The sequence below is a fragment of the Paenibacillus sp. NPDC056722 genome, assembly GCF_042790635.1.
Taxonomy (GTDB): domain Bacteria; phylum Bacillota; class Bacilli; order Paenibacillales; family Paenibacillaceae; genus Paenibacillus_AQ; species Paenibacillus_AQ agri.
On record NZ_JBHTYV010000015.1, the window covers coordinates 57,672 to 115,342 of the forward strand.

The window sequence follows — 57,671 nt, forward strand, 5'->3', positions numbered from 1 at the left end:
GCTGGAGGAATTAGAAATCCGCAGCACTCTGATTCTCCACAAAGATTCCCCTGTACTGGAGCATTACCGGGAACCAGAGGTTGCTGCACAACTTAATAGAATAAATTCCTGCACCAAAAGCATTCTCTCTGCTTTGGTCAGCATTGCCATAGACCGGGGAATTCTGCCACACCAGGATACCCCTATTACAAGGTTCTATCCTTCTCTACTGCTGGACCCCGATCCCCGCAAGCACGAGATCACCTTGGCCCATCTGCTAACGATGACAGCAGGTTTTGGCTGGACAGAATTTGGCGGACGGAATTCCTTTCCGACCATGACGAAGACGGACGACTGGGTCCAGTATGTGTTGTCCTTGCCACTGGAGGATGAGCCTGGGACACGCATGGAGTATAACTCCGGCGGATCCCAGCTCCTGTCGGCCATCCTGCGGCAGGCCGCAGGACAGACGGTGGCGGAGTTCGCCGAGCAGCACCTGTTCGGTCCGCTCGGCATCGAGGAGTACCGCTGGGATACCGACCCGCAGGGTAATCATACCGGCGGTTTCGGGTTGTATATGCAGCCGAAGGACATGGCTAAATTCGGCCAATTGTTTTTGCAAGAGGGACGGTGGGAAGGACAGCAACTCATTTCCCCATCCACCGTACATTTATCCACGCAGCCACTGTATGAGGCAACACTGCCCCGCAAGGGATTTTACGGCTGGCATTGGTGGGTCTCAAGCTTCCCTAACGCTGAGGAAGACCTCGGCGAGACAAGCTACTACTATGCACTTGGCTACGGCGGCCAATATATCGTGGTTGTCCCCAGCTTCGAGTTAGTCGTAGTTGTTACTAACGATAAATACGGCAGAAAACGGAAGCCTGTAGATGTCTTCCGGCAGTTGGTGGTACCACTTCTGAATGGTGAACAGCTCTAAAATACTGGGATAGAACGGACCCTCAAAGAAAGATCATCTCATCTACAGAGAATCGATCTTTGTTTCTCAGACATAGAGCGAAAGAAGTTGAGAAATCAGGTAACTTGATTGAGCAATAAAACAGGTTTAAACAGTCTGTGGGCACTACGATGGAATGTTTGGACTTCCGCTCGCTGTGCCGCTGTTAGAGGCCTTCTATTAAAAGCACGACAGAAAAATCCCCAAAATGCAAATAAGGGCATTTTTGTACCCTAAATATCCTGCAGCTAAAGGGTAGTGGAAATTAAGGACAATATTGTACCTTAATTTTTCCACAATAGCCCTTTCAGCGCACTTTTTCAGGAATTAAGGTACAATAATGCTCTTATTTTACTTATTATCCTTAAAAAAGGTGAAATAGAGTACAAAAATGCTCTTAATTAGAGATCGCCTACCATTTGTCATCCTTGGCCTATATCCTCACTATCCTCTAGATCCCCTAATTCCGCCACTTCATGAACTTGTAGTCCAGAAGGTCAACCAGCAGGAACAGTACAAAGCCCACAAGGCTGAACAGCATGATGCCTGCGTACATTTCCGGATAATCAAGCCTTAGCCAAGCGTCCATGATGAAAAAGCCCATGCCATGGTCTGTGCCATAAATTTCAGTGAAGAACAATACCGAGATGGCTGTTCCAAGAGAAATTCGAATCGTGCTGAGGATGACAGATAGTGCACCAGGCAGCGTAACATTCCAGAATTTCTGCGCAGAGCCTGCACCGAGACTCGTCAGCACATCATACGTATTATCCGGGATAGATTTCACGCCGTCCCGCACGGAGATAATAATCTGGAAGAGCAGGATCAGCATGATCATCAGAATCTTGGAGGTCTCGCCAAGCCCGAAGAACAGCATCACCACCGGCAGCAAGGCAATTTTCGGCACCGGATAGGTCAGGTACACCACCGGATCAAGTAACTTATTCCATGTGGCCGAGCGCCCCATTAACAAGCCAATCATCAGGCCGATAAGCAACGCCAGCAGTACCCCCGCAAGAATCCGCATCAGACTGTAGCCAACATTCAGTGCAAGATCCCGTCCTCCGAGTTCGCCCATAGCCTGATAGACTACCAGCGGACTCGGCAGAATCGGGTGATTCATCAGCAAATAAGCGATATACCAGACTACATTCATACAGAAGAAGACCAATAACAACCTGAATACTTGATGGAGCTTCCTTTTTTTCACCATTTCTCCTGCATTACCTTTCTGATTCTCTTCATTTGCTCAAAAAATTCATCACTGTCCCGTTTCTTCCCATGCTGCATGCCAAACACTGTCTCATTGTCCACAAAGACCGGAGAATCCTGCTTGCTGGACGGCATAATAATAATCTTCTGACCCAGCAGAATCGCCTCCTCCACGTCATGCGTAACGAATAATGCTGTGGCCGGGTTCGCGAGCCAACTGTCCAGGAATAGCTGCTGCAGCGCTTCTCGCGTAATGGCATCCAAGGCTGAGAATGGCTCGTCCAGCAAAAGAATAGTGGGTAAAATAGCGAACGCCCGCGCAATCGCTACCCGCTGCTGCTGCCCTCCGCTAAGAGACAGCGGGTAACGTTCCGCCAGCTCCGGGATCCCCATGGCGGTCAGCCAGCGGGTGATCCCCTCTTCCTGCTCCGCTTTACTCTCCGTGGACCGATGGGCAATCTTCATCGCCATTCTAATGTTGGCCTGCACCGTCTTCCAGGGCAGCAGGCCGTAATTCTGTGGCACAAGGCCAACTAGTGTTTCTTTATCGCGCAGCGATTTTCCATTGAACAGCAGTTCGCCCTGGTAGGAAGGCAACAGGCCGGCAATGGCACGCAGCAGCGTGGATTTCCCACTGCCGGAAGGCCCTATGACCGTATAGATGCCGTGCTCCGGCAAGGTGAAATTCATCCGTCCCAGCGTCAGCTGCCCGCTTTTATATTCAACTTCCAGGTCCTTTACACACAAGCCGCTATTTCTTAAACTGGACATCAGAGATCACTTCTTCAGGCTTAATATCCTTAGTCAGCAGACCTTTTTCATGTGCCCAGGCAAACGCAGCTTCAACCTCTTTCACATCCACCTGATTGGCTGGGACGTAAGCCGGAACCTTAATTTCGTTCTTTAATGTGTCCGGGTAGCCTACTTCTTTGATCACAAGATCGATATAATCACTTTGGTCATGCGTTTTCATATACTCTACTGCATCGTCATAAGCGGCATACATAGCCCGGATCGCGTCTGGCTTGGCATCAATTGCGGTTTGCGGGAAAGCCAGCACGAATGGATTCACATTGGCCTGAATAGTGGAGCTTAACACGCGCAGACCAGCAGCTTTCCCCATCGTTACGAAAGGCTCCGGCAAAATAGCTGCGTCAGCCTTGTTATTCTTGAGCAGCTCCAGACGAGTTGGAATTTGTGGCACTTCAGTTACCTTGATATCCTCTTCTGTCAGACCAGCCTGCTTCAGGATCGTAGCCACTGTGTATTGTGTGGAAGTATTTTTGGACAAAATCACGGTTTTGCCTTTCAGGTCCTTCACATCCTTGATCTCATCGTTTCCGGTCAGCAAGTCAAATTCGCCGAAGGTAGTACTGGTAATCTTCACATCCAGCCCGGCTTGATTGTAGATGGAGATTGCCACCAGATCGGCACTAAGCCCGTCCACTTTCCCCGCTTGAAAAGCTACATCGCGGTCCTTGGCACTCTTGAACGTCTGAATGTTCAGGTTCACCCCGCGCTTCTGGTCAAAGCCCTGCTCGTGGGCAATGATGAACGGAATCGCATCGATCGAAGGCAGAAGTCCCAGCGATAACTCAGGAGTCTCTGCCGGAGTGTCCTTAGCTGTATCAGCAGTTGCAGTATTTCCCGCAGCATTATTTGTAGTGGCATTGTTAGCCTTATTACCGCACGCCACGCCTACTATACTGACTGTTAGCACCAGTGCTAGCAGCATCGTCATTTTTTTCACAGTCGCTCTATTCTTCATCGTTAGTTCCATCTCCCATGTGTTTTCTATGTAACTCCGTTACAGCCGTATCCGGCCTTTCAGTTCCGCCAGCACTTGCCAAATGCCCGGTACGCCCTGCATAAAGGAACAAGGCTTCCTCCTTTCCATCAGAAATCCTATTGTCAGCAGCCTGCACAGCCGCAGTCAAATCTTTGCTCTTTTTTTCACAAACAACTCTGTGAAGATCCCTTTATGTCATTCCGGCAGTTTCAAACAATGCCATTTTACACCTATTGTTGTATTTTGTATATTTATAAATTTAAATAGTTCTAGAATGCACGCCATAACTGACCATACGAAAATAGCCTCCCCCGCCGTCTGGCAAAGGAAGGCTTGCATGATTCATTGCATTAGTATGTGTTATTGAAGAGCTGTGTTTGTTTTTTTCCAAATTATGATAGATATGATCCAGGCGCTGATAAATAATGCAACCATCGCATATCCCAAATCACCAAACTCCAAGCGGCTGATCCACATCAGGAAGGGTGAACTCCAATGAAGTCCTTCAGTCAGCACCTGGGTGATTTCCACAAACCCGATGGTAAGTGCAGCTGCGACGGATACTGTGGTGATGAGAATGTTATAATACATTTTCCTTGCTGGAGTGATAAATGCCCACTGGTACGCTTTGGACATCACCATGCCGTCCACCGTATCCATGAGACTCATGCCCGCTGCAAATAAGACAGGAAGGGCGAGAATACCCGGAATAGAGTATACGGATTGTACAGCTGAAGCGGAGAGAGCCAGCAGGCCAATCTCAGTGGCCGTGTCAAAACCAAGACCAAACAGAAAACCAAGCGGATAAACATGCCAGCTCCGGTTTACAAACCGAAACAATGGACGAAACAGCCGTGCAAGCAGACCGCGGGATTCTAACAGGTGGTTGATTGCCTCAGGCTCCATTCGGCCGGAGCGCATTTTTCGGAAAGCTTGCAGGAGTTGAAGCAAAATATAGAGGTTCATAATTCCGATGAGGAGGAGAAAAAATCCCGAGACGCTCATCCCGATAATTCCGCCTATTTCCTGCATAGCGGGCATGCTTGTCTGAATCCATTTGACGGAGAAGACCACCAGAAGAACGAGAATAAATACAACGGATGAATGACCAAGCGAGAAGAAAAAACCTACCCCGCCCGGATTTTGCTTCTGCTCGCTGAGCTTGCGAACCGTATTGTCTATAGCAGCAATATGATCCGCATCGAAAGCATGGCGAAGGCCGTATGTGTAGGCGAGAATACCGAGCCCCCAATATGCTGAGCTGGCAGTGGTTGCGGCATAGATCAGTCCGCCAATCCCAATAATATGCAACAATACGATGATCGCAATGTATCTAAACCAGGATGAAGTGGTAAATCCAGTCTTCATATTCATAAGCTGTGCCCCCGTTTAATTGATCATACCCTTTCCGAACACCGTTTTGCGGACGAATTGAAATGCACATTCCAGGGTTTCCTGCAAAGGCCAGGCCGCCTGTGCCGACGCTGTAACCACCAATCCATGACGGTAAGTAAGCGTAACCCCAAACAGAACTTCACTTTTAGGCGTTTGCGGCAAGCTTTGAAGTTTCTCACGGATCGCTTCTACATGAGAGGAATTAATGCGGTCAGAGAACACATAAAAAGTTCCCCAATGCGTTTGTTCCTCCCATGCCCCTTTTTCCTGAAGATTTTGAGAGGAAGGTACTATTCTCTGCCGCTGATTAAAAATCATTTCGTCTTGATAATAGACAGACATTGCATTTTGGTATTGCCGGTATTTAAATCGCTCTCCGAGATGCGTCCGGCCTGGACACAATACCTCAGTCTGCATCCACACGGCTCCGGGAGCGAGCCTCACAACCGTAGTATTCATATACTCCGCATCCTGATAAAGCATGCTTGGCTGGGGCATATATTGAACAAACGCGCTCTGCTCCAATTGAAACAGCTGGCGCATCTCAGCTCTTCCACCATTGGGACAGGGATGAACTTTCGTGAAGGACTGGTTTGTCACATAAAGACTTGTATTTTGTCCGGCAAACCACTCCATGGAATAGCTGTCGCCTTCAAGCATACCAGGCGAAACATCCATGACGATGACACCAAGCTCCTGATCTAGCTGAAAGGATTTTGCAATTTTAATCGGGGCCGTATGATACTTCCCCTTCAAGAAAGTCCGATCATCGCTTTGATGAAAGTACGCCCTCAGCTCAGCAGTAGCAGGGTTCCCTTTCATTCAGAATCATGGCTATGCATTACCCCTTTTGCGTGGGCAATCTCATGTTTCAGCCAAGAGACGATGTCCGCAACTCCTTCACCACCGAATAAATTGGAGAAAATGAAAGGGCGTTCACCTCTCATCCGGGTCGAGTCCTCCCTCATTACGTCAAGCGAAGCTCCCACATACGGAGCTAAGTCAATTTTGTTAATGACCAGAAGATCAGAGCGCATAATGCCGGGTCCGCCCTTCCGGGGGATTTTTTCTCCTTGCGCTACATCAATGATATAAATGAACCGGTCCACCAGTTCAGGACTGAAGGCCGCTGCCAGGTTATCGCCGCCGCTTTCGATGAAAATAAGGTCAAGCTCTTTAAAACGTCCCTCTAGCTCTTCTACAGCTTCAAAATTCATGGAGGCATCTTCACGGATAGCGGTATGCGGGCACCCTCCCGTTTCTACTCCAAGAATCCGTTCTTCCGGAAGAACGCCGGTACTCACCAGAATGCGTGCATCTTCCTTGGTATAAATATCATTTGTGATGACGGCAATACTGAATTCCTCGCTGATTTCACGGCTTAAACGCTCAACTAACGCTGTTTTACCAGAACCGACGGGGCCACCAATCCCAATTCGAATTGGACGGTTGGTTGGGAGACCTGGTTTCTCCCATTCCCGGTGATCATGACCTTGTCCTTGACACATAATAATGCCTCCTTATCGTTATCGTAATATTTCGCACTAAGACATAAACAGTCGTGAATATAACGTCTCATGACGAACCATTGCCAGTTCGGCCATAGGCATGCTGTTCCATGCTTCTTCAGGCTCTGTTTGCTCCACGATCCATACTGCTTTTTCAGTTATAGGCATGATCGCCGCTATAAGCTTCTGAGCCTCAGTCTGTCCCATGGACATCAGACGCAGCGCACTATTCATGCTGTTCACGATACAAGTATATAAATAACCTTCTACTGCTTTTCTCAATGGAATTCCCAATTGATAACTGGCAAATCCGTGAACAAGTGCATGTGTACCCAAGGCATCCCCCTGTTTGCAAGCGCCTGAAAGAGGCTGCCACTCTATTGAAGGGAAGATTTCTATTGCTAGCGCCATCAGACGACGCCCCATTTTTTCGGCTGCCTTTCGGCTCTCCATAGCCAGGCGCTGCATATGAATTTGACGCTCCACTGCCCATAACCGCTCCCAGCCTTGAACAGGAACGTCACGGTATACCGCTTTGATCACAAGAGCATCTCCACATGCCCAATTGTGGATGACCATGTTCTCCACATAAGAACGAAGCTGTATCGTATTGTTAATTCGCATCTCCTGAACCATCGTTTCCAGACCAAAAGAATGGGAAAATCCGCCGATCGGCAGAGCCGAGTCAAGAAGCTGTTGGTAAGCCAACCAAGAGGCTGGTGAATCTACGCCCGTTGTGTAAATGCTCTTATCGTTCTCCATGTTCAAAACAAAAAGTATCGCTGAGCCATCGGAACCACTTCAGAAGGCTCGCAAGTAATGTGTATACCATCGACCGTCACTTTGTACGTTTCCGGATCAACTTCAATTTTTGGCGTAAAACCGTTATGAATCATATCCTTCTTGGATACATTGCGGCAGTTACTAATCGGCTCCACCCGCTTCATAAGTCCCAGCCGTTCCTTTATTCCACTGTCATAAGCGGCCTGCGATACGAACGTAATTGAGCTTTCAGTCAACGATTTGCCGTATGCGGCGAACATCGGGCGTCCGAATACAGGCTGCGGTGTCGGAATCGAGGCGTTCGGATCACCCATTTGTGCATAAGCAATACTGCCGCCTTTGAGCACCAGATCCGGCCTGACTCCAAAGAACATGGGGCTCCACAGCACCAGATCCGCGAACTTTCCGATTTCAACTGAACCGACAAGATGGGAGACGCCGTGTGTGATCGCCGGATTAATCGTATACTTGGCGATATAACGCTTGATGCGCACGTTGTCCCGTTCTTCTGTATCCGACTCAAGCGGTCCGCGCTGGCGTTTCATTTTATCCGCTGTTTGCCATGTACGGATGATCACCTCACCGACACGCCCCATCGCTTGGGAATCCGAACTGATCATGCTGAAGACACCCATATCGTGTAAAATATCCTCTGCGGCTATAGTTTCAGGACGAATGCGTGAATCAGCGAACGCTACATCTTCTGGAATACGGCTGTCCAGGTGGTGACATACCATCAGCATATCCAGATGCTCCTCGATGGTATTAACGGTGAAGGGCCGGGTGGGATTGGTCGATGAAGGCAGAACATTCTGCTCAGCCGCAGCCCGGATGATATCGGGAGCATGACCGCCACCGGCTCCTTCCGTATGATAGGTATGGATCGTTCTGCCGCCTATAGCCTCCAGTGTATCCTCCAGGAAACCGGATTCATTGAGTGTATCCGTATGGATGGCAACCTGAACATCGTATTGATCTGCGGCTTTCAGACATGCATCAATGGCTGCCGGAGTACTGCCCCAATCCTCATGCAGCTTGAGACCAATTGCACCCGCCTCAATCTGCTCAATGAGAGGTTCTACGAATGAGGAATTTCCTTTTCCGGTAAGCCCGATGTTCATTGGAAATGCCTCTACCGCCTCCAGCATGCGCATCATATGCCAGGCACCCGGCGTACAGGTTGTTGCCTTTGTCCCTGTTGCAGGCCCTGTCCCTCCCCCAATCATAGTTGTAACTCCAGAGGATAATGCAACTTCAATCTGCTGGGGACAAATAAAATGCACATGTGCATCAATGCCCCCGGCTGTAACAATCTTACCTTCTCCTGCAATAATTTCCGTGCTTGCACCAACAACCATACCTGGCGTCACGCCATCCATGATGTCAGGGTTGCCTGCTTTTCCAATAGCTGTGATTACCCCATCCCGGATTCCGATATCTCCCTTCACAATCCCCCAATGGTCGATGATCACCGCATTTGTTATAAGCGTATCGAGCACACCCTCACTGCGTATGGCGCTGCTGGACTGGCCCATCCCGTCACGAATGACTTTACCACCGCCAAATTTGCACTCATCACCGTATACCGTATAATCATGTTCAATCTCCGCCCAAAGCTCTGTATCTGCAAGGCGTATGGCGTCCCCGGTTGTCGGACCAAACATACCTGCATAACTTTTACGGTCTATCTTGTGCATGACAGTCTCCTTTCCATGCCTGAAGACGGGCTTTAACTTCAATACCTAAGTCTCCTTTTTCAGCAGGACCATTAGTGATGGCACTCAGACCGTAAGAGCACTTATTCCCCCCCAGAGTCACAAGCTCTACCGGCTTCTCCTCTCCGGGTTCAAAGCGCACAGCCGTTCCGGCAGGGATATTCAGTCTCATTCCAAATGCAAGTTCCCTATCAAATAATAAAGCCCGGTTGACTTCGAAAAAATGAAAATGTGATCCAATCTGAATTGGACGATCACCTAAATTTACGACAATCAGCTTCTCAGTGGCTCTGCCTGCATTAAGTTCAATCCATCCTGCTTGTGTCCGATATTCACCCGGAATCATCTTGTTCCTCCTTCTATTCGTACTTGATAAAAGGACGTGATTATACTGATCAACGTTAGGTTCCGTTAATAGGCTCGTGTACGGTTACAAGTTTTGTGCCATCAGGGAACGTCGCTTCGACCTGTACCTCTTGAATCATCTCAGGTACACCCTCCATAACCTGTTCTCGCTTCAAAATTTGTGTTCCGAGCTCCATGAGCTGGGATACCGTTTTCCCATCACGAGCTCCCTCCATAATCTCCGATGTGAGGAGCGCAATGCTTTCTGGATAATTTAATTTCAACCCGCGCGCAAGCCTTCTCCGTGCCAAATCGGCGGCTACAGTAATCAACAGCTTGTCTCTCTCATGAGGGCTAAGTTGCAAATATTCTCCCTACTTTCCGTAAACTTCTTTTTTACATGCTTTTGATCATACCGCCATCCACCAGCACCGTGCTGCCAGTCATATAGGATGAGGCTTCCGAAGCCAGAAAAGCGACCACTTTGCCGAACTCTTCCGGTTTGCCATAACGTCCAAGCGGAATAGTCTTGCGGGAGTCGGCCTCCACTTGTTCAATCGGAACCCCCGTCTGATTAGCCTTGATTTCATCCAGCGTTCTTACACGATCCGTAGCAATTCGTCCTGGTGCTACTGTGTGGACCAGAATATTATAGGGTGCGAGTTCTATGGATAGCGTCTTCGCCATTCCCATAACGCCTAACCGAAATGTATTGGAGATTAAGAGACCTGGGATTGGCTGTTTCACCGAAGAGGACGTCAGGTTGATAATCCGGCCTGCACGACTATTTTTCATATAAGGTAGTACCTCGCGAATAAGACGGACATAGCTCAGCAGCGTTAATTCGAACGCTTGGGTCCAGTCTTCATCCGTGAACTTTTCGAACGTCCCCGCCGGCGGACCACCGGCATTATTAATCAAAATGTCTATCGTCCCGAACAGATCAACCGTTCTAAGAACCGCTGCCTTCAACTGCTCCGGTTTAGTAATATCACATAATACATATTCGACCTGACCCGCTGCCACCTGCTGCAGTTCTTCCTTGGCAAGCTTCAGTTCTTCCTCGTTCCGTCCGGAAAGCATCACGTTGGCGCCTTCCTTTGCTAACTCCAGCGCACTGGCTTTGCCGAGTCCTCTGCTTGAGGCCGCTATAAATACCGTTTTGCTTGTTAAATTCAAGTCCATGCTCATCCCCCTGCCGAAAATCGTATCTTACAGCATCACCATCAGTTGGTGCTTCTACTCTAGTTCCAATCCAAGAAAAGCGATTATCTCCTGAAGCTCCTGCATGGTTTGTGGATCAATGGAAGCTCCCGGGAAACGCACATGTGAGCTTGCAATCGCCTGACGCAGCTTGAAGGTCTCTTTACGGATAGTTACGCCGCCGATTCCAAGCTGTGCTTCGAAGCGAATTAACGGCAAATAACGGTAGAAGTACGCTCTCGCCTCCTGCTTCTTACCCGCTTTGAACAGATTATAGGTCTCCACAAGGATTTCCGGGTAAGCGAAGCCCGTCATGATACCCACCGCACCTCGTTCAAGTTCTTCGTAGAAATACATTCCCCCGAGACCACCGAAAATACGAAGATTGGCCTGTTTTAGAATGCTAGTGATCTTGATTGTGGTCGGCGCTTCTTCCAGCTTGACGTACTTGATCTGAGGCACGCACTCCGCCAGCTTCGCGATAAATGGCGCGCTCAGACGAACGCCTGTCGTTACCGGTTCGTCCTGCAGTACGATCGGAATCGAGATTTTCTCAGCCACATTTGCAAAATAACGAAGCAGCATATCTTCATTGTTCAAATTGGCAGGAGGTGCAACCATGACGGCCGCTGCTCCGGCTTCCTCCGCTCTCTTGGCCAACTCACCGGCCAACTCACTGCCTGGCGCCGAGCAGCCGACGATCACTGGCACACGCCCGTTCGTCTGGTGCAAGACGATATCCATAACCCGGTAACGCTCGGACTCGGACAGCTTGTGAGCCTCTCCCATAATGCCTAGTATTGTCATTCCGTGAACACCGGAATGAATATAGAACTCTGTCAGTTTTCGCAGACTCTCTTCATCCAGACTGCCATCGTCGTGGAAAGGAGTCAGCGTAATGACACAAAGACCTTGCAAATCGCTCATTTGGAACCCCCCACTTTATTAGCTACGAATTTCCCGAAGCCTGGCTTTTGAACCACTTCATCTCCGTCATAAACGGTACACCCTCGGACTATCGTATGAATGATCTTCCCCTGTACCTTTTGACCGTGAAAAGGTGTGATTTTGGCATTTGTCCGAAACTTCTGCTCGTCAATCACCCAATGTGCGTGGGGATCAATGACTGTAAAGTCGGCATCATAACCCGGAGCGATCCGACCTTTGCCTTCGATCTGGAAGACTTCGGCGGGATGCTGCGACAACAGCTGTGCATATTGCACCGGCGTCATCTGCCCTTTAGCTACACCACGATCAAAGATCAGCGAAGCCATTATTTCCAGACCGGGAAGTCCCGGCGCCGCTTTGAAAATGTTCTCCTTACCCGCATCCTTCTTACTCTTATCCCATGGGACGTGATCCGACGTAATCATGTTAAACGCGCCTGCCTTGACATACTCCCACATCTTCATTGCATCTTCCGGTTGGCGCAGCGGAGGGTTCATCTTCGCCTTCGTGCCAAGACGTTCAAGATCACCAACGTCCTTCAAAAAATACGGGTAGCACGTTTCAGCTGTCACCCGCACGCCCTGCCGCTGGAACGCTTGGATAAGCTCTATGGTACGAGGATGGCTAACATGGACGATGTGAAGTTTCGCCTGTGTCCAATAGGCCATTTCCAGCAACTTGAGCACCTCAACCGATTCACTGACTGGAGGCCGGGTCTCCATATGCGCCCGGGGTGCCACGTTGCCTTTTTCCGAGTATTCCTCGATCAAATGCCCGATGATCTCACCGTTCTCCGCATGGAATGCCACCGGAAGTCCTATCTTCCCCGCAAGCTGCAGCGACTGAAGCACTTCATGATCCGGAATGCGCGGAAAGCGGTAAGGGTCCGCTTCAAAAGTGGACAGCTTGAACGCGATAGCACCGGCTTCAGCCAACGGGCCAATCTGCCAGGTGCCTCCTTTCGCTACGGTAGCCCACAATCCTACATCCACAATAGCTTCTTGCTCCAGCAGTGCCACTTTGTCCTTGAAGCGTTCTACGCTAGTGATGGGATCAGGCGAATCATAAGGCATGTCAAGAATAGTAGTGAATCCGCCTACGGCTGCCGAGGCTGTATTGTTAATGAAGCCTTCTTCAGGATTCGTATAACAATGTACATGAGCATCAATTAATCCCGGGAAGATATAGCAATCTTCAAAGTCGAGTGTCCGTTCTCCGTTCAGAGCTGCCTGTTCTGGCGAGAACGTCTCAATGACGCCGTTATTAATGCCGAGCTCGCCCGCTACCACGCCGTCTTCAAGCACCAGGCATCCTCTTACGACAAGTTGGTAAGTGCTCATTTTCATTTCTCCTTCGGGATAAATTCAATATAGTAGACAAGCTACACTCCGGCCTGGAGACACTTCTTTCCACTCCGGCGTCACCGATTTACATTCCGGTCTGGCCGATGGACAGCGTGTATGGAAAGCACAGCCAGCAGGGGGATGCTGTGGATTGGGTACATCCCCGCTCAGAATAATCCGCTCTCTTTTGACTTCTGTATCCGGAAGCGGAAGGGCTGAGATCAACGCCTTCGTATACGGATGAAGCGGATTTTTAAATAAGTCGTCCGTAGGCGCCATCTCAACCAGCCGGCCCAAATACATCACGCCGACGCGGTCACTGATGAATTTCACGACAGATAGATCATGCGAGATAAACATATAAGTAAGCGAATATTGCTCCTGTAAATCCTCCATCAGGTTCAAAACCTGGGCACGTATGGACACATCCAGCGCAGATACCGGTTCGTCGCATACGACGAATTGAGGCTTGAGCGCCAGCGCCCGGGCAATGCCGACCCGCTGCCGTTGTCCACCAGAGAATTCATGGGGGAAACGGTCCGCCTGATAGGGAGAGAGGCCGACCACCTGCATGAGCTCTGACACCCGGTCCTTTAGCTCAGAAGCCGAAAGCTTCTCATACAGGCGAAAAGGTTCGGACAATATTTCCCTTATCGTCCACCGCGGATTAAGGGATGCATATGGATCTTGAAATACAATCTGCATTTTCGTCCGGAACCGGCGCATTTGATCCGGATTCAGTTTTCGGATATCGTCCTGCTCGAACAGGATCTCGCCATCGGTCGGTTCAATTAACCGCAGAATCGAGCGGCCCATCGTTGACTTGCCGCAGCCGGATTCACCTACAATGGCTAGCGTCTCTCCTCGCTTAATACTCAGTGAAACGCCATCAACCGCTTTGACAACCGCACCCGTCTTGCCGAAGAATCCTTTGCGAACGGGATAATGCTTTTTTAAATTGTTTACTTCAAGCAAGACGCTCATTGCTCTCCCTCCCCGTATAGGATACAGCGGCATTTATGTCCTTGTTCGACCTCAAGAAGAGGGGGTTGATATTCAAGGCATGCATCTGTACGAAAATTGCATCGCGGGGCAAAGCGGCAGCCAGATGGCATATTCAATGGACTCGGCACACTGCCGACGATAGGCTCAAGCCGCTTTTTCTGCCCCGCCAATTGCGGGAGAGAACCAAGGAGTCCTTGGGTATACGGATGGAGAGGCTGCTTAAACAGCATCCCCACCTCCGCTTCCTCCACTACTTGTCCGGCATACATAACCACAACCCGTTGACAGGTTTCCGCCACAACACCTAGATCGTGGGTAATAAGCATAATCGCCGTTCCTTGCTCATGCTGCAGCCCCCGCATTAACTCCAGAATTTGCGCTTGAATCGTCACATCGAGTGCTGTCGTTGGTTCATCGGCAATTAGCACTTCGGGATTACAGGCCATTGCAATGGAGATCATCACCCGCTGGCGCATCCCACCTGACAACTGGTGGGGATACTCCCGGGCAATTTGTTCTGGACGGGGGATGCCGACTTTCTTCAGCATCCCGACCGCTTCGCTCCACGCTTCTTTTTTGCTGAGATTTTTATGAAAGCGAAGGGCTTCGCTGATTTGGTTGCCTATTTTAAATACTGGATTCAATGAGGTCATCGGTTCCTGGAATATCATTGCGATTCGGTTGCCTCTGACTTGCCGCATCTCCTTCACGGACAGCGAGAGCAGGCTTTGGTCGTGAAAGCGAATATCTCCGCCTGCAATACGACTTTGTCCTTTGGGAAGCAGTCCCATAATTGACATGGAGGTCACGCTCTTTCCGCACCCGGATTCACCGACCACCCCCAATGTTTCTCCCTTATTCAACACCAGATCAACTCCATCAACGACACGTACAGGTCCTTTACCGGTAAGAAATTCTGTCTTTAAATCCTTTACTTCAAGTAAGGGCCTCATCGGCTAACCTCCCTGTGGAATTCTCGAAGATTTAAGAGTTGGTGTTACTTCATGCTCAGGTCGGCAAAACGGATAAATTCGTCCGGATAGAATTTGTATCCTTCCACCTTGTTACTGACGCCAACAATGCGGTTGTATTGATACAGATACAGCCAAGGGGTATCGGCCGTAATAATCTTCTGAGCCTGGTGATACAGTTCCATGCGTTTATCATTGTCTCGTTCATCGCTTGCTTGCTTCAACAGCCCGTCAACAGTAGGGTTGCTGTAGTTATTGAAGTTGCCTGTTCCCTTGCTGTCCAGCAGCAATCCTAAATGCCAGCTCGGGTCGTATACCATCGAAGTCCATTTGGTAATGTAAGCATCCATAGACTTTTGTTTTTGCATTTCCAGAAATTGCGGACGGGCTACATTTTTAATATTCACAGTAACGCCTATTTTTGCTAGAGAAGCTTGCAGCAGAACAGCATCGTCGTCCCAGTCCGGATATCCTGAACCAATTGTCAGATCGAAGCTGAATCCGTTCGGATACCCCGCTTCGGTCAAGAGTTGCTTCGCCTTGTCCAGATCGTAAGTATACGCATACCCGTCGTCTGTGTAGCCGGGGGTGTTGCTTGGAACGGAGCTTCTCATCGAACGCGCTTCATTAAACATGACGTCCTTAATTAACTGATCATAGGGTGTGGCATAAGCGAGCGCTTGACGTACCTTCGGATTGTTGAAAGGCTCTTTGTTCATGTTCATTGCCAAGAACAAGATCCGATTGCTGCTGTTGGAATGAACCGTCAGGTTCGTAGCAGACTTAAGGTCTGCCAAGTCCTTTGGAGGCAGTTCAACCGAGACGTCGATGTCACCGTTCTTCAGCAGCATGAGACGATTGGAGGCTTCTTTGATGTACTTCATCGTAACTTGTTCAATCTTAGGAGCTCCTGCCCAATAGTTCTTGTTAGCTTTGAAAATGACTTCGCTCGACGGATCCCATTTCTCAATGCTATAGGCACCGGAACCGACCGCATGATCATTGACATAGGCGTCGCCTTTTTCTTTAACAAGCTTATCGTCAAGGATGGAGAACCAGTACATCGCAAGCATTTTCAGCAGATTCGGGTTCGCCTTGGTCAGCTTGAGGACAACCGTTTTCTCATCTTGGGCTGTAATACTAGCAATTTGTGTCAAGCTGTAAGTGAAACTCCCCGTTGCAGAATCTCTCATTCGTTCCAGTGAAAATTTAACAGAATTAGCCGTAACGGGATTTCCACTTTGGAAGTTGGCATTATCCTGCAATTTAAAAGTATAGGTTAAGCCGTCTTCGGAGATCGTCCATTCCTTCGCTAGCATCGGCTTCAGTTTGAATGCCTTGGCGGAATCGCCATCGCCAGGATTAACTTCATAGCCTACCAGCCGATCGTAAGCGTTGACGGCCAGAACGTCCGACGTAGCGTTAACAGGGTCAAGTGTACTCGCCACTGCCTGCCACGCAACAGTAAGCGCTGTGGGTGCTGCGCCGCTATTGCCTCCGCTGGCTGGCTCTGATGAAGCGGCGGCATCACCGCTTGGACTTGAGGCACAACCAGCTAGCGCCAAAACCAATATAAGAACCATAAATCCTACCCAACACTTCTTCATGGTCTTCTCTCCTTATCCATTGTCAGATTTCTAATCGTTCTTCTTGTTGCCGCTACTGGATCTAAGCCGGGGATCAAGCACATCCCGCAAGCCGTCTCCAATTAAATTGAATCCCAAAATGGAGGTTGCAATGGCCAGTCCCGGGAATGAAACAATCCACCATTCCCCTGAGACAATGTACTGACGGCCTTCAGCTATCATGGCCCCCCACTCCGCAATAGGCGGTTTCACGCCTAGTCCGAGGAAGTTCAAGCTGGAAGAGATAAGAATAGCAAAACCAATGCCCAGCGTGGCTCTTACGATAAGCGGAGCGAGCGCATTGGGAAGAATATGGCGAAACAAAATAACCGAATTTTTCAAACCGATGGCCCGCCCCGCTTCAACGAACTCCTTCTCCCGCAGAAGCATGGTTTGCCCGTACATCAGACGGACATATTCAGGAATACCAACGACGCTTACCGCGATCATTGCGCTGGTTAAGCCCGGACCAATCGAGGCGGCAATCGCCATAGCAAGCACCAATGCGGGGAAAGCCAGGAACATATCCATCACGCGCATGATGATGCTGCCGAGAACACCGCCGTAGTAGCCTGCAATAGCACCGAGAATGGTGCCCACGCAGAAGGATATCGCTACAGCTGCCACCCCGGACCAGATGGTATACTTGGCCCCGTATGCAATACGAGTAAATATATCCCGTCCGAAATTGTCCGTCCCGAACCAGTGCGATACACTCGGAGGCGTAAGTTTATTGGCCACATCCGGTTCGATAGGAGAATAGGGGGATAGTAGCGGCGCCAGCAGAGCCAGGGCAATCCAAACGATAATGAGCAACAGTCCGATCATCGACAGGCGATTGCTTGTAAGCAACCGGATGATGCCCACTGACTTGCGTTCCTGTTCACTGGATGACTGGGAAACCAGGGCAGTTGCTGCTATCTTCTCCATAAGTTCATCTCCTTGTCCCGAAGATCGTCAATCATAGCGGACACGCGGATCAATCAATCCGTAAATCACGTCTACCGCCAAATTGGTAAAGCTGATTATCAAGGCACTCATTAAGGTGAATGCCTGTATTGGTGCATAGTCCGTCGCAAGTATGGAATCGGTAATATAACTGCCCACGCCCGGCCAGGAGAAAATCGTCTCTGTCACCACAGCACCGCCAAGTAATAGACCAAACTGCACTCCGATAACGGTAAGCGTTGGAAGCAACGCATTAACAAGCGCATGCTTCATCACAACACTGCGTTCGTAAATCCCTTTAGCTCTGGCTGTGCGGATGAAATCTTGGCTGATCACCTCCAGCATGCTCGACCGGACCATACGTGAGATAATGGCCATCATTCCGGTACTTAGCACAATTGCAGGCAGCAGCAGATGAGCCAATGCTTGCTCCAATACCGGTATGTTCCATGTCAACAGGCTGTCGATAACATACAAACCGGTCAAATGAGTCGGTGGACTGACACTGTCTCCTAATCTCCCCAGGGGTGCAGGAGACCAGTTTAACTTGGAATAAAATACATAAATCAGAATCAGAGCCAGCCAAAAGGACGGAACACAAGAACCGATAAGAGAGAACACCCGGGAGATATGATCGACGATTGATTCTTTCTTAGTTGCGGCAATAATTCCGACCGGGAGTGCAACAGCCAGCGCAATGATGAAGCTGGCCAGCGTCAGTTCAATGGTAGCCGGCAGGCGCGTATAAAAGTCGGAAAAGACGCTGTGGCCCGTATGCCAGGCAAAACCGAAGTCCCCGTGAAACAGTCGAATAACATAATGAAAAAATTGTTGATACAAGGGCTCATTCAAACCCATATCGCCGCGGAGCTTCTTCAAAACCTCTTCGGGAGCTTCTGTACCCGCAATCATCAAAGCAGGGTCCCCCGGCAGTATTCTGGTGAGAAAAAACGTGATGAAAACTATCCCGATAAGAACAGGAATCATATAAAACAATCTGCGCAGGATATAGAGAGCCATCTACGCACCCTCCTTTTGCATATTCAGACATTTTATTTCTAACGATATTTTGTTTATCTGTCGTAACGTTCAATCAGTGCATTCAGATGAGGCAACCATGGACGAGCCTCTTCAAATGCGCTGGAAGCGCGGAGGACGATATCATCTGCCAGATGCCCGCCGATCAATTGCAAGCCGACCGGAAGTCCGGTATCCGTCCAGCCGGCAGGAAGTGAAGCCGCCGGGAAGCCGGTGATATTAGCCAGACAATTAAAGGAAGACCAGTGATTGTCCGGCACACTTTTACCGTCGATTTCTGTCGGGCCGTAAGTGCCAACCTTGAATGCAGGGGCAAACAGCGCGGGAACAATAAACAAATCATAATTTTCCATAAATCTTCTCATTGTAATGTTAATGGCTTGTCTATCCATCGCCGCTGAGGTCAACTGCTCATCAGTCCACACCCGGTTGATGGTGTTCACGAAGTTAGGGTCCATGTACTCCCCATACTCTTTCGCCATTTTTCGCAACCCGGCGAAGTCGGTATCCCTGGCGATCAATCCGGCGAAGATTTGAGATGGATTAGAAATGCCGGGATGTACCTCTTCAACATGACAGCCCAGTTCTTCAAATACTTTCACCGCCTCTAAGGTAATGCGGCGCACCTCCGGATCAACGGTCGCATAACCGGCATCCACACTCCAGGCGATTCGAAGGTTCTTGATGTCTTTATTCTGTATGATCTTCAGAAAGTCGAGCTTACCCGGAAGACTGTGTCTGTCCATGTGACTCGGTCCACTCATGATGCTAAGCATCAGTGCGCTATCTTCAACCGTACGCGTTAAGGGTCCGATAACTTCGAGCGTTTCCCAACTGCTTCCTCCCGGGAATTTCGGATCACGGCAGCCTGGATATAAGGGTACTCGGCCAAAGGACGGCTTGAATCCATAAACACCAGTCAAACTTGCAGGATTACGGATAGAACCGCCGCCGTCACTGCCGACCGTGAGTGAACCCATGCCCGTTACGACTGCAACAGCAGAACCACCGCTGGAACCACCCGGGGTTAATTCCGTATTCCAAGGATTGCGGATATTTCCAAAAACCTTATTAATGCCCCGATAACCAAACTCTGGTACATTCGTCTTCCCAATGATAATGCCCCCGGCCTTATTCAGACGCTCTATGCTAATGTCATCTTCATCCGGAACATAATTCTCAAAAGCTTTCGAACCAAAAGCAGTGCGAATCCCTTTCGTCAGCACCAAGTCTTTGGCATGGAAGGGAACGCCATGAAGCGGTCCAACCTCTTCTCCGTTCATAATTTGTTCTTCTGCTTGTTTCGCAGCCGCCATGGCATGATCTTCCTCCAACTGGCAAAAGGCGTTCAGTACCGGATTTAATCTATGAATTCTGTCAAATACCTGCTCTACAATTTCAACCGGCGATACTTCGCGTTCACGTATCAATTTCGCTTGCTCAACCCCGGTGAGTGCATATAATCTCTTCATTTCTATAAATCTCCTCCCTACAACCTCATGTCAGCTTTGAAGTTTAATGTCGTTAACAATGTTAAACTTCCTGACAAAACATTAGCATATCCATCAAGCGCTGAATAATAAAAAAAATAAATAACACCCTAAACACTTAAATTTCGCAAATTATTAGCATATCAAAATTAAAAGTGATATTATTTTTATATAAAATGTTAGAATATATAACATAAATAATAGCATCTCATCAAACTTTCTATATTGAATTTTAATGGAAACCGCGTCAACATTAATGACAAGGACTTATGGGGAGGGTGAACCTATGGACTTAACAGATCTGCATTCTTTGCTTACAATCGCCCGAGAAAAGAGTATATCGAAAGCCTCTAAGGTAATTCATATCTCTCAACCCGCGTTAACGATCAGAATAAAAAAACTGGAGCAGGAATTAGGGTTTGTCTTACTGGAGCGTACTCGGAGCGGGGTAAAATTGACCAAGCAAGGGGCATCAATTATTCATAACGCCACCAAAGCCATTCAGCAAATTAAGGCCATGTCCAAACTTCAAGATCATTCCAATTTAATCGATTTGATTAAATTGCTTCATCCGGAGCAAGATGACTTCAGCGATTCATTCAACGATAATAGCAGCAACATTAAGATTGGTGTTGCTACCCCGCTGGGATGGACCATGTTCAAGCCTATCATGAACCACTTGCGCAGCTTTGATCCGGACCTGAAGTATCATATGTTATCGGACTCCAACGAAGTCATTATCGAATTAATTCTTCTTGGAGATATTGATTTTGGGTTCGTCCCTTATTTCGAGGAGCTACCTGGAATCGAATCTATCTCCATTATGCAAGATGAGATGCTGCTCCTTGGCCCCAAAAACGAAAAACCACTCTGTCTTCACAATCCCGAGAGCATGAATACCCTGCTGGAAAAGACGTTTTACCTCTTCTTCTCCAATCAACAGCTGCGGTCCTTAATTAATGAAACCATGCTTAAGCTGATGGGAAATATCCCTAAGGATATTTGCAATATTAACGAGACAGGCATCATTCTGAAAATGATTTCCGACGGACAGGGGTACACCATCTGTCCCAGTTCGTTCTTGTACGATACAATGGAATTTTTCCATAGTCTCTATGGAACCGGAGAGCTGCCCACTCTACTGCAGCATGAAACGGTACCCTTCTCCGTCTACCGCCTAGGCGAGAATTATCCGTCCCGGACGATCCGGATGATCTTTCCATCAGATTCCCCCTATTCTCAATTCATTCATCAACTATCCAACATCATCTAAATATGCGTTATTAAAAAACGGGTCCGAGAGGGGCGCACCCATTCTGGGGCGCCCTTCACGGACCCGAAATTTGTTATTCCTGTGTTACTCTAAAATTCGTCCCCATCCCGAAATGCCTGCATTGTTGGCCCCTATTAATCGGAGAGTCTTCCATAAAGTTACCGCCGCGGTATCCAACACAGGAACCCCATATTCTTCTTCCAGCGGGGTTGCCAGGTGGGCAGCACGCATATTTGTCCCTGACAGGATAATCGCATCTGTTCCAGGAATGAACGACTCTTTTACCGCCTCTATAATTTGTTTATCCGTAATCGCGCTGCTCATTTTGTTTAGCTTAATGTTAAAATTGCGGTAACCTGTACACTCAAATCCCTGATTTTTATACTGTTCGATCACTTGCTTCGTCACCTCGTCAACCAAGGGTGTAACTAAACAGTAGGTTTTGATTTTATAAAGACGCATAGCTTCAAGTAGGGCTAGTATTGAAGTTGTGGCAGGTTTGGCGGTCCGTCTGGTAATCGCGTCACATAATGCCTGATCCGATTCTTCGCCCAGCCATCCCCCGGAAGTAGCATTGTAAGCAATAACATCTACGTCAGCATCCATCAGCAAAGACGCGGCCTCCAACAATGTATCTGTATCGGATTCCCCACGCTTGTTGTCACCAATTATGATCTTAGTGAGCTTAAAACGGGTAAAATGGACAGAAACCTCGCTTAAGGAAGCCGCCATAGCTGCGGTTACAGGCTCAACAGCCGTGTTCGATGACGGCGTCAGCATTCCAATCTTTTTCATGATAGACCTCCTTTTGTTAATATACTTAAATAGTAGCATGATCCCAGAACAACCCGTCATTGTAATTATAAATATAACTCGAGCGCCTGAAACGGTCAGCAGGACAGCCGGAAGCTTATGCCCTCTATTTGGGATTTACCGTAAAATACAGGGGCTCAATAGACAATGTTATATTATCCGATTATCCATTCTGACTTACACAAAAAGTGTCTCCTTGTAGGAGACACTTTTCTTCTCATCGAACACAAACCCATATTAATTATAATTTCTCCATTTAATATTGTGTCTATCCAGTGGACATCGCACTTTATTGCATCATTCTATGTTATAATGAAAGCGTAAACATAATATACAAAGTACCGTTGAGCTCATCGCCTAAGGAGGATGATGGATATGCTGACAGGTCTGAAGGAACTTAAAAAATGGGTGTTTGAATTTTGGCAACCGGGGATGCCTTCGGGGGGAGAAGACTACCAGAGCATCGAGTTTACAACGAGTCGCCAAATGCACAATCCACAATCGCCAAGTCCGCTCACTTACGAAGAAGAAGCGCGGATCAAGACTATAAAGTTTCATTAAATCCTTATCTTCAGAGCCGTTCGAACCGGAAGTCATTTCCGATTTGGCGGCTCTTTATTTCGTCGGTTGTTTTTGTATGCGTGCATGTCTTGGTACCAAATGGTTTGCTGTATCCGCTACCGCCTATTTTAGAGCGGGTACGTCACCATTAACATCTCCCATACATAGTATGGTTTTGACTGTATCCCTTTACCTTGTTATACCAAACAAACCCGAGCAAGGAGGGGTGACACCATTGAAAGGGAACGAACATCATAGCAAATTTCTTTTAACGCATCGCGAGCGCGAAGTTTTTGAACTTCTTGTTCAGGATAAAACTACGCGCGACATCGCTGGCCTGTTGTTTATCAGCGAAAAAACCGTCAGAAATCACATCTCAAACGTCATGCAAAAATTAAACGTAAAAGGCCGTTCGCAAGCGGTTGTCGAGCTGATTAAGCTTGGGGAGCTGAAAATATAGCTACCGTGCTGTCGAAAGTGACGCGTTTAAGCCTTCTTTCACCCAACCGGGTGAGAGGAGGTTTTTTGTTGTGCTTTCTGCTAAACAAAAAAACAGCAACATTAACCTTACCGGTTCGTCACGCCCTTGCGGTCACGCCGATTTAGTCCGGTAATGCTGTTGCATCCTCAGTGTAAAATATGAAATGGATACCAGAGCAAGCCTTTTATTTTCGGGGAGTAAAAATCATGTGGTAGAATAAGATCATCACTACAATATCCACTTCAGGAGGCTTTCTTGCGGATGGCCAATATTAAAGAAATCGCCCGAATTTCCGGAGTGTCCGTAACCACCGTCTCGCGTGTGCTTAACAATCATCCTTATGTCAGCGAGGACAAACGGAATGCGGTCCTGAATACCATAGAACAGTTAAATTATCGCCGGAATATGAACGCTGTGCATCTGATCACCGGACGTACCAAATCAGTCGCAGTAATCATGCCGCTAATCCGTATCTATTATTTCTCCATCATTATGGAGGGACTAGCCCAGGAAGCATTGCTGGCTCAATACAGACTGGTCCTGTGCCAAACTAACTACCGTCCTGAAGAAGAACTCAAGGTGCTGGAAATGCTGCGCAACAAGGAAATCGATGGTGTGGTTATTGTATCCACCTCCCTGAAGCCGGAGGTTATCGAGGAATATACAGCATATGGACCTATCGTCACTTGCCAGAACAGCGGGGAAAGCCGCTTCTCCTCTGTCTATATCGAGCATTACGCCGCCTTCCGCCATGGTCTGCAATACTTGGCCGATAAAGGCTACCGTTCCATTGGCTATTGTGACGGAAGAAAACATGGCTCCTCCTCCTCCATCCGTCAGTCTGCGTTCCGGGACTTTCACCGGGAGAGCGGACTTCCGCTGCATGAAGAATGGATGATATTTGATTGCCTGAACGAAGAGCATGGTGCAGCGTTACTGCATCGTCTGAGCGCGATGGAAGAACGGCCAGAGGCTATCATCGTCGCCGGGGATCATGTCGCAGCCGCCCTGATGATTGAAGCCGGAAAACAGGGCATCCGGATTCCTGAAGACCTCGCCGTAATCGGATTTGATAACCAGCCCATCGGCAAGCTGCTGGGGTTGACCACAATTGATAACAAGCTGTTCGAGATGGGCGCGGCTGCTTTTCAGACGATCCATGAGCAGATCCACGGGGATGGCGGAAGCCAGCCCGTCCATCGCAAGCTGAACTATGAACTGATAGAGCGCTCCTCTGTGTGAGGGAGTACTAATCGGCGCAATCAAGGGATAAATGGAGGGATTTCCCTGTTCAAAATGAAAGGCGGGCACCTGTTGGTGTCCGCCTTATTTATGCTGTAATGCTAAACAATGAGAAATATCACATTTTATATTGACAGCCCAAGTACACAGACTTATGATTGTTCCAGCATTATTGATAACGATTATCATTCACATACACATATATAAAGGAGTGGCTCATTTGAAATTTAGTTATGCTGTACCGGCAAGCCTGCTTGCGGCTTCTATTCTGTTCACCGGCTGCGCAAGTAATAATACCAATGGAAACACGGCCCAATCCACAAATGGAGCGGGTAGCAACACGGCAACCAATGCTCCTGCAGCGACTGCTGATGCCGCTAAAACGGCTGAGGCTGCAGACTTTACATCAGCCATCGAACAATACCGCACGTTTGTCATCGAGCAATGTGATCTGTTCGTCAAAGAAACGGAGAAGTTCACGGGCGCCGTGAAGGCAGGTCAGATTGAAGAGGCCAAAAAGCTGTATGCTCCGACCCGGATGTATTATGAGCGGATTGAGCCTATTGCTGAAGCGCTCGGTGATTTGGATCCTCATATTGACGCCCGTGAGAATGATGTAGATCCTGCGGAATGGCGCGGCTTCCACAAGCTGGAGAAGGCCCTTTGGGAAGATAAAACCACAGCAGGATTCGAGGAGACCGCAGACCAGTTGCTGAAGGATGCACAGCTGCTGCGGGCAAAAGTGGAGACGGTAGAGATTGATGCCAATCTGCTCGTTACCGGAGCCGTTGAACTGCTGAATGAAGTTTCTTCCTCCAAAGTTACCGGTGAGGAAGAACGCTATTCCCACACTGACCTGTATGATTTTGTCGCCAACGTAGAGGGCGCACAGAAAATATATGAACTGCTCAAACCGGAGCTGGCCAAAAAAGATGCCGCGCTTGAGCAAACGATCGGTGAAAGATTTGCAGCACTGCAAGCAGAGCTGGCACCGTTCAAATCCGGTGACGGCTATGTCTCCTATCAAGAACTGAAGGAAGATGAAGTCCGCAAATTAAGCCAGAACCTCGATGCGCTAGCAGAGCCACTATCTAACATGGGGACTATTCTGGGAGTGTGATCATCATGAACAAACACGATAAGGATAAGCAATCTACTCCAACAACAAATTCAGAAACCAGCCACAAACTGCTGGATACAAAAGTAAGCCGCCGCGATATGCTGCGGCTTACTGGCGCCACCGGGCTAGGCCTCCTGCTGGGCGGCGGGGCCATGGGGAGTCTGCTTTCGAGGGGAGGAATAACTGCCAAGGCACCTGTCGCTCCTGTGCAGGCTGATTCCTCCATCCCTTTCTATGCCAACCACCAGGCTGGCATTCTTACACCTGCACAAAACTTCCTGTACTTCGCAGCTTTCGACTTGACGACAACCAAACTATCCGACGTGAAGAAGCTGTTACAGGAATGGACCACCGCTGCGGCTGCACTAACCACAGGCCGTTTGGTCGGCAATACCAATGACAGCCCTAATTTGCCACCTTCCGATACCGGAGAAGCTGATGGTTTAACCCCTTCCCGCTGTACACTCACCTTTGGCGTGGGCCCGTCCTTCTTCGACGAGCGTTTCGGGTTGGCCGGGCAACGGCCTTCCTCGCTCGCCGATCTCCCGCCATTTGTCGGCGACAATCTCGATCCCGCCTGGTGCGGCGGGGATCTCTGCGTGCAGGCCTGCGCAGACGACTTGCAGGTGGCGTTTCACGCCATCCGCAATCTGGCGCGGATTGCCCGCGGGACTGCCGTGCTGCGCTGGACCCAGGAAGGGTTCCAGCGGACGGGCGAGGCCGATCCCAAGAATGGAACACCGCGCAATTTGCTCGGCTTCAAGGACGGCACCGGGAATCCCGATGTTACCGATGAAGCCGAGATGAACAAGGTCGTCTGGCAGGGCAGCAGCGGCGACGGGCCTGCCTGGATGAACGGCGGCACCTATATGGCGGTTCGCCGGGTCCGGTTCCGCATCGAAGTATGGGATCGTTCATCCCTGAGCGACCAGGAGGCGACCTTCGGGCGGCATCGCCAAAGCGGCGCTCCTATTGGCGCCCGGGACGAGTTCGACAAACTTGATCTAAAGGCAGCAGATGCGTCCGGCAAACCGCTGATACCAGCAAATTCCCATTCCGCCCTGGCTCATGGCGACGGCACAGTCAAAATGCTGCGCCGTTCCTACTCCTATTCCGGCGGACTAAATGCCAAGACCGGCCAGCTTGATGCCGGTCTGTTATTCATCAGCTTCCAGCGGGATCTCGTCAAACAGTTCGTGACGATTCAGCAGCGCTTGTCGCGCAATGACCGCCTGAATGAATATATGGTTCACATCGGCAGCGCGGTCTTCGCCTGCTTCCCTGGCGTCCGCGAGGGTGGCTTTATTGGAGACACGCTGCTCGGGTGACCTGAGAGTTACTGAAAAGGGAATTACTTAAAAGCTCGGAAGCTACAAAGCCCGACTACACGAGCACATTAGGGCTAGTTCCATTAAAATAAGTAAACTGCATTTGCAGCGATATTTGAGCCTGTATCAAATGCCCTCTATACTTGCCTTCTATTCATATGCCTTCTTACTTGAAAGGGGATTATCCCGATGTTCTCTCTTGTTCATCATCCCTGGCGGGCGCTTAAGGCAACCGCCATGCTGGTCTTGATCTGTGTGCTGCTGACCCTCCCGGCAGCAGCAGGCTTCGCGGCGGAAGGCAGCGCCCGGCACGATGAGCTGCTGCCGCCCGTCGGCAGCGCGCTCGTCGAAGCCGGGCAGAGCCGCTGGAGCGACGCCGCCGCCGATGTGGAGACGTTCGCGGCGCTGTGGCGCACCGCGAACACAGGCACGCCGGACGAGGCACTCGCCGGTCCGGCAGCAGCTGTAGACGCCGCATTGGCGGAAGCGGCGTCCACGCTTAAGGCGGGCGGCGGCGAGCCCGCCAAGAGCGCACTGTCCACGCTCGCCAGAGCCGTGGACGCGTATGTGACCGCCGCGAGCGATAGCGGCGGTGATTCCGCTGCCGCCGGGCGAAGCGCGGCGGAGAAGTTGCTGCCCGCGGCGAAGACTGCGCGGGATGCGGCGCAGAGCGCCGACTGGGCCGCCGCGGAGAAGGCCTACAGCGCTCTAACAAGCGGCTGGAAGCCGGTGGAGCGCGCCATCCGCAAGGATAATCCTGCCGTCTACGGCATGCTGGAGACGAAGATGAGCCTGCTGCGGATCGCGCTGCAGGCAGAGCCCCGCCGTGAAGAATCAGCCCGCAGCGAAGCCAAGGCGCTGTACCAGCTGCTTGCTGATTACGGCCAGGGCAAAGCCGTTGCAGCGCCGAACATCACCGGCGAAGATACCTCCATTGAAGGATTGATTACCTATCTTAAGCAGGCCTCGGCGGCAGCTACCGATGGAGATAGTGCCAAGGCCGCAGCGATCATGGAACAGTTCATTACTGTCTGGCCGATGGCCGAAGGTCAGGTACAGATTGCTTCTCCTAAGGTCTACACCAGTATCGAAAATGAAAGTGCAGCTGTAACCGGATATCTGCTCTCCAATCCGCCAAAGCTGGAACGGGCACTCGCCACTCTGGAGCAGATGACAGCTGAGTTGACCCCGCTGGCGGGAGAAACGCACTACACAGCCTGGGATGCTGCTCTGATTCTACTGCGTGAAGGACTGGAAGCCATTCTCGTACTATCCGCTCTGCTCGCTTATGTGAAGCGGGGCAAGCAACAAGGCGCCCAAAAATGGATCTGGTCCGGAGCCGTGGCCGGTCTTGCCGGAAGTGCTATCTTGGCGGTGCTGCTCTACTATGCTATTTCCAAAGCGGCAGCCGGGAGCACACGTGAAATGATCGAGGGCGTGACTGGACTTATAGCTGTGGTCATGATGCTGACCATTGGACGATGGCTGCACAGCAAGTCGAATACGGCCTCCTGGAATAACTATGTAGGCAGACAAGTAGATGGAGCGCTGGCCAAGGGCAATCTATGGTCACTCTTCTTTGTCTCACTGCTGGCTATTCTGCGAGAGGGCGCGGAGACAACGATCTTTTATGTCGGAATGGCCCCCGCGATTAAGACCTCCTCACTGCTGATAGGGATCGGAAGCGCACTGCTAATCCTGATCATTGTGGGCTATTCCATAATCGTATTGAGTGCGAAACTGCCCATCGGAGCTTTTTTCAAAACGGCTACCGTGCTTATTTATTATCTGGTGTTCCGCTTTCTTGGGGAAAGCATTCATTCCCTTCAGGTGGCCGGAAAGATTCCCTCGCATGTGCAGGAAGGTTTTCCGTCCATTGGATGGCTGGGCTTGTACCCGACATGGGAGACACTGCTGCCTCAGTTGATCGTGCTGCTGTTCATCCTGTGGGAAATGCTGCGCCGCAAAACTGCCAAAGCTTAGTCTCATACCGCAGCTTAACCAGCCGAACACAGCTAATATTATCCGCAGAAACCCGTCTCGCAATGGTTGCGAGCGGGTTTTTGTCATTTCCACACTTTATTCATAAAGATGCCCTTGCAACGCTCATCGTTTTGTTTTATCCTATTCATGAAAATAATTTTCTGAATATATTAACTAATTGTAAAAATAATTTTAAATCAAAATTTACGAATGGAGGTGGGTCATGTCCCCAATTCTTCATGCTCTGGAGCATGAGATGACCAAGCTGTCGCAAATGGAACGCAAGCTCGCAGAGCGAATTCTTGCTTCTCCCGCCGAGATTGTCCATATGGGTATTACAGAACTGGCTGAACAATGCGGCGTCAGCCCGGCGACAGTTACCCGTTTCTGTAAGGTATTTCATTTCAAGGGCTTCCCGGACTTTAAAGTAAACCTGGCTGCAGAAATTGCTGGCAGCGATCAGGGGCAACAGGAAGGCGGCTCTTCCTATCAGGATATTGTCGCTGGCAATCCGCTCTCCACCATCGTTGAAGCGATGCAGAACAATCATCTCGCTTCGATCCGGGATACCACTTCGCTGCTTAATATAGAGCGGCTGGAGGCTGCTGTAGATCTGCTGTGCCGCGCCCGTCGTGTTGATCTGTACGGGATGGCTACTTCCTCCATCGTGGCACAAGACTTCTATCAGAAGCTCATTCGCATCGGTGTGAACTGCACAGCCTTCGCAGACTCCCATATGCAGATTACTTCTGCCTCCTCGCTGGGTGAGGGCGATGTGGCTTTTGCGGTCTCCTACTCCGGGGAAACCCCCGAAACGATTGACGCCTTGAACTGTGCCGGTGCCGGTGGAGCCAGCACCATCGCCCTAACTTCTTACGGCAGCAGCACACTAGCCTCACTGGCCGATATCCCGCTCTTCTCTTCCTCACTGGAGAAGGGGATGCGGCGGGGTGATATGGCTTCCCGCATTGCACAACTGCATATCATTGATATTTTATTCACCGGAATGGTCAGTACGCGATTTACAGACTATATTCCTAAGCTGGAGCAATCTTATGTGAATGTACAACATTATCGTCATAAACGAGGAGGTCAATCCTAATGAATATTTTAAAATTTCATAGTGAAGAGGATTTCGTACAAACAGGTGCCAATCTGATTGCAACCCTGCTGCAAAGCAACCCTAAAGCCGTGCTCGGCCTGGCTACCGGTAGCTCGCCAGTAGGTGTTTACGCCCGGCTTGTAGACATGCACAAAAAGGGTCTGGTCAGCTTTGCCAAGGCATCCTCTTATAATCTTGACGAATACGTAGGCTTGCCTGCGGATCATCCGCAGAGCTACCGCAGCTTCATGAACGAGCATTTATTCAATCATATTGATATTGATCTCTCGCGGACCCATGTGCCTGATGGCAACGCATCTGATCCTAGCGCAGAATGTGCCGCCTATGACCGGATGCTGGAAGAGAACGGCCCGGTGGACCTGCAGATTCTCGGCATCGGGAGCAATGGCCACATCGGCTTCAACGAACCGGATGCCAGCCTGAGCAGCGGTACCCATGTGGTAGACTTGCTGGAAGGTACACGGGAGGCCAATGCCCGTTTCTTCGATAAGCTGGAGGATGTGCCCCGTCAGGCGGTCACAATGGGAATCGGCGGCATCCTGAAAGCCAAGCAGATCGTCCTTCTGGTCCGTGGCGAAGAGAAAGCCGAAGCTATCCGCAATGCCATTGAGGGCCCTATCACCACTCAATGCCCGGCCTCCTTGCTGCAAAGTCACCCGAACGTAGTCGTGCTGCTGGATGAAGGTGCAGGAAAATGGCTGAAATAACCGCAACAAACGGCGAATTATTGTATGGTAAAGTGCTGACTCCGAACGGTCTGATTCCGCAAGGCGTGCTTGCGATCTCTGGAGAGCGAATTCTCTATGCCGGGGAAGCTCATGAACTGCCTTCAGCCTATGCTAACTGGGAAGCAAGTCACCATGACAATGACCTGTTGCTCCCTGGCTTTGTGGATGTTCACGTTCATGGCGGAGCAGGATATGATTTTATGTACAGTGATAATGATTCTATTGACGCCATTACAAAGTTCCACAGTACCCAGGGAACAACAACTATGCTGGCTACCACGATGACGGCCACCAAAGCTGATATCGACCGTGTTCTGGAAGAAGTACATGTCTACCTTTCCAAGGAAATGCCTTATGCACAGCTAGCGGGAGTGCATCTGGAAGGCCCGTTCATTAGCCACAAATGGCCGGGTGCCCAGAATCCGGAGCATATTGTCCCAGCTAATATTGACTGGCTGGAGCAATGGGAACATACCTATCCTGGAATGATCCGTCAGGTCACATTGGCACCGGAACGCGAAGGTGCGCTGGAAGCGATCCGTTGGCTCCGCAAGCATGACATCACAGCTGCTCTCGGTCATACCGATGCAACTTATGAAGAAGTCATTGCCGCGGCAGACGCTGGCTTGAATCAGGCCGTGCATACATTCAATGCGATGACGCCGCTTCATCATCGTAAACCGGGGACGGTGGGAGCCGTATTATCCGACAAACGCATACGCGGAGAGATTATTGCCGACGGGATTCATGTCCATCCCGCCATGGTGACCCTGCTGGCTCAGTTGAAGAATGACGGCAATCTCTTGCTGATCACGGATGCCATGTCAGCGACCGGACTCAGTGACGGGGAATATAAAATTGGTGATTTACCAGTCACCGTTAAAGATGGTATCGCCACTCTCCGTGATAATCCAGGCGCTCTTGCCGGCAGCACGCTAACGATGATTCGCGGTTTTCAATTCCTGATTCAGCAAGCGGGAATCAGTCTGGAAGAAGCCTCCCGTGCAGCCAGCTTGACTCCCGCGGCATCGCTGGGCCTCGAACAGAAAATCGGCTCGCTGGAAGCCGGCAAGCAAGCGGATATCCTGTTGCTCGACGACAAGCTTCAACTACAAGAAGTGTGGATTCGCGGCCGCAAGCAACAACGGCAAAGTTAAATGAAGAAAGCAGCAGTCCCACGCTTCGGCGGGGCTGCTGCTTTTTTTGTGCCGATCTGTTAAAAATGACGATTAATCCGGGAGTTCTCCAGAAATACTAACCAAGGGTTAGTGACTGCGGGTTGGGAAAATGCGCTCTACCATTGTACGGAATTCGTCGGCAAAGCCCTTTAGCGGGTGTCCGGCGCGCGCCTCTTCAGCATATACGTTAAAGCGTTCCACGAAATCCGGATTGGCGGATACATACACGGCATCGATATTCGGCGAGGTCTTTTTAATCTCGGCCGCGATCTTATCCTTGATCGCCTGAGTCACATTATCCTCCTCAAGCTTAGTGTTTCTGGCTGGTGTTGTTGTGTTTGTAGTACCAAGTCCCGTTATTCCACGGTCATTGTAAGACCCTGTACCTGTGCTTCGCATCCCGTAACCTCGGTTAGTGTTTACGCCTACACCCGCACCTGTTCCGCCGACGCCAGCCATATTGCGTCCTGTGCCAAGCGCACCGTTACCGGTACCTGTCATTCCATGGCCCGGGTTGTAAGTTCCTTTTGCACCAAGCCCAGGACTGTAGGCACTCCCACCCAGACCTGTTCCGCTGGTGCCGTACAGGCCGCCATCAGTATAGCCATTCGTTCTGCCATTCCCCAGTCCATGTGTTGTGGATGAAGAACGCGTCCCGTAACGCCCTGTTCCCAAGGCATTCGGCTGGGTAGTCGAACGGTCAAGGGTTACAGCAACGTATGCTGACCTGCCGGCAAGCATAACATTGGCGGAGCGAACTTCCGGCAAGGAAGCTACACGGTCAGCCAGCTTTTGACTCATTTCTAATTTGTCGTAGTTGCGGATTTGGTTCCCTCCGCGCACCGAATTCACGGACAGCCTGCCATCATGTGTTCCCCGGACACTTTTCGTATGAACCGTGTTTCCTGCCGTGTTGTTGGCACCACACCCGGTAAGACTGACCATACCGAGCAGCAATGCGGCGGAAACGGACATGCTGATTTTAGATCGCAACATGAATTCATCCTCCATCTCTAAATGTAATGGGTGTCCAATGTAACAATCGTTAGGATGGCTTGAATTCGGCCAGGCTATGCTGAAAGGATTTGGTACTACAGGCTTTCACCGTCACCCGCCGGGGAACAGCCGCGTATCTTATAAACAGTAGCTTATCTTTTCGAGAAGGGTCCGACGATACCGTTACAAAATAGTCAGGAGGGGTGAGCGTTGAAGGTTTTATTTACGTTTTATGTACCCAGCGGAGGGGTCGAAACACTGAACAAGCTGAGATGCGAGAGCTTGCAGCGGAGCGGAATTGAATGCCATCTGCTGTATCTCATGCCGGGATCAGGCGAGGATAACGGAGCAGCCTTTCCGACGTTTATCGGTTCCACGGATGAAGAAATCACTAAAATTATCAGATCCAATTATTATGATGCCATTATCGTAACATCAGACTTTGCCCTCTTGGAACGACTCCGCATGCTCGGTTATAGAGGAATCCTCATTTATGAGGCCCAGGGATTGGGAAAAAGACATGAAGCAGAGGAATTGATTAAAGTAGCTGTCCCCTTTCTACAGTCCTTCTGTAATGCGATTTTGATCCCCCCCACAGATCATTTAATGGAGCTGTTCATGCAAATCTGCCCATGGATGCAGCGCTTTGTCATTCCAAACCTTGTCGATGTAAACACCTTCAAGCATATTCCAAATGATCCGCCAGTCGACCCGGTCATTGCCTGGGTAGGCCGGCTGGAGAGCAACAAGAATTGGCGCGAATATCTGGAGATCGCCTATCAACTCCGGATCCATAAGCCAAATCTGCATCTTTGGATGTTCCATGATCCCGCCTTGGCCGGAGTGGGAGAGCAAGAGAAATTTGACGTGATGCTTCAGCTACTGGGATTGCAAGACCGGCTTAGTGTATTTACCAATATCCCCAACGGGGTCATGCCGGTGTACTATTCCTCCATTGTTAATTCCGGGGGCTTCCTCCTGTCTACCTCGGTTACCGAAGGCTTCGGATATGCCGTTGCGGAAGCCGTCTGCTGTACCTGCCCTGTGCTCAGTACAGATTCTGACGGTGTCCGTTCCTTTATCGTGCATAACCGGACCGGGAAGTTCTATCCGCTGGGTGATGTCGACACCGCGGTCACCGAAGCGCTGGAGCTGATGGATAACAACAAGCTGCGAAGCCGCATCCGCAAACAGGGCAGAGACCATATGGTCGCCAGCTTCGGTTCGGGACAATACAGCCAGTCCTTTCGCGAGATGCTGAACTCCTTCTCCATTTTTTAAATCCTCAAAGCCGCATCCAATACGCTATATCCAGCTTAAAGAACCCTCATTCCACAGACGCGGGATTGAAGGTTCTTTTTATATGCCTCAGGCAAAGAATTGACGTTTCGTTATTGTGACACAATCTCAAGTAGCTCACGCTGTAATATTTCAGCACTCTGCTGCCAGGTGAAACGCTGCGAATCCTGTTCACCTCTAAGGGCAAGCTTATTACGTAATTCCGGCTCCTCAATTAGTCTCAGCACATCCTCAGCCAACTTGTTTTCATAACGGTAGGACATCAGACAGTTCTCGCCAGGGCTGCAATATTCCATGTTCCCGCCCGCATAGGTGGTTACGAGCGCCGCACCGCAGCGCATGGCTTCTAGCCCGGGCAGAGAGCCGGCATCATGCGTGCTGGCACTGACGAAAATGTCGCTCTCATTATAATGGTAGCAGAGCTCCGCATCATTGGCGGGTGTACGAATATGGTAGCCCGGATCACGCAGGAATTCTTGCAGCGTCGCTGACTCGGCAAATTCACGCGGCGGGATAATCAGGTAGATATCCACCTCGGGGTGGCACTCCTTCACCTTGTTCAACTGCCGGATCAGATAAGCCTGCTCGCGGTGGTCGGAGAACCCCCCTTCAGGCTTGCGTAAGATCGTGGAAACAATGAGCCGTCTACCTCCCTGACTGCGGAGTTTCATATTATAGAAGTCAGGGTTCACACCAATGGGCACAATCCGGCCTTTGATACCATGGACCAGATGCACCAGGCTTTGCTGCCAATTGGAGAGGACGAAGAGGTTACTCGTCACGCTGTAGGAGGCGAAGGACGCGTTATTATCCGGCAAAAAAGTAGGTTCATAGCAGAGCGTCAGCCGGGTGTGAATGCCTTTGCCCGCTTCGCTGGCCTGCTGCGATACTGCCACGGTGCTGTAATAATTAGAGACAATAACATCACTGAAGGGGAAATCAGCAGCGCTGATGCCCACCGGACCCGAGGAGTGAATGATTTTGCATATCATAGGATATTCCACAATCCCGTTTCGGGCCATAAGGACCGTCACATCATGACCGAACTCAGCCAGACGGTTGGCGAGTTCAGCCAGCATCCGTTGTGCCCCGCCTTTGGACAAGGTCAGAATCGGAAACGTCAGCTTCATTTACTGTCCTCCTTCCGCAGCAAACGCAGAATCTGCATGCGATACTTGGCCTGTAGCCTTTTAATTTCCCGACGTTGCGCTTCACTGTGAACCACAGAGCCCATAGCCTCATGCACCCTGTAATTGAGCAACGGCGTTTCAATGAAAGACCATTCATAATAAGGCAGCAGCCGGAGCCATAACTCATAGTCATGAGTATACAAATATGCCTCATTGAACAGCCCCAGCTTACGAAAAATGTCCATATCCAGCAGCACCGTACTGCCATTCACAGTACAACCTGTCATCATCGTCTCCAGCAAATGCTTTTTGCTGACAAACGGGGAACTCACCGCTTCGCTCATCCGTTCTCCCCGTTCATTGATACAATAATAGGCCGTATGGTTAAAAGACAGACCGGAGCTTCGCAGCATTTCCAGCTGTCTTCTGATTTTGTCAGGGTGAAAAATATCATCAGCACTGAGCCAGGCAAAAAAGCCTCCGGTTGCCGCCTTAATGCCCTGATTCAGCGCCGAAGCTGTGCCACCGTTCTCCTTACGGATATATAAAATACTATCCATATAAGGCGCAAGCTTCTCTACATGGACCGTAGAACCGTCGTCAACGACGATAATCTCAATGTCGGTATAACTCTGAACCAGAACGCTCTCCAGCGCTTGATCCACATAAGGACAATTGTAAAAGGGAATGACTACCGAAACCCTGGATTTATTATTCATGTGCTCACCTCCTCCACCTTAAACGTACGGCCTCCGTAGAATCTGTGCCGTCCCTTAAAGGAGACCCGCGCAGGCGGAGGACGCTGCACGGGTCATATAGTCCTCCAGGAATCTCCCGATAATTAGTCCTGTCCTTCTCTTATAATTAGCCTCCCATAGAGGAGATCAGTTCACGGAGTGGAGCTTGATAGCGATTGGTGGTCACAGCCACTTCGGCCAAAATGGCATCGTAATGTTTCATCGTGCCCATGCCATCATGCTGACGATAAGCGGTCAGGGATTGATTCAGCAGCACCGGAGGATAGCCATTGAGTATTGCCCGGAACCACAAGTCATAGTCGTGGGTGAAGGGCAACGATTCATCGAAGTAACCAATGGCTCCAAACAATTCTCTCTTGATCATGATCGTACAGCCATTTACAGGATTGCCCTGAAGGAAGCAGCGGAGATACGCAAGGTGGTCTGGAAATACCGCTGCCGCATCCAGCTTAATCAATTGGGATTGTCCGTTAATATAATTGAAATTAGTATAGGAGATCAGCAAGTTGTTCTGTTCCATGTACAGAACCTGATTTCTGATTTTGTCATGATAGAACAAGTCATCTGAACTCAGCCAGACAATATAATCACCCGTAGCTTGCCGAATACCGTGATTCAGCGCGGTGGCCGTTCCCCCGTTGCTCTTTCCCAGATAGTGAATGTAAGGGAGATACGGAGTAATCCGCTCCTGATGGATCGTCGAACCATCGTCTACGAGAATGATTTCATAGGGCTGCCAGGATTGTGACAATGCGCTTTGCAGCGCCTGTTCAATATAAGGACAATTATAAAAAGGGATAATGACTGACACTTTCGGATTGTTCATACTAATCCTCCTTCCCTGCTGGTTCGATAATGGACCAGGATATCGGTGAGCGAGGTCTCCAGACCGATCTCCGGCTTCCATCCTAACGTGGCTACATTCACTTCTGGTGTAGCCTGGACATCAGGGACAATTGCCCCGGAATCCTCTCGTTGCGTCTGATCCAGCGCGTTCAGCGCGTTCTGCTCCTGTGCTTCACTGGCTTCTGGGCCCCAGTCCAACGGCACCGCTACTGCCGAGCGGCTGACCAGATGCTCCGCGATCTCGCCCAGGGAACGCTGGCGGCCGGAATCGATCTTATATACCGTTCCTGTCTCTCCTTTATTCAAAATCACACTGTAAGCCTTGACCGCATCACGTACATCCAGAAAGTCACGAAGGTCATACCGGGAAGAAAGCTTGAACAGGGGCGGCTTCCCCCCTGCTTCCAGATTGACAATATACCGGGTCAATAATGAGCAAAACCCGGTGGAGGGACCGGGGCCAATCAGATTACAGGGTTCAGCCATTAGCACCGGTTGCCGGAACAAGGTTCCCCAGGCCAGTGACGCCAGTTCCTCCAATGTTTTGCTGAGACTGTAAGGATGCGGCGGTCCGGCCGCCGTGCCTGCCTTAAACTTGAGACGCGAGCCTGCCACCAGAATTCGGCTTTGAGGCAGGCTCCGCAAGGCTTCCAGAAGGTAGAGAGTGGCCATTACATTGCTTTCTATATATAGCAGCGGGTCACGCCAGGATTCCGGCACCGAATTTTTGCCCGCGAGATGCAAAACCTCATCCGGTGCGACCATCTGGATCATTTCATTAACAGCTTTCCTGTCGCTCAAATCGCAGTAATGCACCTGAACGCCTTCCGGGAATATGGGGGCAGCTCCCCTGGAGCCCCCATCATTCCCGGGGCGGCGCAACACTGCCGTGACCTGCGCTCCCTCTGCCGCGAAGCTGCGAACTGCATGGCGTCCAGTAAATCCCCCTGCTCCGGTGATAAGCAATCTGCGCCCGTTCATAGGGTCGCTTCCGGCGGATTCATCCACTCCGCAAGCTCCGCCAGCATCACTGAATACGTCGGGAAATCCCAGCTGAAGTCAGGTCTTGTGCTTAGCAGTGTACGGTCCTGCACGTACATATCTTCAAGAACAATCTCCACATCCCGCTTGTCAAAAGCTTTACGAATCTGCTGCAGCAGTTGGTATTTGCTTAGCGGCTGAGGGTGGGCAAGATGGATAAGACCAGAAACAGTAGAATCCAGCAAAGAATCTATGGCTTTAGCCAGCTCCAGGGTGGTCACCCCGTTCCACATTACCCGGCTATAACCCGAGACCTGGCCCGTCTGGGCCAGGAACCACTCTAGTAATCCAATCCCGCCGGAGCGGATTTCGGGCCCGATAATAGACGTACGAATGGTCAAATGCCCCGGTTCACGCACCTCACCAAGACTTTTGGTAATCGCGTATACTGAAGTCCCGTCCGGAGTGTCGTCCTCGGCATAACCGCCGCGTGTTCCTTCGAACACGCAGTCGGTGCTGATATGAATCAGCCGCGCATGAACCTCATCCGCCACACGCCGCAGGCGGTGTGGCAGAAACCCGTTCACATGGTAAGCTCCGATTCTGTCACGCTCTGCAAACTGGTTAAGCACCCCCATGGCATTGATAATACAATGAGGGGAGACGATATCGACCAGATTTTCTACCCCGGCGATATCGTCGGCATCCACATACAGCCCGCTGAGATCTTGTTTATCCCGGGTTGTATAGAAGACGCTGTGCTTGCCCTGACGGCGAAAATAATTCACGAGCATATGCCCTGCCATACCGTTTCCACCGAGGATAAGCAGCTTCATTGGAGAAAACCTCCCCGGATCAAAATGTCCTTGATCTCATCCTGTTCCATCAGATTGGTCTCGGAGCTGAAGCTATTAAAGGAGACATGCGGGTAACGGCTGTAATGCTCTTTCAGTTCCGGCATATCCAGCGTTGGCAAAATCACCAGATACTGTTCGTCATAGACTACTGTTGTCATACTTTCAAAGTCACTCATGAGGATTTCATGGATCTTCTCACCAGGCCGGATGCCTGTTTCAACAATGCTGACATCCTCTTTCCCGGAAGCCTCAATCAGTACCTCAGCCAGATCGACGATCCGGCAGGTCGGCATGGTCATGACAAAGATTTCACCGCCGACACTGACTTCCGAAGCTTTGAACAGCAGCGTAATAGCATCGCGCAGAGTCAGGAAGAAACGCGTCATGCCCATATCTGTAATGCGCACCTGTCCTTTATCCTTAATCTGCTTCATGAACAGATGCACAACACTGCCGTTCGTGCCAAGCACGTTGCCACCACGTACCGTTACGAACCGTGTGTTTGAACCAAGCAGGTTGGCATACACGATCAGCTTCTCCCCAATCGCTTTCGTCATTCCGTAGAAGTTGGACGGGTTGGCCGCTTTGTCTGTAGAAATATAGATGACTTTCTCCACATGGTTCGTAATCGCCGACTCAATCACATTCTGTGTGCCGACTACATTGGTCTTCAAAGCTTCATAGGGTTGATCTTCACAGACCGGAACATGCTTCAGTGCTGCCAGGTGAAATACATAGTCGATCCCCCGGCAGGCCGCGGTAAGGGCATCCTTATCGCGGATATCGCCAATAGTGAAGCTGAGACGATCATCCTCAAACTCGCGGCTCATCGCTACCTGGGCTGACTCGCTGCGGGAGAATACTATGATTTCGCGCGGATTTTGCGGCAACAGCTGCCGGATCAGTTCATGCCCCCAGGAACCGGTGCCGCCGGTGACCAGAATCCGTTTATTATTGAACATGCAGGTTCCCTCCAAGCAAAAATTTGACTACTTTAGCCGAGACATCCGGGGCTTTATAGCCTTCCGGTGCCTCCCATTCCCGGTGAAGCGAGGTCATCAGCTTGACGCAGCGCAGAATGCTGTCCCGATTCACCCCGGACACCACATTGCTTCCGCAATCCACCGTCTCCGGGCGCTCAGTGGTTTTGCGAATGGTAACGGCCGGTACCCCCATCAGGCAGCATTCCTCCTGAACCGTGCCGCTATCGCTGATTGCACACAACGCATGCCGCTCCAAATGAACAAAATCAAAAAATCCGAAAGGCTCATGAAATTCAACTAGTGGGTGCATGGATAACGAGAGCTGCTCTGTAAGCCTAGAGCGTGTGCGGGGATGGATGCTGCAGATCAGGCGAATTCCAAAATGCTCGGCAACTTCATTCAGACCAGACATAATTTGTTCAAGCGAGTGAGGATCGTCAACATTCTCAGCCCGGTGAGCCGTAACCAGGAAATACTGACTAGGCGTAAGGCTTAAACGGTCTAGAATATCACTCCCGCCAATCTGGGCTTCATAATGTGTCATCACTTCATGGATCGGATTTCCGGTCAGCACGATCCGGTTCGTGGGGAAACCTTCACTGACAAGATGTCTTTTACTCTGCTGTGTATAAGGCATATTAATGGTGGAAACCGCATCGATGACACGGCGGTTTTTCTCTTCGGGCACATTCAAATCGTAGCAACGATTTCCCGCCTCCATATGCACCACCGGAATTCCCATGCGCTCAGCCAGAATCGCACACAATGCGCTGTTGGTATCACCAAGCAGCAGAATACGGTCCGGCTGTTCCTTCCGCAGAATCGGCTCCAATCCGCCAAACATAGCAGCCATTTGTCCACCAAGCCCTGCCTGCTTATCCTGCAGCACATAATCCGGTGCCCGCAGGCCCAGTTCTGCAAAGAAGATGCCGCTGAGGCTGGAGGTAAAGTTCTGGCCGGTATGCACCAGTACATGTCGCTCCGCGTGCTCATCGAGCAGCGGAATGATTACGCTGAGACGGATAATTTCGGGCCGTGTGCCCAAGATCGTCATGATCTTCATGAGTTCACTCCCCTGCTTTGTGTATAATTCCGTTCCGGCCGCCAAGGATCTGAAGCGGCCGGCCGGAGAGACCGCGCTTCCCCTGGCGCGGCCTACGCCGCCTTGCGGCGGCCCTTGGTCCGGCGGGCGCTGCTGCGGCGTTTGCCGCCGGGACGCTTGCCGCCGGACCGCTTCCGCCGGGCGGCGGGTTTTGACCGCCGCTTGCGGGACGCGCGGCGAATGGCGGACGGGCGCCCTCGCCGGCGCGCCCGGTCCTTGGCGCGGCGCAGACGGCCGCGCCGGATCTTGTTGCGCCGCAGCCGGGACGCGCGGCGCGAAGTTCCCCGCCGCGGCTCGGCGGCGGCGGGAGGCTCGCTTTCGCCCGGGACTGCAGGTCCGGGCGGAGGCACCGCTGCGACGGGGATCGCAGCCGGCGGCGAACTGCAATAGCGGAGGTTCCACCTCTCCGCGAGTCCATGCAGGCGCATGCGGTACGCCGCCGGGCCATAGGCGGCCTCGGCCAGCTCGCGCGCCCTGCTCCCTATGGCGGCGGCATGACCAGGCTCCGCCAACAGCGCTTTTACCGCATCAGCCAGTGCCACGGTATTCTCTACCGGGACCAGATAATCACCACAGCCCCCAGCTTGCAGAATCTCCTGCAGTCCTCCGGAAGCATAGGCCACGACAGGTTTACCGAAGGACATTCCCTCCAGGGCTGTCATCCCGAAGCCCTCACGGATGAGACTGGGTACAACGAGTACATCCATCGCACAATAAGCTGCCGGCAGGCAATTCTCATAGCCAACAAATTGGAAGCGGGAGTGAAGGCCCTCCATTTTCACCTTACGGACACAGCGGTCATAGAAGCTCTTATCCCCTGGTGTCCCGATGACGAGAAACTTGGCATCCCGTTGTGCGGCCGCTACGATTACCGCCATATCTACGAAATGTTCCAGTCCCTTTTCCTTATTAATGAAGGAAGATATATAGCCGACCAGCTTCTGGTGCGGCTGTACCCGCAGCTCCAGTCTCCGTTCGCCCCGCAGCTTGCTCCAGGATGCTGCCATCATCTCCTCATCATTCCATGACGGGGGAAGCAGCGTGACCTTGTCGACCATCATCTCGTGGGGAAAACAGGCTGCCGCCGTATGCGAGATAGCCAGGATCTCGTCACTGTTGCGGTGTATCAGATCGACACTGATTCCTGTATATTCATTGTCCGTTATGGCCTCCGAGATTTTCCATACTACGGGAATGCCTAGCGACTTGGCGGCCATGGCCGGGAGTACATGCACACAGGTGCTGGTGATGATAAAAGCCGGACGCAGAACGACCAGCCAGTCGGTTAGCTCCCGATATTCTCTGCTCTCCTGCAGCTGACGGGCATCGGCTGGAAGGCCTGCATACGGAGTGTACATTCCATACAAAAGAGGGATCGGCATAAGCTGTACGTTCAGCCCAAAGCTCCGAGCCTGCCTGGTCAACTTCCCTTCATGCGGCGCAACCAGGATGCAGTCAAAAAAACGGGACAGCTCACGGCCGAAGAAGAGCAGCAGCTTCTCCGCACCGGTAATGCTTCGTGTATTGGAGACATGAGAAAAAAGGACGATTGTAGCTTTGTCGGCCATGGCGTCTTGGCGCTCCTTTACCCAAGGCTGGGAGCGGCCATTCACCTCCTAAAAGTTATCCGGAGTCCGGCCAACGTTCTTCCATTGACCGGGCCCTTCCCTGTACAACAATATCCATCAGCCAGGCTATTCCTTCAGAGGCAAATGCTGAATCCGGTGATTCAGTATATTGATAAAAATCTACTCCCGGCACCGGCATTTGTTCACCCGGCAAAAGCACATTCCTGTCCTTCGCCTGACTTCGCTCAGCCATAGATAATAGTCAGCAATTGATTTAGACGTTTGGTGTACGTGTGCTCCTTCAGCGTCCGCTCATAGGCACGGAGTACAATTTCGCGGCGCTCTTCTTCATGCGTAAGGTAGAAGCGAATTTTGTCCATCATTTCCCGCGGGCTGGCGAAGGTCTCGATCTCTTCACCCGGCTTATAAAAGTTCCCCATGTCATCCCTGGCATCGCAGAGCTGCAGCGTACCACTTGCGGAAATTTCAAAGGTGCGCGGGTTCGGAGAAACGGCCGTAATACCCAGTGAATTGTTGTTGACATCCTCATCGATATGTGATCGATGCAGGTTGATGACGATTTTGGAGCCGCTGTAAGTAAGCGCTGTTTCCTGCGGGGACATCCACTTCCCGATCTCAATCCGATCGCCATACTGCGGAGCCTCCGGCAAACGGTCCCACCAGATTCCGTTGATGACCGTGTTGTACTTCATTAAATCAGGCAGGAGTTCACGGAAGAAGTTGACCCGGTTCCAGTAAGCGGAGCCGATAAAGCTGATATCGCGCTGGATCGGTGAGCGTGTCGTGGTCGGATGATAATGCTCCCGGTGGACAGCGAATGGCAGATAATGAACCTGCTGGCAGCCCAGTCCTTTGTAGAAATCAATGCAATTGCGCTCCAAAGTAAATACGTAGTCGTAATGCAGTACGATTTTCAAAGTAAAGTCCGTGTAATAAGGATCATCTGTGAGCCAGATGGCCGTGCGGATACCGTAGCCTCTCAGCACGTTAATCTGCTCCAGTGGCAGGTCCATGCCGTCCAAGACTAACACCAGATCCGGGTGATTTGCCCCTGCCAGCTCCACCAAGTTCTGACGAACATCTGTCACTGTTACCCGGGTGGCCAGCTTTTGCAGAGCCGCAACTACGGCTTCGTCCAGAGGAGAGTAAGGATAACCCTTGCCTGAGGCTACATACATAACGTGAATATCGCGCACAGGAAGCGGTTCCTCCGGTCTACCGTGGAGAATTGCCAGCCGGCCTCGCAGATACCCTTCGTCATGCCCTGTCTTGAAGCCGGTTAACCGTCCCCGCAGTTTTTCTTTTTCCGAAGGTGTAAGAGGCAGCGGGGGGGTAGGGAGTACAAAATTATTGCTCATCAGCTTCTCGCTCCTTTATTCATAACTAGATTTATTTTCGCGGGGCAATGACATCCAGCAGTTGCGGCAGGCGGGCAGTAAACGTATGATTTCGCAGCGTGGTATGCAGTCCGCGTAACGCAATTTGGCGGCGTTCTTCTTCATGATGCAGATAATAGTCCATCTTTCGTTTCAGTTCCTCTGCGGAACTGAACGTTTCAATGTCATAGCCAGGGCTATAAAAGCGCCCCAGATCCTCCCGGACATCCGTCAGTTGCATCGTTCCGCAGGCACTGATCTCATAGGTGCGCGGATTGATAGACCGGGAAGGAAGCTGATGGGTATTGCGATTATCCTGTCCGTTCTCCCACGGTCGGTGAATATTGATGACAAGTTTAGCACCACTGTAATAATTTGCAGTTTCTGCGGGTGGGATAAACCCGTCCCTAATGAACGGGGCCAATTGATCATAACGGCCCAGCCGTTCCCAGAATCCTCCTGCAATCAATACCTTCTTCGTGCTCAGATAAGGAGCCAACTGGTCGAACAGTTCTGTCCGGTTGCGGAAGGCATTACCGATGAATACGATATCGTATTTGTACTGAGGCCCGGTGCGGCGGGGATGGAACATGCCGGTGTTCACACACAAGGGCACATAATGTACAGATGCCGCTCCAAAGGAACGATAAAATTCCACAGCACCCAGTTCATGCGTAAAGACATGGTCGTAATGCCGCCAAATGACCGCGGTGTCCTCTGTAAAATAAGGATCATCCACGAACCAGATCGCCGCTGTAATGCCCAGCCCCCGTATGGCAGCAATCTGTTCCAGATGGTTCTCCGGAAACACATGCAGCCCGTTCATGACAAGCACCGCTTCCGGTCGTTCCCGAACGGCGGTTTCATACATAGCTTCAGGCGTACTAACCACCAATTCGCTGACGAGCTGCTGCAAAGCTTCCTTCACACCGGTATCAATGGCTTCGAAACCCTGAGGTACATACATGAGTTTAAATGGCCGGCATGCCTCCGCTTTCGGCGGGTTTAAGCCTTGCACGGCCTGGCATAACCCTAGACGGTATCCCTCGTGGTAACCATCGAGGTATTCGGGGTTATGCGCCTTTCTAATTTTAGCTGTCACGGCCTTCACCCTGCCCTGTCGTATTCTCAAGACAGTGTACTATATGCGGAGTCAGCACCCGCCTCATGGACATCTGTCTGTAGCACGCATAAATTGGCAGATGCCCCCTGTCTTTCGCCCGGCTTGGCACACACCAATGCAGAATGTATCCACTCCTGCCAAACTGCTATAATAAAGGGATTATCAGGTTCGGGAGAAATACTGTGCTGCCGCCTGATTCGACCTATGGGGAGGTAATCATGCATGTATAACGCCAATACCACGCTGTATTTACGACACGCGGAGCTGCTGCGGGATAAAGTTCCCTCTTTCGGCTCTTACCCCTTCAATTTGCCAGCCGTACGTGATCTGGAGCGTCTTGTGTTTGAGAAACAAGTTACCTTTCTGGTAGGGGAAAACGGGACGGGAAAATCAACACTGCTGGAAGGTATCGCTTCTGCCTGGGGCTTTAATCCCGAAGGTGGAACCCTGAACTTTTCGTTCAACACCCGTGCTTCGCATTCGTCGCTCTACGAGTTTTTCAGAATTGCCCGCGGCGTCCGGCGTCCTAAAGACGGGTTCTTCCTGCGGGCGGAGAGCTACTATAATGTCGCTTCGTATATAGATGAATTGGACGAGCAACAGGCTCCCTCGCCGCAGATCAAAGATTCGTATGGTGGTAAGTCACTGCATGAGCAATCCCATGGCGAGTCTTTTTTCGCTACATTTGTTCATCGCTTCGGCGGCCGTGGCCTTTACATCCTCGATGAGCCGGAAGCTGCACTTTCTCCGGTACGCCAAATGTCACTAATAGCACGGATGCATGAGCTGGTGAAGCTGAACTCGCAGTTTATTATCGCGACCCACTCTCCGATTTTGATGTCCTATCCCGGCGCGGATATCTTTCAGTTGGAAAGTGAGGGAATGCGCAAGGTCACGCTGGAGGAGACTGAACATTTCACTGTTACCAAAGCATTCATGAATGACCGCGAGAAAATGCTGCGGGAACTGCTCGTGGATGATGAGTAAGTTTTTTAGACAGGTAGAGTTTAAAAGCTCCTGAGGGGCTTAAAGCGAGAAATGATAGATTGTTATATAAGACGAACTTAAGATCCAAACTTATGTAAGACGTACTTAAGATCTCAATTTATAAACCAAACGCAAGGCTTGATCGTTACTTCAGTGGAGTATCTGGACTTCTAGCCGCTTATATTTCCCCAAGTGTAATTAACGGCATTATTGTACTCTAAATACTCTGCAGCTAAACTTCAGTGGTAATTAAATGCAAAATTGTACGTTAATTCTTCCACAATAGGCCTTTCAGCGTACTTTCTTAAAAAATAAGCTACGATAATGCACTTATATGCCTTATTTATTTATATTTCATAAAATTAAGGTACAAAAATGCTGTTAGTTGCGGAGATAGTGCCATTTTTGTAAAGAAATACCCCCTGGAGGAAGTCAGCTCGGAAACTTCCTCTAGGGGGTATTTCGTATTTCTGAATTCTACTATAAGACTGCCACAGTTACTGGCCGCTCAAATAAGCATCCACCCATCTCTTCATTTCCTGTGGTGGCCCGAGTCCCAATTCTTTGCGGTATTGCTCCTCAAAACCTGCATAGTGCTTCACAACACGCTCCGGCTTGCCACTTGCCGCATATACCTCCAGCAACAACAGATGCATATCTTCCTCAAGCGGGTAGACCAACAGGCCTGCTTCTAGGCGCTGCTCCGCCTGAGCCCAGTCCTTTCTAGCCATTTGGCGCCGTACCAGTTGATAGAGTAGTACCTTGTACTGCTTGGCGCAGCCTTCCTCCAATTTTACCTTCCAGAGGTAATCCTTCCGATCGAGCAGGCTGCCCCGGTAAAGATCGCATAAGGTCTCCAGCGAGGTCACATCCTCCGTAGCATCAGCCAAAGCAGGGCTGCTCCGCTGCATTTCCAGCAGGTCATAGGAGACCTGCAAGGTCTCCAGAAAATATCCGTCTCCGGTTTTGACAATATTCATGCCGATGTCCTGTTCCTTCAGCAGCTTCCTCAAGCGGTACACTGTATTGTGCAGATTATGTGTCGCACGCTCCTCATCCATATCTGGCCATAGCACATTCATTAGATGCCACTTATTGGATTCCTGATTGGGATAACATAGTAAATAAGCAAACAGCTCTTCCGTTTTCCGTGCGGGCCAATGGATAAGCTCCCCCTTCGGGTTCCGAACCTCGAAGCCTCCGAAGCAGCGGATGAAGGCCTTCGGGACGGAAGTGGATATGGCCCCAGACGAAGCTGAGCGCCCGGCGTCTTTTATCAGCCGGTCTGTAATCCGCTCGATAGCAGCGGGGGTAACCGGCTTCAGAATATAATCAAAGGCGAAGACATTGAAAGCCTCAAGCGCATACTCCTTGTAGGCTGTTGTAAATACAATTCGCGTATTTCCGCAGCACGCATCAATCCTGCGAGCCAGTTCCAGACCGGAGAGCCTCGGCATCTCCACATCCAGAAACACAATGTCCGGCTGAAGATCGGGCAGGCTGGTCAAAGCATCCATAGGATTGCTGAACGCGCCGGTAATGTGACAATGCGGATTCCTGCCTACTACTACCTTCATCAACTCCAGAATCGGCTTTTCATCTTCCACAATGACTACAGTAAACGTCCTTCCTTCTTCCATTCCATCGCTCCTTTCTTGGGTACTGACGGTCAACCTCTGATCGTCTTATTGCAATTTCAGTTCTGCCAATGCTTCAGCTCCAAATTCCTGGCTGTAAGCCTCCAAATATTGTTGGTGAAGTCGGCTGATCTTTTCTTTTTTCCCGCGTTGTTCATACATGTCTATCAAAAGCACATGCATTTTCTCTTGTAGCGGATACATAGACAGGTAGCCTTCCAGCAGATCCTCTGCCTGATCCCAGTGCCCAGAAGCAATCCTCCGTTCAACGAGATCACCAATCAGCACGGTGTACTGCTTAAAATATGCCTCTTCCAGGGCAGCTTTCCATAGATATGGCTTGTTGTCCAGCAGCGGTCCCTGATACAAGGAACAAAGGTGCTCTGCTTGCCCCTTGTTGAGCTTCTCTTTGCTCTCACTGCTTTTAGCCTGATCAAACGCCAGTACATCGTAAACGACATCACCGATATCCAGCATGTATCTGTCATTGAGCTTCTTGATTTCCATACCAAAGTTATTTTCCCTTAGCATCTTCCTTAAGAGGTACAGCGTATTGTAAAAATTGGACAAGCTCTGCTTTTCGGTCATCTCCGGCCAAAGCAAGTCAAGCAGCCTCCATTTGCTGATATAGGTAGCCGGATGACATAGGAAGTATGCTAATAACTCCTCTGCTCTTCGGGTACGAAAATGTAGCGGTTTTCCCATAGCATCCCGAATCTCAAATTCACCAAAGCAGCGGATCGCCGCCCTCTTTTTCTGAAAACTCTCGTTATTAGGCACACGCTTGTGATTCAGACGCTCCTGCACTCGATTAATTGACTCTGGCGTCACAGGCTTGAGAATATAATCCAGGGCTTGTACCTCGAACGCCTCCAGGGCATAGTCCTTATAGGCTGTTGTGAATACGATTTGTGTCTGCGGCATTAACGCATAAATTCGGTTGGCTAATTCGATCCCGTTTAACCTCGGCATTTCAACATCTATAAACACCACATCCGGCTTCAATTCCGGCAACCGCTCCAGCGCCTCCAGTGGATGGATGAATGCACCGGCAATGATGAAATGGCGATCTCGACTAATCATGACCTTCATCAATTCAAGAATGGGCTGCTCATCCTCAACAATTACCGCACGAAACATGCTCGTCCTCCCTCGTTTCTGCTCATCCCTGTTCTATAGGCAAATAGATTGTGACTACCGTTCCCTGCTCCGGCTTGGAATGGATACTTAAAGCAGCACCTGCAATCCGCTCTACGCGCTGCCTGACATTGGCAATGCCTATGCCCCCATCCTCTCTTTCCCCACCGGTCAGCTTGTACAGCAAATCATCCGGAATACCGATCCCGTCATCTTCGACAGTAATCTTGATATATTCTTCTCTTGCCTGCACTGTTAAACTAACTCTGCCTTGTCCTTCCTTCTCAAACAGTCCGTGCCGGATAGCATTCTCAACGAAGGGTTGAATACTTAAAGCAGGGATTTCAAAATACGCCAGCCCCTTGTCCACCTCAAGCACGTAATCAAACCGCTCCCCAAACCTTGCCTTCTCAATCTCAACGTACGCATGAATGAGCTCCAGTTCCCGATGCAAGGGTACAACCAGGGTAGAGCGGTCCATGTCCAGAATAAAGCGGATATACTGGCTCAGCATAGTCAACAAATAAGCGGCCTTTTCTCCATCCGTATAGCAGAACGAAATAACGTTGCTTAGTGCATTGTATAGAAAATGTGGCTTAATCTGCGCTTGATGAAAAGCCTGCTCATTACGAAGCGCCTCCTCGAATGACGTTTTCATCGCTATTAAGGTCTGTATTCTGGCAATAAGCGTCTCCACATCAAACGGTTTGGTGACATAGTCATTCGCCCCGGCCCTAAACCCAAGCGCAAGGTCTGAAGCCGAATCTTTGACTGTAGCGAACAAAATCGGCAGTTCCAGAATGGAATGCTTGGTACGCAAGGTCCGGCACAATTCAATGCCCGAAATTCCCGGCATCATGACGTCCAGAATCACCAAGTCGATATCCGGGTACATGTTCATTTTGTCCAAGGCTTCTCTGGCAGAGAATGCAGTGATTACATTGTAGTGATGCCTTCTGAGGATGTGGAGTAGACTATGAATATTGGAGGCCTCGTCATCGACGATTAATATGGTGTTCGCAAGTTTCGGATCGATATCATCCAATGAGATTAGCTCAGTGTGAGCCAATCTCTTATTTTCAGCAGTTGCCGCTGATTCACGATATCCTGGAATCCGCTGCATCTTTTGCATGGTGAAAAGCATTCGTGTCCCTAGCCCCAACTCGGACCATTCCACCCGAATCTCTCCACCCATACGCTCCACCAGCTTGCGGCTGATATATAGCCCAACGCCCATGCCTGTGTAGCCATCTTTGGGGAGCGGCTTCTCCACCTGTTCAAAATATTCGAAAATCGTCTCCTGCTTGTCCAGCGGAATGCCGGTTCCCGTATCCTCCACCACTATGGAAGCTACGTTCTCAGCAAGGCTGCACGTAATCCGGATCTCGCCTTCTTCTGTATGTTTAATCGCATTATGAACGAGGTTATACAACACCTGCTGTAAGCGGCTTTCATCAGCGAGAACCCAGGTATCGTGGGCTACCAGATTCTCCAGCTCTACCTTTTTTCCTGCAAGCTCGAACTGCAGCACATCTATAACAATCTGGGCAGCGACACGAAGATCCACCACTGTCATTTGCAGACGCAGTTCCCCATGCTTCAGACGGCTGACATCAATAAGATCCTCAATGAGCATGGATAGCTTGGTTGCCGTATCCTTGATCAGCCATAGATTTTGCTTTTGGCTCGGCTGCAGATTCTCTTCCATATCCTCCAGCAAGTAAGAGGTCATATTCATAATGCCATGCAGAGGGGTCTTAAGCTCATGCGAGGTGTTCATTAAGAATTCGTCCTTTAACTGATTAGAGACCATCAACCGGCGTGATAACACCTCTATATTGGCATAGGCATTCGAGAATCGTAAGGCCAGCATGATATTGATGAGGACGATGAAGATGACAACCCCACATTTGCCAACCAGATCATTGGTAATAACATTCTCGGAATAAAGGCTTGAGTCCACCAGAAACACCAAGAGCGCGAAAGCCCCCACAATAATGAGCAGCAGTTCTGACCGATCGGAGGACGGCTGCTGATTGCGAATGTACAAGCAGATCATCCGGATGATAAGTCCAGCCACCGCAAACGCCATATAGATCACCAAAAAATATTTCACACTGATGTGGACACTGTACGGCAAAGTGACAACTGCTATGAGATAAAGCGCAAAGGGCAATAAGAGGAGCCTTAGCTTTTTCGCAGACATCAGACGGGTCTCCACACTGCAAAAGAACATAAAAATGATGATCGCACCTAGAAACTGGCTGATTTCCAGCAGCTTATACACGAAGTTAAACGGCAGGTCCGGAAAGAAACGTTGAAACACCTTTTCACCGTATAGGGAGTCCTGAAGGGCTTGTAGCAGCAAATATAGTCCGCTAAGCAGATAAGCCTTCTCTCTTCGCCCCAGAAAATAGAAGCTGAAATGATAAGCTCCGAACATGGCCAGAATTAAGATAATGCCAATATCCGCCCCCAGCTGAATGCTGCTTACTTCCGAAATTCGTCCCTGTGTACCGAATGGAATGGAGTTCACGATGCCCCCGGTAACAAAGTTGAAGTTAGAGACTTGAAGAAGAATCTCAAGCTTGGCAGTATCACTATGAAAAAAGACTGTGTAGGGTGTATTACTCGGCTGGAAACCTTCGACACCCATAGCAGGAGTACCGCTCCCGCCTTCCATCACATCATTAATGAACAGCCGGTGGGCCATGCGGACACTCCGTATTTTCAATCCGAGAACTTCGTCCTTATCCTTTAATAAAATGGTAAGCCGATACGTTCCGGCGCCTTTACGGCTAATCCCACTATCCTCACTCTCCCCCCGCCATGTACCCGGGACGGTCAGATAGGCAGTCTTCTCTGCGCGCCCTTGCACGAAATCTTTGGGTTCGAGCAGTTCGTCTTTATAGAACTCCCACTCTCCATCCAGATTGATAACGCCATTATTGTGCAAATCCCACTGGGTCAGATCAAGTACCCCCTGCTTCGCCAAAGGCGCCATCCGGTTAGGCAACGTATGGGAATAAATTGCGGTTAATAGCGATATTGCTATTACAAAAAACAAAGCAAAGCCAACAGCCTTGCTGTATTTGATTGTTCTCACCAGTCGGTCCCCTCTCCACAAACAACTGAACAGTATCATTGTATAACTAGTGACTCACAAAAATCTCAAAATAAATAGTTTCTAAAACGGGTGTATAACAAAAAGACACTTTAGAGGGCAATGCCTCTTAAAGTGTCTCCAATAAATCTATTCGCCTGTTAACGACCTTGCACTCCAGTGCAACAAACTACTCTTTGCAATGGAAACTACGAGGAACAAACTTAACTTTATCTCCGCTTCCACAGCCGGGTCAGCCGGTGCAGCACCCAACCGAACATCACAACAACCATCATGTCGAAGCTCACGTTGAACATGAACAGATGCTTGCCGATATCGGCCCGACCGTCGCCCAGGATCGGTACCAGGAAGCAAAAGATGCCAATCAGCCCCAGCAGCATCAGCAGTTCCCCCGCCATTCGGCTCCGGGTTTCCCGGGCACGGAAATACTGTAACAGCGCCACGGCGAAGTACACCGCGTAAAATACAGACAGGAAGGTCAGCGTATGCGGGATATGTTTGTTTTTGAATTGGCTCCAAGTACTGTAGGTGTAGGATAAAGCTCCAGCTGGTTTATTCTCCGTCTTCTCGTAATTCCCGAGGTAGTACGGACGGATGGCCATACTGTTGCCCGCTGCATATTCCATATTCTTAATCAGGCGATCTGGATGCTTAAGATAGAAGAACAGCACATCTTTATGGGATACCCTGTCGTAGAAGTCCGGCCCTAGCGAAGGGTCATTTTGCTTGATAGCCGTATCATTCTGAAAATAATTCGTTCCTGCCAGCACCTCCAGCCGCTCTGGCAATCCCAGGTCGCGCAGATCACCACGCACATCCGGCGATTCGTTAAGAATCCCGAAGAAGACCGTCTGGTACAGGTTGATATGCTTCAGATCCTTCGGCGCAGCCACGTACAGAACAACCGATACCACGAAGATCGCGGCAGAGAAGCGCAGCGCCAGCTTTCGCCAGTTCCCCTCCCCTTTAAGGAAGGAGAACCGTAGAAAAATAAGCGCGAAGGCAATCCCGATCGGCGCGTTCTGGATTTTGGAACAGGTAAGAAAAACGACGGCGATGAAGAACAAGGTCAGCACTTTGGTTGTCGGCCTTTCCATAGCTGTCAGCTTTAACCCCAGGGCGAAGGCCAGCAGCATAAACACCAGCGATACCGGCTCACCATAAAGCGAATTGAAATACGCCAGATATCCGATATCATAAAAGACAAACAGAATACCGGCACCCAGCAACAGCCCTGTCAAATATGAGCCCTTGGCGTTATGCTTTACAAGTAACCAGGATGCCGCCAACAATAACACAGCGTACACTGCACCCAGCAAACGAATATCGAAGAAGCTTCCGTGGAACAGTCCACCGAGCAGCCGCGGAATCAGAACCAGCACGATTTGCGAGGATGGATAGAAGCCCTTGAACAAATTTTCATACGAGAACCGGGAATGGCTAAAGCTGAAAAAACGATCGGCATACGTTTCATTCGCCTCGTAGTAATTCAGACCGGTAGTGCTCATCATGCGCAGGAAATCTCCGTTGTCAGCCACTCCAATGAAATGACCCAGGAACAACAGCGAAATAATAATCCCCAGTCCGACCAGCGTCACCACCGTCTCTGGACGGCCTAATCTTCTCATAATCTCTCCTTACCGCTGCGGAAGCAGCTTCACATATTCATCAGACAAGCCCATTAGTTGAAGAATATAATCATAGTCGGACTCATATTTGCTGAAATCCGTCACCGGCTCCAGTGTATCCAGCGAGATGGCCTCGCCGTCCTGAAAACTTTTTCCAGGCACGAACATGATGTCATCGTTAAAAAATGAGCCTGTCGGCAGATAGTAGCGCATCCCTACCACATTGCGGTCCATGTTCAGAAGATCATGCCCAAAGGCGGTAAAGCCCTCTCCCTCCAAAGAGACACCCAGCAGATTGGCGATCGTCGGCATAATATCGAGCTGTCCGCCGGTACGGTTGATCACTTGCCCCTGCTCCATACCGGGAACTCGAACAATAAGCGGGATGTTAAAGCGGCTGATCCTCGAGTCATATTTGATCCCTAGTGCCTGCTCCACCTGCTCCGGCGTGACATCCTTCGGCTGCAGCCCGAAATGATCCCCGTACATAACAAGCACCGTATTGTCCCACAGTCCGTTCTGTTTCAGGCCTTCAATCAGCGTACCAATGGCGTAGTCTGTGTAATTGATTGCCGTCAAGTAGTCGCCCAGCATGGTGTCCTTCAGATCACCTTCGACGTTAATTTTTTTGAAGGCATCAGGAATCTTGAATGGGTGGTGACTGGAGGCGGTAACCATTTGTGCGTAAAAAGGTGTTCCCTTAGCTTTTAGCTCAGCAAGCTTCTCCACCCCGGTGATGTACAACTGCTCGTCCGATGCACCAAAGGCGTTAAAGTGATCATTCTTGAAACTCTGTTTGTCATAGTAACCGTTGAAACCCAATGCCGGATAAAGCTCATTCCGATTCCAGAAACCAACCTTGTTCACATGAAACGTGTAGGCTTCATAGCCCTTGCTGTGCAGAAGGCGCGGTAGGCTAGGCAGCTCCCGATCTCCAAACCCGGTCGACATCGCCAATGTAGCAATGGGATAAATGGACGTATTGCTCATGAATTCAGCATCGGACGTGTTCCCCGGACCAATTTGCTGATAGACATGGGGAAAATAAAATCCTTCATCTGCAAGCTTGTTCAGTACCGGCGTCAGTTCCTGACCATTCAGCGACTGATGCAGCGGAAAGTTTTGAAAGGCTTCCATCTGAATCACAATGACATTGCGGCCTTTCTGTGAGCCAAACAGATCAGGGATCGTCCCGAGCGGTTGATCACGGTAAGGATAGGAAGCTTCCAGGTCTTTAATTTTGCCGACGGTCTCCTTGATATCCCCGGTTCCGATCAGACCGTTATCGGCATTAGCCTTGATCGCAGCCACTACCTCATAGTTGATGAATCCGGCGCTCTCCGCCTGCACCAATTCATTCGTGATCCCTTTCGCATTCGTGATTGTATAGGCAGACAACCAGGCGCCACCAATTACGCATACTAGAAGCACGATCAGATGAACTCTGCGGGCGTGAGATGAGACATATTTTTCCTGTGAATAGGCAGAACCCCGCAACCATCTGCGTAACCCACGGTAGAGGGCATACACCACGATATCTATAAAGAACAGGTAGTCAATAATCTGTATCGTCGACTCCACGCTCTCCTTGATCTGGAATACCTGATTCAGCTCGTATAGAGCCAGATAGGTGGGTACCGATCCAAAATGGTTGAAATACACACTACTCGCGAAGAACAACAATGACAGCACAATGTTGAATGTCCAGAAGACCCCAGACTTCAGACGCCGGGGGATCACTACAGCCAGCACCCCCATCAGCAGCAGCACCGGAGCGGCATCGGCGGCCACCCACTCCCAGGCGATCCTGTCAAAAAACAACACTCTCAGCAGCAGCAGCTTCAACAGCAGCAGCCCTGATACCATATAGAACTGGGCGTATACCGGCCCGTTTTTCTCCTTGTACATAACATCCCCTCTAACTCTTGAACATGATTTCGATTCCTGTTTTCCGCTTGGAAAATAGCAGATTTCACTAGTATAGCAATAATTGTTTTTATTTCAAAATGGATCGCTGTTATTGATGCGTTTTTTTAATTGATATTGCACGTTTTTGCACATATACTTTTTAGTAACTACTATTCCCAATATCAGGAGGAATTCTCATGATCAAAGAAGAACGGCTGTTGCGCATCGGGGTACTGGGCTGCGGACCAATCTCCCAGGCTGCTCATTTCGAGGCTTGTCGAAGAGGGCGTAATACAGAGCTATACGCCATCTGCGATATCTCGCAAGAACTGGCAGATGCCATGGCTACTGTCCATTCCCCTAGGAAGGTCTATTACAATTATGATGAAATGCTTGCCGATCCCCTGGTGGAGGCCGTAATCATTGGCATTGCCGATCAGTTTCATGTTCCTATGGCCGCTAAAGCGCTGGCTGCAGGCAAGCATGCGCTGGTGGAAAAACCGCTTGGCGTGACTGTGGAGGAGTGTCAGGCGCTGGCGCGGCAAGCCGAGGAGAGCGGGCTAATGCTTCAGGTCGGCCATATGAAACGTTTTGACCCCGGCATTGCCTATGCCCGGAAGTTCATCCGTGAAGAAATGGGCCAGATGCTGGCGCTGAAAGCCTGGTACTGCGATTCCACTTACCGTTATACGGTCACGGATAACGTGATGCCGCTGCCTGTAACCGGCAGCGGAGCACTGAAGCCGCAAGGCAATCCGAAGGAAGACAAGCAGCGCTATTACATGCTGACACATGGCAGCCATCTGCTGGACACCGCCCGCTATCTGGGCGGGGAGCTCCTGGCTGTCCAAGCCAGACATGTGCAGAAATACGGCGCCCACTGCTGGTTCGTCGCCGTGGAATTCGCCGATGGCAGCATGGGCCATCTCGATCTTACCGTTGCCGTGCGCATGGATTGGCACGAGGGCTTTCAGATCTATGGCGAGCACGGTAGCGTCACCGGCAAGACCTATAATCCATGGCTGTTCAAATCCAGTGATGTCGAGGTCTTCTCTGCCAGGGATGGCGTCACCCGCCGCCCGCTGGGCGCAGATGCCCATTTCTATAAGCTGCAGACCGAAGGGTTCGCAGACACCATTCTCCACGGAGTCCCTCTTCAGGGAGCGGATATCCAGGATGGGATTGCCGCGATGCGAGGCATGGCCGCTATCGCCCGGTCCGCCCAGGCCGGAGAACGTGTCCTGCTGGCCGATGTTACTGGAGGCGTCTAATGAATCCCGGGATATTCGCCAAAACCTTTCAGCGAGCCACCCTGCCAGAAGTGCTCGATACTGTGCGCAGCTTCGGCTTCACTGAAATCCAGTTCAACATGTCCTGTGCCGGCTTGCCCTCCTTGCCGGATGAACTTTCTCAGGCCACAGCGCGCAGGATCGGGCAAGAGCTTCAACAACGGGGAATACGGATGTCAGCCGTATCCGGCACCTTCAATATGATCCATCCCGACCCGCTGGAACGGGAAAAGGGTCTGACTTCTCTCGGCGTGCTAGCCGCAGCGTGCCAGGACATGGGCACTTCCGTAATCACACTGTGTACCGGCACACTGGACGCTGGCAGTATGTGGGCCTATCACCCGGGCAACGCTTCGCCCGAAGCCTGGCGTGCATTGACAGCCGCTCTGGAGCAAGCGCTGCTGCTCGCCGAGCAGCATAACGTTCAGCTTGCCATCGAGCCTGAGCCGGCTAATGTTGTGGCTTCCGCCCCGCTAGCACGCCGCCTGCTGGACGAAATGCAATCTCCCCGGCTCAAAATCATTATGGATGCCGCCAATCTGTACCCGGCTGGAAGACCACAGGAACTTTCGGCTGTTCTGGAGGAAGCCTTCCATCTGCTCGGACATGACATTATTCTCGCTCACGCCAAGGATGTGCTGGATGAAGCCGGCACCCGCTTTGGCGCGGCCGGACAGGGTCTGATACATTATGAGCACTATATAGAATTGCTGCTTAGATATGGATACCAAGGGCCGTTGATCATGCACGGCCTGGAGGAACGAGATGTTCCCGGAAGCAGCGATTTTCTTAACAGGAAACTCGCCGCAGTTCAGAATAAAACATAGAAAACGCCT

At 50.5% G+C, this 57,671-nt stretch carries 52 protein-coding genes (1 of these 52 only partly in view); 15 read left to right on the top strand and 37 right to left on the bottom strand.

The window, feature by feature from the left end:
* Nucleotides 1-919, top strand: partial view of a serine hydrolase domain-containing protein gene (locus tag ACFRAM_RS25150; protein ID WP_379469267.1) — the 3' portion only. 44 nt of this gene lie to the left of the window's left edge; the window shows 919 of its 963 coding nt (coding positions 45-963); the start codon falls outside the window, past its left edge; the stop codon is at nucleotides 917-919.
* A gap of 478 nt (nucleotides 920-1,397) precedes the next feature.
* On the opposite strand, the gene ACFRAM_RS25155 is transcribed toward ACFRAM_RS25150, so the two are convergent.
* The 19 genes from ACFRAM_RS25155 to ACFRAM_RS25245 all read right to left on the bottom strand — a co-directional run bounded on the left by ACFRAM_RS25155 (nucleotide 1,398) and on the right by ACFRAM_RS25245 (nucleotide 20,237).
* Nucleotides 1,398-2,150 carry an ABC transporter permease gene (locus ACFRAM_RS25155; protein WP_379469269.1) on the bottom strand — a complete coding sequence of 251 codons (753 nt, stop codon included), beginning with the start codon at nucleotides 2,148-2,150 and terminating at the stop codon, nucleotides 1,398-1,400.
* Nucleotides 2,144-2,920: an ABC transporter ATP-binding protein gene (locus ACFRAM_RS25160; RefSeq protein WP_379469272.1), complete on the bottom strand. Its 777-nt coding sequence runs from the start codon at nucleotides 2,918-2,920 to the stop codon at nucleotides 2,144-2,146. The genes ACFRAM_RS25155 and ACFRAM_RS25160 overlap by 7 nt, the downstream gene beginning before the upstream one ends.
* Nucleotides 2,901-3,917, bottom strand: coding sequence for an ABC transporter substrate-binding protein (locus ACFRAM_RS25165; RefSeq protein WP_379469274.1), 1,017 nt, complete (start codon nucleotides 3,915-3,917; stop codon nucleotides 2,901-2,903). The genes ACFRAM_RS25160 and ACFRAM_RS25165 overlap by 20 nt, the downstream gene beginning before the upstream one ends.
* Before the next feature lie 381 nt (nucleotides 3,918-4,298).
* Nucleotides 4,299-5,306, bottom strand: coding sequence for a HoxN/HupN/NixA family nickel/cobalt transporter (locus ACFRAM_RS25170; protein WP_379469391.1), 1,008 nt, complete (start codon nucleotides 5,304-5,306; stop codon nucleotides 4,299-4,301).
* A gap of 21 nt (nucleotides 5,307-5,327) precedes the next feature.
* Entirely contained in the window at nucleotides 5,328-6,089 is a 762-nt protein-coding gene (locus ACFRAM_RS25175; protein ID WP_379469276.1) for an urease accessory protein UreD, read from the bottom strand.
* A 62-nt stretch (nucleotides 6,090-6,151) separates the two neighbouring features.
* Nucleotides 6,152-6,841, bottom strand: coding sequence for an urease accessory protein UreG (gene ureG, locus ACFRAM_RS25180; protein WP_379469280.1), 690 nt, complete (start codon nucleotides 6,839-6,841; stop codon nucleotides 6,152-6,154).
* Nucleotides 6,842-6,877: 36 nt separating this feature from the next.
* Nucleotides 6,878-7,603 (bottom strand): urease accessory protein UreF, encoded by a 726-nt coding sequence (locus ACFRAM_RS25185; protein ID WP_379469393.1) that lies wholly within the window; start codon nucleotides 7,601-7,603, stop codon nucleotides 6,878-6,880.
* A gap of 2 nt (nucleotides 7,604-7,605) precedes the next feature.
* Nucleotides 7,606-9,321 (bottom strand): urease subunit alpha, encoded by a 1,716-nt coding sequence (ureC, locus tag ACFRAM_RS25190; protein WP_379469282.1) that lies wholly within the window; start codon nucleotides 9,319-9,321, stop codon nucleotides 7,606-7,608.
* The gene (gene ureB / locus ACFRAM_RS25195) at nucleotides 9,302-9,685 is read right to left on the bottom strand and encodes an urease subunit beta (protein WP_066376705.1); all 384 of its coding nucleotides are present in this window, start codon (nucleotides 9,683-9,685) and stop codon (nucleotides 9,302-9,304) included. The genes ureC and ureB overlap by 20 nt, the downstream gene beginning before the upstream one ends.
* A 55-nt stretch (nucleotides 9,686-9,740) precedes the next feature.
* Entirely contained in the window at nucleotides 9,741-10,049 is a 309-nt protein-coding gene (locus ACFRAM_RS25200; protein WP_066376703.1) for an urease subunit gamma, read from the bottom strand.
* Nucleotides 10,050-10,080: 31 nt separating this feature from the next.
* Nucleotides 10,081-10,869, bottom strand: a complete 789-nt coding sequence (locus tag ACFRAM_RS25205; protein WP_379469285.1) for an SDR family oxidoreductase — start codon at nucleotides 10,867-10,869, stop codon at nucleotides 10,081-10,083.
* A 54-nt stretch (nucleotides 10,870-10,923) separates the two neighbouring features.
* Complete coding sequence (locus ACFRAM_RS25210) at nucleotides 10,924-11,814, bottom strand: dihydrodipicolinate synthase family protein (RefSeq protein ID WP_379469287.1); 891 nt, start codon at nucleotides 11,812-11,814, stop codon at nucleotides 10,924-10,926.
* Nucleotides 11,811-13,175: a dihydroorotase gene (locus ACFRAM_RS25215; RefSeq protein WP_175370943.1), complete on the bottom strand. Its 1,365-nt coding sequence runs from the start codon at nucleotides 13,173-13,175 to the stop codon at nucleotides 11,811-11,813. Before ACFRAM_RS25215 ends, ACFRAM_RS25210 begins: the two co-directional genes overlap by 4 nt.
* Before the next feature lie 24 nt (nucleotides 13,176-13,199).
* Entirely contained in the window at nucleotides 13,200-14,162 is a 963-nt protein-coding gene (locus tag ACFRAM_RS25220; RefSeq protein ID WP_379469290.1) for an ABC transporter ATP-binding protein, read from the bottom strand.
* Nucleotides 14,159-15,136 carry an ABC transporter ATP-binding protein gene (locus tag ACFRAM_RS25225; protein WP_379469292.1) on the bottom strand — a complete coding sequence of 326 codons (978 nt, stop codon included), beginning with the start codon at nucleotides 15,134-15,136 and terminating at the stop codon, nucleotides 14,159-14,161. Before ACFRAM_RS25225 ends, ACFRAM_RS25220 begins: the two co-directional genes overlap by 4 nt.
* Nucleotides 15,137-15,180: 44 nt before the next feature.
* Nucleotides 15,181-16,761 carry an ABC transporter substrate-binding protein gene (locus ACFRAM_RS25230; RefSeq protein ID WP_379469294.1) on the bottom strand — a complete coding sequence of 527 codons (1,581 nt, stop codon included), beginning with the start codon at nucleotides 16,759-16,761 and terminating at the stop codon, nucleotides 15,181-15,183.
* A 30-nt stretch (nucleotides 16,762-16,791) separates the two neighbouring features.
* On the bottom strand, nucleotides 16,792-17,709 hold the full coding sequence (locus tag ACFRAM_RS25235) for an ABC transporter permease (protein WP_175370940.1): 918 nt from the start codon (nucleotides 17,707-17,709) through the stop codon (nucleotides 16,792-16,794).
* A gap of 27 nt (nucleotides 17,710-17,736) precedes the next feature.
* Complete coding sequence (locus ACFRAM_RS25240) at nucleotides 17,737-18,747, bottom strand: ABC transporter permease (RefSeq protein ID WP_379469297.1); 1,011 nt, start codon at nucleotides 18,745-18,747, stop codon at nucleotides 17,737-17,739.
* Between the two features lie 53 nt (nucleotides 18,748-18,800).
* Nucleotides 18,801-20,237, bottom strand: a complete 1,437-nt coding sequence (locus ACFRAM_RS25245; protein ID WP_379469299.1) for an amidase — start codon at nucleotides 20,235-20,237, stop codon at nucleotides 18,801-18,803.
* Nucleotides 20,238-20,541: 304 nt separating this feature from the next.
* Here ACFRAM_RS25245 and ACFRAM_RS25250 point away from each other — a divergent pair, with 304 nt between their 5' ends.
* A complete protein-coding gene (locus ACFRAM_RS25250; protein WP_379469303.1) occupies nucleotides 20,542-21,528 on the top strand; it encodes a LysR family transcriptional regulator in 987 nt (328 codons plus the stop codon).
* Nucleotides 21,529-21,612: 84 nt separating this feature from the next.
* Here the strand turns inward: ACFRAM_RS25250 and ACFRAM_RS25255 are convergent, their stop codons facing one another.
* Nucleotides 21,613-22,323, bottom strand: coding sequence for a maleate cis-trans isomerase family protein (locus ACFRAM_RS25255; protein ID WP_379469306.1), 711 nt, complete (start codon nucleotides 22,321-22,323; stop codon nucleotides 21,613-21,615).
* Nucleotides 22,324-22,716: 393 nt separating this feature from the next.
* On the opposite strand from ACFRAM_RS25255, the gene ACFRAM_RS25260 reads away from it, so the two are divergent.
* From ACFRAM_RS25260 to nagA, 9 genes are all read left to right on the top strand, one after another.
* Nucleotides 22,717-22,902: a hypothetical protein gene (locus ACFRAM_RS25260; protein ID WP_175370935.1), complete on the top strand. Its 186-nt coding sequence runs from the start codon at nucleotides 22,717-22,719 to the stop codon at nucleotides 22,900-22,902.
* Between the two features lie 235 nt (nucleotides 22,903-23,137).
* Nucleotides 23,138-23,362, top strand: a complete 225-nt coding sequence (locus ACFRAM_RS25265; RefSeq protein WP_019908812.1) for a helix-turn-helix domain-containing protein — start codon at nucleotides 23,138-23,140, stop codon at nucleotides 23,360-23,362.
* Nucleotides 23,363-23,644: 282 nt separating this feature from the next.
* Entirely contained in the window at nucleotides 23,645-24,625 is a 981-nt protein-coding gene (locus tag ACFRAM_RS25270; protein ID WP_379469308.1) for a LacI family DNA-binding transcriptional regulator, read from the top strand.
* A 220-nt stretch (nucleotides 24,626-24,845) separates the two neighbouring features.
* A complete protein-coding gene (gene efeO, locus ACFRAM_RS25275) occupies nucleotides 24,846-25,745 on the top strand; it encodes an iron uptake system protein EfeO (RefSeq protein WP_379469310.1) in 900 nt (299 codons plus the stop codon).
* 5 nt (nucleotides 25,746-25,750) lie between these two features.
* The gene (gene efeB / locus ACFRAM_RS25280) at nucleotides 25,751-27,073 is read left to right on the top strand and encodes an iron uptake transporter deferrochelatase/peroxidase subunit (RefSeq protein WP_379469312.1); all 1,323 of its coding nucleotides are present in this window, start codon (nucleotides 25,751-25,753) and stop codon (nucleotides 27,071-27,073) included.
* A 189-nt stretch (nucleotides 27,074-27,262) separates the two neighbouring features.
* Nucleotides 27,263-29,056, top strand: a complete 1,794-nt coding sequence (locus tag ACFRAM_RS25285) for an FTR1 family iron permease (protein WP_379469314.1) — start codon at nucleotides 27,263-27,265, stop codon at nucleotides 29,054-29,056.
* A gap of 223 nt (nucleotides 29,057-29,279) precedes the next feature.
* On the top strand, nucleotides 29,280-30,158 hold the full coding sequence (locus ACFRAM_RS25290) for a MurR/RpiR family transcriptional regulator (protein WP_175370930.1): 879 nt from the start codon (nucleotides 29,280-29,282) through the stop codon (nucleotides 30,156-30,158).
* Nucleotides 30,158-30,886, top strand: coding sequence for a glucosamine-6-phosphate deaminase (gene nagB / locus ACFRAM_RS25295; RefSeq protein WP_379469317.1), 729 nt, complete (start codon nucleotides 30,158-30,160; stop codon nucleotides 30,884-30,886). Before ACFRAM_RS25290 ends, nagB begins: the two co-directional genes overlap by 1 nt.
* A complete protein-coding gene (nagA, locus tag ACFRAM_RS25300) occupies nucleotides 30,874-32,064 on the top strand; it encodes an N-acetylglucosamine-6-phosphate deacetylase (RefSeq protein ID WP_379469319.1) in 1,191 nt (396 codons plus the stop codon). Before nagB ends, nagA begins: the two co-directional genes overlap by 13 nt.
* 108 nt (nucleotides 32,065-32,172) lie before the next feature.
* Here nagA and ACFRAM_RS25305 read toward each other — a convergent pair whose 3' ends face one another.
* Nucleotides 32,173-33,081, bottom strand: coding sequence for a YhcN/YlaJ family sporulation lipoprotein (locus ACFRAM_RS25305; protein WP_379469321.1), 909 nt, complete (start codon nucleotides 33,079-33,081; stop codon nucleotides 32,173-32,175).
* Between the two features lie 210 nt (nucleotides 33,082-33,291).
* Between ACFRAM_RS25305 and ACFRAM_RS25310 the strand changes: the two genes are divergently transcribed.
* The gene (locus ACFRAM_RS25310; protein WP_379469323.1) at nucleotides 33,292-34,362 is read left to right on the top strand and encodes a glycosyltransferase; all 1,071 of its coding nucleotides are present in this window, start codon (nucleotides 33,292-33,294) and stop codon (nucleotides 34,360-34,362) included.
* A gap of 110 nt (nucleotides 34,363-34,472) precedes the next feature.
* On the opposite strand, the gene ACFRAM_RS25315 is transcribed toward ACFRAM_RS25310, so the two are convergent.
* The 11 genes from ACFRAM_RS25315 to ACFRAM_RS25365 form a co-directional block, all read right to left on the bottom strand.
* On the bottom strand, nucleotides 34,473-35,510 hold the full coding sequence (locus ACFRAM_RS25315) for a glycosyltransferase family 4 protein (RefSeq protein ID WP_379469325.1): 1,038 nt from the start codon (nucleotides 35,508-35,510) through the stop codon (nucleotides 34,473-34,475).
* Nucleotides 35,507-36,229, bottom strand: a complete 723-nt coding sequence (locus ACFRAM_RS25320) for a glycosyltransferase family 2 protein (RefSeq protein ID WP_379469327.1) — start codon at nucleotides 36,227-36,229, stop codon at nucleotides 35,507-35,509. The genes ACFRAM_RS25315 and ACFRAM_RS25320 overlap by 4 nt, the downstream gene beginning before the upstream one ends.
* A gap of 145 nt (nucleotides 36,230-36,374) precedes the next feature.
* Nucleotides 36,375-37,094 (bottom strand): glycosyltransferase, encoded by a 720-nt coding sequence (locus ACFRAM_RS25325; protein WP_379469329.1) that lies wholly within the window; start codon nucleotides 37,092-37,094, stop codon nucleotides 36,375-36,377.
* Nucleotides 37,091-38,122 (bottom strand): NAD-dependent epimerase/dehydratase family protein, encoded by a 1,032-nt coding sequence (locus tag ACFRAM_RS25330; protein WP_379469331.1) that lies wholly within the window; start codon nucleotides 38,120-38,122, stop codon nucleotides 37,091-37,093. Before ACFRAM_RS25330 ends, ACFRAM_RS25325 begins: the two co-directional genes overlap by 4 nt.
* Complete coding sequence (locus tag ACFRAM_RS25335; protein WP_379469333.1) at nucleotides 38,092-38,931, bottom strand: dTDP-4-dehydrorhamnose reductase family protein; 840 nt, start codon at nucleotides 38,929-38,931, stop codon at nucleotides 38,092-38,094. Before ACFRAM_RS25335 ends, ACFRAM_RS25330 begins: the two co-directional genes overlap by 31 nt.
* Nucleotides 38,928-39,914 carry a polysaccharide biosynthesis protein gene (locus ACFRAM_RS25340; protein ID WP_379469335.1) on the bottom strand — a complete coding sequence of 329 codons (987 nt, stop codon included), beginning with the start codon at nucleotides 39,912-39,914 and terminating at the stop codon, nucleotides 38,928-38,930. The genes ACFRAM_RS25335 and ACFRAM_RS25340 overlap by 4 nt, the downstream gene beginning before the upstream one ends.
* Entirely contained in the window at nucleotides 39,904-40,998 is a 1,095-nt protein-coding gene (gene wecB / locus ACFRAM_RS25345; protein WP_379469337.1) for a non-hydrolyzing UDP-N-acetylglucosamine 2-epimerase, read from the bottom strand. Before wecB ends, ACFRAM_RS25340 begins: the two co-directional genes overlap by 11 nt.
* A 92-nt stretch (nucleotides 40,999-41,090) precedes the next feature.
* Entirely contained in the window at nucleotides 41,091-42,605 is a 1,515-nt protein-coding gene (locus ACFRAM_RS25350; RefSeq protein WP_379469339.1) for a glycosyltransferase, read from the bottom strand.
* Nucleotides 42,606-42,660: 55 nt separating this feature from the next.
* Nucleotides 42,661-42,858 carry a hypothetical protein gene (locus tag ACFRAM_RS25355; RefSeq protein WP_379469341.1) on the bottom strand — a complete coding sequence of 66 codons (198 nt, stop codon included), beginning with the start codon at nucleotides 42,856-42,858 and terminating at the stop codon, nucleotides 42,661-42,663.
* Entirely contained in the window at nucleotides 42,851-43,984 is a 1,134-nt protein-coding gene (locus ACFRAM_RS25360) for a CgeB family protein (RefSeq protein WP_379469343.1), read from the bottom strand. Before ACFRAM_RS25360 ends, ACFRAM_RS25355 begins: the two co-directional genes overlap by 8 nt.
* A gap of 31 nt (nucleotides 43,985-44,015) precedes the next feature.
* Nucleotides 44,016-45,104 carry a CgeB family protein gene (locus tag ACFRAM_RS25365; protein WP_379469345.1) on the bottom strand — a complete coding sequence of 363 codons (1,089 nt, stop codon included), beginning with the start codon at nucleotides 45,102-45,104 and terminating at the stop codon, nucleotides 44,016-44,018.
* A gap of 243 nt (nucleotides 45,105-45,347) precedes the next feature.
* Between ACFRAM_RS25365 and ACFRAM_RS25370 the strand changes: the two genes are divergently transcribed.
* Nucleotides 45,348-46,112: an AAA family ATPase gene (locus ACFRAM_RS25370; protein WP_379469347.1), complete on the top strand. Its 765-nt coding sequence runs from the start codon at nucleotides 45,348-45,350 to the stop codon at nucleotides 46,110-46,112.
* 497 nt (nucleotides 46,113-46,609) lie between these two features.
* Here ACFRAM_RS25370 and ACFRAM_RS25375 read toward each other — a convergent pair whose 3' ends face one another.
* The 5 genes from ACFRAM_RS25375 to ACFRAM_RS25395 all read right to left on the bottom strand — a co-directional run bounded on the left by ACFRAM_RS25375 (nucleotide 46,610) and on the right by ACFRAM_RS25395 (nucleotide 55,546).
* A complete protein-coding gene (locus ACFRAM_RS25375) occupies nucleotides 46,610-47,752 on the bottom strand; it encodes a response regulator (protein WP_379469348.1) in 1,143 nt (380 codons plus the stop codon).
* A 45-nt stretch (nucleotides 47,753-47,797) separates the two neighbouring features.
* A complete protein-coding gene (locus ACFRAM_RS25380; RefSeq protein WP_379469350.1) occupies nucleotides 47,798-48,889 on the bottom strand; it encodes a response regulator in 1,092 nt (363 codons plus the stop codon).
* Between the two features lie 22 nt (nucleotides 48,890-48,911).
* Nucleotides 48,912-51,992, bottom strand: coding sequence for an ATP-binding protein (locus ACFRAM_RS25385; protein ID WP_379469352.1), 3,081 nt, complete (start codon nucleotides 51,990-51,992; stop codon nucleotides 48,912-48,914).
* A 227-nt stretch (nucleotides 51,993-52,219) separates the two neighbouring features.
* Nucleotides 52,220-53,638, bottom strand: a complete 1,419-nt coding sequence (gene wsfD, locus ACFRAM_RS25390; RefSeq protein ID WP_379469354.1) for a glycan biosynthesis hexose transferase WsfD — start codon at nucleotides 53,636-53,638, stop codon at nucleotides 52,220-52,222.
* Between the two features lie 9 nt (nucleotides 53,639-53,647).
* Entirely contained in the window at nucleotides 53,648-55,546 is a 1,899-nt protein-coding gene (locus tag ACFRAM_RS25395) for an LTA synthase family protein (protein WP_379469357.1), read from the bottom strand.
* Between the two features lie 197 nt (nucleotides 55,547-55,743).
* Here ACFRAM_RS25395 and ACFRAM_RS25400 point away from each other — a divergent pair, with 197 nt between their 5' ends.
* On the top strand, nucleotides 55,744-56,817 hold the full coding sequence (locus ACFRAM_RS25400; RefSeq protein WP_379469359.1) for a Gfo/Idh/MocA family protein: 1,074 nt from the start codon (nucleotides 55,744-55,746) through the stop codon (nucleotides 56,815-56,817).
* A complete protein-coding gene (locus ACFRAM_RS25405; protein ID WP_379469361.1) occupies nucleotides 56,817-57,662 on the top strand; it encodes a sugar phosphate isomerase/epimerase family protein in 846 nt (281 codons plus the stop codon). Before ACFRAM_RS25400 ends, ACFRAM_RS25405 begins: the two co-directional genes overlap by 1 nt.
* Nucleotides 57,663-57,671 lie beyond the last annotated feature (9 nt).

Bases quoted from the DNA above. Each gene is read 5' to 3' on its own strand.
- ACFRAM_RS25155 (WP_379469269.1), bottom strand. From the start codon at position 2,150: ATGGTGAAAAAAAGGAAGCTCCATCAAGTATTCAGGTTGTTATTGGTC.
- ACFRAM_RS25160 (WP_379469272.1), bottom strand. From the start codon at position 2,920: ATGTCCAGTTTAAGAAATAGCGGCTTGTGTGTAAAGGACCTGGAAGTT.
- ACFRAM_RS25165 (WP_379469274.1), bottom strand. From the start codon at position 3,917: ATGAAGAATAGAGCGACTGTGAAAAAAATGACGATGCTGCTAGCACTG.
- ACFRAM_RS25170 (WP_379469391.1), bottom strand. From the start codon at position 5,306: ATGAAGACTGGATTTACCACTTCATCCTGGTTTAGATACATTGCGATC.
- ureG (WP_379469280.1), bottom strand. From the start codon at position 6,841: ATGTGTCAAGGACAAGGTCATGATCACCGGGAATGGGAGAAACCAGGT.
- ACFRAM_RS25185 (WP_379469393.1), bottom strand. From the start codon at position 7,603: ATGGAGAACGATAAGAGCATTTACACAACGGGCGTAGATTCACCAGCC.
- ureC (WP_379469282.1), bottom strand. From the start codon at position 9,321: ATGCACAAGATAGACCGTAAAAGTTATGCAGGTATGTTTGGTCCGACA.
- ureB (WP_066376705.1), bottom strand. From the start codon at position 9,685: ATGATTCCGGGTGAATATCGGACACAAGCAGGATGGATTGAACTTAAT.
- ACFRAM_RS25205 (WP_379469285.1), bottom strand. From the start codon at position 10,869: ATGGACTTGAATTTAACAAGCAAAACGGTATTTATAGCGGCCTCAAGC.
- ACFRAM_RS25210 (WP_379469287.1), bottom strand. From the start codon at position 11,814: ATGAGCGATTTGCAAGGTCTTTGTGTCATTACGCTGACTCCTTTCCAC.
- ACFRAM_RS25215 (WP_175370943.1), bottom strand. From the start codon at position 13,175: ATGAGCACTTACCAACTTGTCGTAAGAGGATGCCTGGTGCTTGAAGAC.
- ACFRAM_RS25220 (WP_379469290.1), bottom strand. From the start codon at position 14,162: ATGAGCGTCTTGCTTGAAGTAAACAATTTAAAAAAGCATTATCCCGTT.
- ACFRAM_RS25225 (WP_379469292.1), bottom strand. From the start codon at position 15,136: ATGAGGCCCTTACTTGAAGTAAAGGATTTAAAGACAGAATTTCTTACC.
- ACFRAM_RS25230 (WP_379469294.1), bottom strand. From the start codon at position 16,761: ATGAAGAAGTGTTGGGTAGGATTTATGGTTCTTATATTGGTTTTGGCG.
- ACFRAM_RS25235 (WP_175370940.1), bottom strand. From the start codon at position 17,709: ATGGAGAAGATAGCAGCAACTGCCCTGGTTTCCCAGTCATCCAGTGAA.
- ACFRAM_RS25240 (WP_379469297.1), bottom strand. From the start codon at position 18,747: ATGGCTCTCTATATCCTGCGCAGATTGTTTTATATGATTCCTGTTCTT.
- ACFRAM_RS25245 (WP_379469299.1), bottom strand. From the start codon at position 20,237: ATGAAGAGATTATATGCACTCACCGGGGTTGAGCAAGCGAAATTGATA.
- ACFRAM_RS25250 (WP_379469303.1), top strand. From the start codon at position 20,542: ATGGACTTAACAGATCTGCATTCTTTGCTTACAATCGCCCGAGAAAAG.
- ACFRAM_RS25255 (WP_379469306.1), bottom strand. From the start codon at position 22,323: ATGAAAAAGATTGGAATGCTGACGCCGTCATCGAACACGGCTGTTGAG.
- ACFRAM_RS25260 (WP_175370935.1), top strand. From the start codon at position 22,717: ATGCTGACAGGTCTGAAGGAACTTAAAAAATGGGTGTTTGAATTTTGG.
- ACFRAM_RS25270 (WP_379469308.1), top strand. From the start codon at position 23,645: ATGGCCAATATTAAAGAAATCGCCCGAATTTCCGGAGTGTCCGTAACC.
- efeB (WP_379469312.1), top strand. From the start codon at position 25,751: ATGAACAAACACGATAAGGATAAGCAATCTACTCCAACAACAAATTCA.
- ACFRAM_RS25285 (WP_379469314.1), top strand. From the start codon at position 27,263: ATGTTCTCTCTTGTTCATCATCCCTGGCGGGCGCTTAAGGCAACCGCC.
- ACFRAM_RS25290 (WP_175370930.1), top strand. From the start codon at position 29,280: ATGTCCCCAATTCTTCATGCTCTGGAGCATGAGATGACCAAGCTGTCG.
- nagB (WP_379469317.1), top strand. From the start codon at position 30,158: ATGAATATTTTAAAATTTCATAGTGAAGAGGATTTCGTACAAACAGGT.
- nagA (WP_379469319.1), top strand. From the start codon at position 30,874: ATGGCTGAAATAACCGCAACAAACGGCGAATTATTGTATGGTAAAGTG.
- ACFRAM_RS25305 (WP_379469321.1), bottom strand. From the start codon at position 33,081: ATGTTGCGATCTAAAATCAGCATGTCCGTTTCCGCCGCATTGCTGCTC.
- ACFRAM_RS25315 (WP_379469325.1), bottom strand. From the start codon at position 35,510: ATGAAGCTGACGTTTCCGATTCTGACCTTGTCCAAAGGCGGGGCACAA.
- ACFRAM_RS25320 (WP_379469327.1), bottom strand. From the start codon at position 36,229: ATGAATAATAAATCCAGGGTTTCGGTAGTCATTCCCTTTTACAATTGT.
- ACFRAM_RS25325 (WP_379469329.1), bottom strand. From the start codon at position 37,094: ATGAACAATCCGAAAGTGTCAGTCATTATCCCTTTTTATAATTGTCCT.
- ACFRAM_RS25335 (WP_379469333.1), bottom strand. From the start codon at position 38,931: ATGAAGCTGCTTATCCTCGGTGGAAACGGTATGGCAGGGCATATGCTC.
- ACFRAM_RS25340 (WP_379469335.1), bottom strand. From the start codon at position 39,914: ATGTTCAATAATAAACGGATTCTGGTCACCGGCGGCACCGGTTCCTGG.
- wecB (WP_379469337.1), bottom strand. From the start codon at position 40,998: ATGAAGATCATGACGATCTTGGGCACACGGCCCGAAATTATCCGTCTC.
- ACFRAM_RS25350 (WP_379469339.1), bottom strand. From the start codon at position 42,605: ATGGCCGACAAAGCTACAATCGTCCTTTTTTCTCATGTCTCCAATACA.
- ACFRAM_RS25355 (WP_379469341.1), bottom strand. From the start codon at position 42,858: ATGGCTGAGCGAAGTCAGGCGAAGGACAGGAATGTGCTTTTGCCGGGT.
- ACFRAM_RS25360 (WP_379469343.1), bottom strand. From the start codon at position 43,984: ATGAGCAATAATTTTGTACTCCCTACCCCCCCGCTGCCTCTTACACCT.
- ACFRAM_RS25370 (WP_379469347.1), top strand. From the start codon at position 45,348: ATGTATAACGCCAATACCACGCTGTATTTACGACACGCGGAGCTGCTG.
- ACFRAM_RS25375 (WP_379469348.1), bottom strand. From the start codon at position 47,752: ATGGAAGAAGGAAGGACGTTTACTGTAGTCATTGTGGAAGATGAAAAG.
- ACFRAM_RS25380 (WP_379469350.1), bottom strand. From the start codon at position 48,889: ATGTTTCGTGCGGTAATTGTTGAGGATGAGCAGCCCATTCTTGAATTG.
- wsfD (WP_379469354.1), bottom strand. From the start codon at position 53,638: ATGAGAAGATTAGGCCGTCCAGAGACGGTGGTGACGCTGGTCGGACTG.
- ACFRAM_RS25395 (WP_379469357.1), bottom strand. From the start codon at position 55,546: ATGTACAAGGAGAAAAACGGGCCGGTATACGCCCAGTTCTATATGGTA.
- ACFRAM_RS25400 (WP_379469359.1), top strand. From the start codon at position 55,744: ATGATCAAAGAAGAACGGCTGTTGCGCATCGGGGTACTGGGCTGCGGA.
- ACFRAM_RS25405 (WP_379469361.1), top strand. From the start codon at position 56,817: ATGAATCCCGGGATATTCGCCAAAACCTTTCAGCGAGCCACCCTGCCA.